Annotated in this window: 45 protein-coding genes (1 of these 45 cut by a window edge); 24 read left to right on the plus strand and 21 right to left on the minus strand. The window is 60.8% G+C overall.

Annotated elements, in window-relative coordinates:
- Positions 1 to 279 precede the first annotated feature (279 nt).
- Positions 280 to 1,380: a glycine-betaine demethylase subunit GbcB gene (gene gbcB, locus MKZ87_RS16420; RefSeq protein WP_085697770.1), complete on the minus strand. Its 1,101-nt coding sequence runs from the start codon at positions 1,378 to 1,380 to the stop codon at positions 280 to 282.
- A gap of 280 nt (positions 1,381 to 1,660) precedes the next feature.
- Here gbcB and gbcA point away from each other — a divergent pair, with 280 nt between their 5' ends.
- Positions 1,661 to 2,953 carry a glycine-betaine demethylase subunit GbcA gene (gene gbcA, locus MKZ87_RS16425; RefSeq protein ID WP_085697771.1) on the plus strand — a complete coding sequence of 431 codons (1,293 nt, stop codon included), beginning with the start codon at positions 1,661 to 1,663 and terminating at the stop codon, positions 2,951 to 2,953.
- Positions 2,954 to 3,016: 63 nt separating this feature from the next.
- Here the strand turns inward: gbcA and MKZ87_RS16430 are convergent, their stop codons facing one another.
- From MKZ87_RS16430 to MKZ87_RS16475, 10 genes are all read right to left on the minus strand, one after another.
- Positions 3,017 to 4,669 carry a hypothetical protein gene (locus tag MKZ87_RS16430; RefSeq protein WP_085702866.1) on the minus strand — a complete coding sequence of 551 codons (1,653 nt, stop codon included), beginning with the start codon at positions 4,667 to 4,669 and terminating at the stop codon, positions 3,017 to 3,019.
- 161 nt (positions 4,670 to 4,830) lie between these two features.
- Positions 4,831 to 6,075, minus strand: coding sequence for a metallophosphoesterase family protein (locus tag MKZ87_RS16435; protein WP_085702867.1), 1,245 nt, complete (start codon positions 6,073 to 6,075; stop codon positions 4,831 to 4,833).
- 25 nt (positions 6,076 to 6,100) lie between these two features.
- Complete coding sequence (locus MKZ87_RS16440) at positions 6,101 to 7,969, minus strand: hypothetical protein (protein WP_266201311.1); 1,869 nt, start codon at positions 7,967 to 7,969, stop codon at positions 6,101 to 6,103.
- A gap of 139 nt (positions 7,970 to 8,108) precedes the next feature.
- Entirely contained in the window at positions 8,109 to 11,561 is a 3,453-nt protein-coding gene (locus MKZ87_RS16445) for an alpha/beta fold hydrolase (protein ID WP_085702868.1), read from the minus strand.
- 995 nt (positions 11,562 to 12,556) lie between these two features.
- Positions 12,557 to 13,327 carry an electron transfer flavoprotein subunit beta gene (locus MKZ87_RS16450; protein WP_085697776.1) on the minus strand — a complete coding sequence of 257 codons (771 nt, stop codon included), beginning with the start codon at positions 13,325 to 13,327 and terminating at the stop codon, positions 12,557 to 12,559.
- Between the two features lie 9 nt (positions 13,328 to 13,336).
- Positions 13,337 to 14,557, minus strand: a complete 1,221-nt coding sequence (locus MKZ87_RS16455; RefSeq protein WP_266201312.1) for an electron transfer flavoprotein subunit alpha/FixB family protein — start codon at positions 14,555 to 14,557, stop codon at positions 13,337 to 13,339.
- Complete coding sequence (gene dgcB / locus MKZ87_RS16460) at positions 14,557 to 16,506, minus strand: dimethylglycine demethylation protein DgcB (protein ID WP_085697778.1); 1,950 nt, start codon at positions 16,504 to 16,506, stop codon at positions 14,557 to 14,559. Before dgcB ends, MKZ87_RS16455 begins: the two co-directional genes overlap by 1 nt.
- Positions 16,507 to 16,661: 155 nt before the next feature.
- Entirely contained in the window at positions 16,662 to 18,722 is a 2,061-nt protein-coding gene (dgcA, locus tag MKZ87_RS16465) for a dimethylglycine demethylation protein DgcA (RefSeq protein WP_085688582.1), read from the minus strand.
- A 15-nt stretch (positions 18,723 to 18,737) separates the two neighbouring features.
- Positions 18,738 to 19,268 carry a DUF5943 domain-containing protein gene (locus MKZ87_RS16470; RefSeq protein WP_003228980.1) on the minus strand — a complete coding sequence of 177 codons (531 nt, stop codon included), beginning with the start codon at positions 19,266 to 19,268 and terminating at the stop codon, positions 18,738 to 18,740.
- 77 nt (positions 19,269 to 19,345) lie between these two features.
- Positions 19,346 to 20,323: a dipeptidase gene (locus tag MKZ87_RS16475; protein ID WP_039768004.1), complete on the minus strand. Its 978-nt coding sequence runs from the start codon at positions 20,321 to 20,323 to the stop codon at positions 19,346 to 19,348.
- A 234-nt stretch (positions 20,324 to 20,557) separates the two neighbouring features.
- Here MKZ87_RS16475 and MKZ87_RS16480 point away from each other — a divergent pair, with 234 nt between their 5' ends.
- The 4 genes from MKZ87_RS16480 to MKZ87_RS16495 all read left to right on the plus strand — a co-directional run bounded on the left by MKZ87_RS16480 (position 20,558) and on the right by MKZ87_RS16495 (position 22,182).
- Complete coding sequence (locus MKZ87_RS16480; protein WP_266201320.1) at positions 20,558 to 20,959, plus strand: lysozyme inhibitor LprI family protein; 402 nt, start codon at positions 20,558 to 20,560, stop codon at positions 20,957 to 20,959.
- A gap of 212 nt (positions 20,960 to 21,171) precedes the next feature.
- On the plus strand, positions 21,172 to 21,426 hold the full coding sequence (locus tag MKZ87_RS16485) for a type II toxin-antitoxin system RelE family toxin (RefSeq protein WP_085697779.1): 255 nt from the start codon (positions 21,172 to 21,174) through the stop codon (positions 21,424 to 21,426).
- Complete coding sequence (locus MKZ87_RS16490) at positions 21,410 to 21,733, plus strand: helix-turn-helix domain-containing protein (protein ID WP_085697780.1); 324 nt, start codon at positions 21,410 to 21,412, stop codon at positions 21,731 to 21,733. The genes MKZ87_RS16485 and MKZ87_RS16490 overlap by 17 nt, the downstream gene beginning before the upstream one ends.
- A 32-nt stretch (positions 21,734 to 21,765) precedes the next feature.
- A complete protein-coding gene (locus MKZ87_RS16495; protein ID WP_234206072.1) occupies positions 21,766 to 22,182 on the plus strand; it encodes a DUF3010 family protein in 417 nt (138 codons plus the stop codon).
- 138 nt (positions 22,183 to 22,320) lie between these two features.
- Here MKZ87_RS16495 and MKZ87_RS16500 read toward each other — a convergent pair whose 3' ends face one another.
- Positions 22,321 to 23,265: a GlxA family transcriptional regulator gene (locus MKZ87_RS16500; protein ID WP_085688589.1), complete on the minus strand. Its 945-nt coding sequence runs from the start codon at positions 23,263 to 23,265 to the stop codon at positions 22,321 to 22,323.
- Positions 23,266 to 23,457: 192 nt separating this feature from the next.
- On the opposite strand from MKZ87_RS16500, the gene choX reads away from it, so the two are divergent.
- From choX to MKZ87_RS16525, 5 genes are all read left to right on the plus strand, one after another.
- Positions 23,458 to 24,402, plus strand: a complete 945-nt coding sequence (gene choX / locus MKZ87_RS16505) for a choline ABC transporter substrate-binding protein (RefSeq protein ID WP_085697782.1) — start codon at positions 23,458 to 23,460, stop codon at positions 24,400 to 24,402.
- A gap of 75 nt (positions 24,403 to 24,477) precedes the next feature.
- The gene (locus tag MKZ87_RS16510; protein ID WP_085697783.1) at positions 24,478 to 25,365 is read left to right on the plus strand and encodes a 3-keto-5-aminohexanoate cleavage protein; all 888 of its coding nucleotides are present in this window, start codon (positions 24,478 to 24,480) and stop codon (positions 25,363 to 25,365) included.
- Between the two features lie 141 nt (positions 25,366 to 25,506).
- Positions 25,507 to 26,472 (plus strand): L-carnitine dehydrogenase, encoded by a 966-nt coding sequence (locus MKZ87_RS16515; RefSeq protein ID WP_266201322.1) that lies wholly within the window; start codon positions 25,507 to 25,509, stop codon positions 26,470 to 26,472.
- A gap of 128 nt (positions 26,473 to 26,600) precedes the next feature.
- On the plus strand, positions 26,601 to 27,077 hold the full coding sequence (locus MKZ87_RS16520) for a thioesterase family protein (RefSeq protein ID WP_085697785.1): 477 nt from the start codon (positions 26,601 to 26,603) through the stop codon (positions 27,075 to 27,077).
- A 24-nt stretch (positions 27,078 to 27,101) separates the two neighbouring features.
- The gene (locus MKZ87_RS16525) at positions 27,102 to 28,265 is read left to right on the plus strand and encodes a gamma-butyrobetaine dioxygenase (RefSeq protein ID WP_266201323.1); all 1,164 of its coding nucleotides are present in this window, start codon (positions 27,102 to 27,104) and stop codon (positions 28,263 to 28,265) included.
- A gap of 36 nt (positions 28,266 to 28,301) precedes the next feature.
- On the opposite strand, the gene MKZ87_RS16530 is transcribed toward MKZ87_RS16525, so the two are convergent.
- Together MKZ87_RS16530 and MKZ87_RS16535 are read right to left on the minus strand one after the other, a co-directional pair.
- A complete protein-coding gene (locus MKZ87_RS16530; RefSeq protein ID WP_266201325.1) occupies positions 28,302 to 29,228 on the minus strand; it encodes a hypothetical protein in 927 nt (308 codons plus the stop codon).
- Complete coding sequence (locus tag MKZ87_RS16535; RefSeq protein ID WP_266201326.1) at positions 29,225 to 30,517, minus strand: AAA family ATPase; 1,293 nt, start codon at positions 30,515 to 30,517, stop codon at positions 29,225 to 29,227. The genes MKZ87_RS16530 and MKZ87_RS16535 overlap by 4 nt, the downstream gene beginning before the upstream one ends.
- 470 nt (positions 30,518 to 30,987) lie before the next feature.
- On the opposite strand from MKZ87_RS16535, the gene MKZ87_RS16540 reads away from it, so the two are divergent.
- A complete protein-coding gene (locus MKZ87_RS16540; RefSeq protein WP_085688602.1) occupies positions 30,988 to 31,248 on the plus strand; it encodes a hypothetical protein in 261 nt (86 codons plus the stop codon).
- A gap of 115 nt (positions 31,249 to 31,363) precedes the next feature.
- Here the strand turns inward: MKZ87_RS16540 and MKZ87_RS16545 are convergent, their stop codons facing one another.
- Positions 31,364 to 32,467, minus strand: coding sequence for a GlxA family transcriptional regulator (locus tag MKZ87_RS16545; RefSeq protein ID WP_007959756.1), 1,104 nt, complete (start codon positions 32,465 to 32,467; stop codon positions 31,364 to 31,366).
- A 470-nt stretch (positions 32,468 to 32,937) separates the two neighbouring features.
- Positions 32,938 to 34,314 carry an L-serine ammonia-lyase gene (locus tag MKZ87_RS16550; RefSeq protein WP_085697787.1) on the minus strand — a complete coding sequence of 459 codons (1,377 nt, stop codon included), beginning with the start codon at positions 34,312 to 34,314 and terminating at the stop codon, positions 32,938 to 32,940.
- A gap of 436 nt (positions 34,315 to 34,750) precedes the next feature.
- On the opposite strand from MKZ87_RS16550, the gene MKZ87_RS16555 reads away from it, so the two are divergent.
- The 3 genes from MKZ87_RS16555 (at position 34,751) to choV (ending at position 37,799) form a co-directional block, all read left to right on the plus strand.
- Entirely contained in the window at positions 34,751 to 35,701 is a 951-nt protein-coding gene (locus tag MKZ87_RS16555) for a choline ABC transporter substrate-binding protein (protein WP_085697788.1), read from the plus strand.
- 77 nt (positions 35,702 to 35,778) lie between these two features.
- Positions 35,779 to 36,624 (plus strand): choline ABC transporter permease subunit, encoded by an 846-nt coding sequence (choW, locus tag MKZ87_RS16560; RefSeq protein WP_007959749.1) that lies wholly within the window; start codon positions 35,779 to 35,781, stop codon positions 36,622 to 36,624.
- Positions 36,621 to 37,799 carry a choline ABC transporter ATP-binding protein gene (choV, locus tag MKZ87_RS16565; RefSeq protein ID WP_085697789.1) on the plus strand — a complete coding sequence of 393 codons (1,179 nt, stop codon included), beginning with the start codon at positions 36,621 to 36,623 and terminating at the stop codon, positions 37,797 to 37,799. Before choW ends, choV begins: the two co-directional genes overlap by 4 nt.
- Before the next feature lie 208 nt (positions 37,800 to 38,007).
- Here choV and MKZ87_RS16570 read toward each other — a convergent pair whose 3' ends face one another.
- Complete coding sequence (locus tag MKZ87_RS16570; protein WP_227235638.1) at positions 38,008 to 39,948, minus strand: BCCT family transporter; 1,941 nt, start codon at positions 39,946 to 39,948, stop codon at positions 38,008 to 38,010.
- A 482-nt stretch (positions 39,949 to 40,430) separates the two neighbouring features.
- On the opposite strand from MKZ87_RS16570, the gene betI reads away from it, so the two are divergent.
- The 9 genes from betI (at position 40,431) to yccS (ending at position 54,285) form a co-directional block, all read left to right on the plus strand.
- Positions 40,431 to 41,024: a transcriptional regulator BetI gene (betI, locus tag MKZ87_RS16575; protein WP_011336305.1), complete on the plus strand. Its 594-nt coding sequence runs from the start codon at positions 40,431 to 40,433 to the stop codon at positions 41,022 to 41,024.
- Positions 41,025 to 41,133: 109 nt separating this feature from the next.
- Positions 41,134 to 42,606, plus strand: a complete 1,473-nt coding sequence (gene betB, locus MKZ87_RS16580) for a betaine-aldehyde dehydrogenase (RefSeq protein WP_085697791.1) — start codon at positions 41,134 to 41,136, stop codon at positions 42,604 to 42,606.
- 179 nt (positions 42,607 to 42,785) lie between these two features.
- Complete coding sequence (gene betA / locus MKZ87_RS16585; RefSeq protein ID WP_085702875.1) at positions 42,786 to 44,489, plus strand: choline dehydrogenase; 1,704 nt, start codon at positions 42,786 to 42,788, stop codon at positions 44,487 to 44,489.
- 181 nt (positions 44,490 to 44,670) lie between these two features.
- Positions 44,671 to 46,113, plus strand: a complete 1,443-nt coding sequence (locus tag MKZ87_RS16590; protein WP_085697793.1) for a TldD/PmbA family protein — start codon at positions 44,671 to 44,673, stop codon at positions 46,111 to 46,113.
- A complete protein-coding gene (locus MKZ87_RS16595) occupies positions 46,113 to 47,450 on the plus strand; it encodes a TldD/PmbA family protein (RefSeq protein ID WP_266201329.1) in 1,338 nt (445 codons plus the stop codon). The genes MKZ87_RS16590 and MKZ87_RS16595 overlap by 1 nt, the downstream gene beginning before the upstream one ends.
- Before the next feature lie 146 nt (positions 47,451 to 47,596).
- On the plus strand, positions 47,597 to 49,024 hold the full coding sequence (gene mdtD / locus MKZ87_RS16600) for a multidrug transporter subunit MdtD (RefSeq protein WP_085697795.1): 1,428 nt from the start codon (positions 47,597 to 47,599) through the stop codon (positions 49,022 to 49,024).
- A 121-nt stretch (positions 49,025 to 49,145) separates the two neighbouring features.
- Positions 49,146 to 50,531 carry an ATP-dependent RNA helicase DbpA gene (gene dbpA / locus MKZ87_RS16605; protein WP_085697910.1) on the plus strand — a complete coding sequence of 462 codons (1,386 nt, stop codon included), beginning with the start codon at positions 49,146 to 49,148 and terminating at the stop codon, positions 50,529 to 50,531.
- A 152-nt stretch (positions 50,532 to 50,683) separates the two neighbouring features.
- Positions 50,684 to 51,862, plus strand: coding sequence for an NAD(P)/FAD-dependent oxidoreductase (locus MKZ87_RS16610; RefSeq protein WP_266201331.1), 1,179 nt, complete (start codon positions 50,684 to 50,686; stop codon positions 51,860 to 51,862).
- A gap of 239 nt (positions 51,863 to 52,101) precedes the next feature.
- On the plus strand, positions 52,102 to 54,285 hold the full coding sequence (gene yccS / locus MKZ87_RS16615) for a YccS family putative transporter (protein ID WP_266201333.1): 2,184 nt from the start codon (positions 52,102 to 52,104) through the stop codon (positions 54,283 to 54,285).
- 139 nt (positions 54,286 to 54,424) lie between these two features.
- Here the strand turns inward: yccS and MKZ87_RS16620 are convergent, their stop codons facing one another.
- Positions 54,425 to 55,162 (minus strand): substrate-binding periplasmic protein, encoded by a 738-nt coding sequence (locus MKZ87_RS16620; RefSeq protein ID WP_085697798.1) that lies wholly within the window; start codon positions 55,160 to 55,162, stop codon positions 54,425 to 54,427.
- Positions 55,163 to 55,418: 256 nt separating this feature from the next.
- Here MKZ87_RS16620 and MKZ87_RS16625 point away from each other — a divergent pair, with 256 nt between their 5' ends.
- The gene (locus MKZ87_RS16625) at positions 55,419 to 55,871 is read left to right on the plus strand and encodes a GNAT family N-acetyltransferase (protein WP_085697799.1); all 453 of its coding nucleotides are present in this window, start codon (positions 55,419 to 55,421) and stop codon (positions 55,869 to 55,871) included.
- A gap of 42 nt (positions 55,872 to 55,913) precedes the next feature.
- On the opposite strand, the gene MKZ87_RS16630 is transcribed toward MKZ87_RS16625, so the two are convergent.
- The 3 genes in view from MKZ87_RS16630 to MKZ87_RS16640 are tightly spaced (at most 41 nt apart) and all read right to left on the minus strand, a layout consistent with a single transcriptional unit that may run on beyond the window.
- Positions 55,914 to 56,210: a winged helix-turn-helix domain-containing protein gene (locus MKZ87_RS16630; protein ID WP_085697800.1), complete on the minus strand. Its 297-nt coding sequence runs from the start codon at positions 56,208 to 56,210 to the stop codon at positions 55,914 to 55,916.
- Positions 56,211 to 56,234: 24 nt separating this feature from the next.
- Positions 56,235 to 56,726: a M48 family metallopeptidase gene (locus tag MKZ87_RS16635; RefSeq protein ID WP_227233746.1), complete on the minus strand. Its 492-nt coding sequence runs from the start codon at positions 56,724 to 56,726 to the stop codon at positions 56,235 to 56,237.
- 41 nt (positions 56,727 to 56,767) lie between these two features.
- A protein-coding gene (locus tag MKZ87_RS16640; protein WP_085697802.1) for a putative bifunctional diguanylate cyclase/phosphodiesterase crosses the window boundary here: on the minus strand, positions 56,768 to 57,671 show its final stretch. The gene runs 1,220 nt beyond the window's last position; the window shows 904 of its 2,124 coding nt (coding positions 1,221-2,124); its start codon lies beyond the right edge, outside the window; the stop codon is at positions 56,768 to 56,770.

The following is a 57,671-nucleotide window of genomic DNA, read 5'->3' on the forward strand; positions in this document are numbered from 1 at the left end:
TACTGACCTGAATCTGCTTTGCCGAATCCATAATCGCCACGCTTAATCAGGTCGATGTATAGCGCAAGACACCGCGGTCGGCTCCCTCTCCCTGGGGAAAGGGAGCTGATTGGGGGATGCTCAAGAAATACACTGACCTGAATCTGCTTTGCCGAATCCATAATCGCCACGCTTAATCAGGTCGATGTATAGCGCAAGACACCGCGGTCAGCTCCCTCTCCCTGGGGAGAGGGCTGGGGTGAGGGGTAGGCCTGGCGCAGGAGACCGCCCCACCGCCGATCAGTATTCGATCCGCACATCCCCCTTCGGCACACTGCAGCAAGAAAGAATGTACCCCTCCGCCTCGTCGTCCTCGGTAATCCCGCCGTTGTGATCCATCTCCACTTCGCCACCCAGCTTGAGCACCTTGCACGTCCCGCAGATCCCCATGCCGCAGGCTTTCGGGATCATCAGGCCGACCTTGGCCGCCGCCGCATGCACGGTCTCGCCGGGAGCCACGCGGATGCTCTTGTCCGATGAGGTGAATTCCACCAGGTGCAGATCCGCCGCCGGGATTTCCGGTGCTTCGGCGGCCTGCTCGGCCTGTTCCACCGCATCGGCGCGGGCTTCCGGCGGCGTGGCGCCGAAGGACTCCTCGTGATAGCGCTTCATGTCGTAGCCGGCGTTTTCCAGCAGGCGCTTGACCGCTGTCATGTACGGCGTCGGGCCGCAGCAGAAGACTTCACGCTCAAGGAAGTCCGGCACCATCAGTTCCAGCATCTTGTGGTTGAGATAGCCGCGATAGCCGGCCCAAGGCTCGCCCAGCCCGTGCTTCTCGCAGATCAGGTGCAGGCTGAAGTTGTCGATCCGCGACGCCATGTGTTCCAGCTCGCGGTGGTAAATGATGTCCTTCGGTGAGCGGGCGCTGTGGATGAACGTCATGTCGACGTTGCCGTTGGTGTCGTAGAACCAGCGCGCCATGGACATCACCGGGGTGATACCGACGCCACCGCTGAGGTACAGCACTTTCGGGCTCGGGAAGTCGATCGCGTTGAACAGCCCGACCGGTCCGTGCACCGCCAGCTCCTGACCTTCATGCAGGGTGTCGTGCAGCCAGTTGGACACCTTGCCCCCCGGCACGCGCTTGATGGTCACCGAAAAGCTGTACGGCACCGACGGCGAGCTGGAGATGGTGTACGAACGCATGATCGGCTGGCCTTCGATTTCCAGCTCCAGGGTCACGAACTGCCCGGGCTTGAAGAAGAACAGGATCGGCTGGTCGGCCATGAAACAGAAGGTGCGCACATCCCAGGTTTCCTGGATGACTTTGACGCAACGGACGATGTGTCGGCCATTGGCCCAGGTCTGGGTGGTGACCGGATTCAGGAAGCTGTTCGACATGCTGTTCTCCACGGCCGACTGTCGGCCTTCATGTGGCGATTCTGCGTATAGCGTGAACGCCCCGTTTACCTATCCGCGACATTCACATACTTATCGCGACCAGCCCCCAACCACCGGGGGTTGCGCGTCGGGAACAGATTGCACCATGTCGCCCATGGATAAGGTTCCCGCCTGCGCCGGCCCCACACTCGCCCCAACACAAACGGTTTCTTTACACCTTGCGCTGCAACCCTGATCAGCCACTTTCGCGGCCACGCAGATGGCCTTGAGGAATTCATCGATGGACACCGCAAAAATCAGCCTGGGCGACCTGCTGGAACCCGCACGCAAGGCCACCGCACAAATGCTGCAGGAGCGCGAGCGCACCTTTTCCCTGCCGCAACCGTTCTACAGTGACGAGCGCCTGTTCGATATCGACATGCAGGAGATCTTCCAGAAAGAGTGGTTGATCGCCGGCATGACCTGCGAGATCCCGGCCAAGGGCAACTACCTGACCCTGCAGATCGGCAAGAACCCGATCATCGTCATTCGCGGTGCCGAAGGCGTGGTGCATGCGTTCCACAACGTCTGCCGCCACCGTGGCTCGCGCCTGTGCACCAGCGACAAGGGCAAGGTCGCCAAACTGGTCTGCCACTACCACCAGTGGACCTACGAACTGGACGGCCGCCTGCTGTTCGCCGGTACCGAGATGGGCGCCGATTTCGACATGAATCAGTACGGCCTCAAACCGGTGAACGTGAAGACCGCCGGCGGCTATATCTTCATCAGCCTGGCGGAAAACCCGCCGGCCATCGATGACTTCCTGTCGACCCTGAACCACTACATGGAACCCTACGACATGGAGAACACCAAGGTGGCGGTGCAAACCACCTTGATGGAAAAGGCCAACTGGAAACTGGTGCTGGAAAACAACCGCGAGTGCTACCACTGCAACGGTTCGCACCCGGAGTTGCTGAAAACCCTGCTGGAGTGGGACGACGTCACCGACCCGCGCGCCGACCAGGCGTTCAAGGATCACGTCGCCGCCTCTGCCGCTGCCTGGGAAGCCGAGAAGATCCCTTACGCTCACGCCAGTTTCGGCCTGCGCAACCGCATCGTGCGCATGCCGCTGCTCAAGGGCACCGTGTCGATGACCATGGACGGCAAACAGGGCTGCGCCAAGCTGATGGGCCGGATCAAGAACCCGGACCTGGGCTCGATGCGCATCCTGCACCTGCCGCACTCGTGGAACCACTGCATGGGTGACCACATCATCGTCTTCACCGTGTGGCCGATCAGCGCCCAGGAAACCATGGTCACCACCAAATGGCTGGTGCACAAGGATGCGGTCGAAGGCGTGGATTACGACGTCGAACGCATGCGCAAAGTGTGGGACGCGACCAACGATCAGGACCGTCGTCTGGCCGAAGAGAACCAGCGCGGGATCAACTCCACCGCGTACCAGCCGGGGCCGTACTCCAAGACTTATGAGTTCGGCGTGGTCAACTTCGTGGACTGGTACAGCGAGCGGATGCTGAGCAACCTCGGCGCCGAGCCTGCACCCTACCTCAAAGGCGTCCCGGTTCAGGGTTAAACCCGCGCCGTACAACAAAACCCGCAGACGTCGTCCGACGCTGCGGGTTTGTTTTTTCGTGCCTTACTTCGCCATGATTCTCATGCTCGAAACCTTGCCATCCAGCGTGTTGCTCGGACCGCCTCGAATGACGCGGTAGGCACCCGCGTCATAACTCCTCTCGAAGCTGCCAATGATCACCGGCGTAGTAATGTCGCTTATAAAATCCACCCGTGCGTAGCCCTGGTTTTCATTCACGTTCTTATTTCCATAGACCATGAAACTGGAGCCGCCCTTGGCTTTCACAACCTTCGCGGACCGCGCTTCATCGTTATCACAGTCACCGCTGAAGTTGAATGTCCGGGTGGTCGCGAGGTTCACCGTACAAACAACATTTTCAGTGGCGGAATTGCCCTCGTAGAACACCACACTTGCGTCACGAAAGTCGCCTGGCGCCGGTGATTTTCCTATCGAAATACGCGAGATCTTTCCATCCAGACCGTTATTACGAACATGGGTTACTTTGATATCGGCGCTTTCAAAGTTGGCCTCGAAACTGCCAAGTTTTACTGATTCATTGATCCCGATATCACGTTTAACATCAACAAAGGTGTAATCGTCACTGGTATTGCCACCGGACGAGTCATAAACACTCAGACGTGTACCTTTGGCGATACCACGCAACTCAAGCGAGCGCGCTTCATCATTCTCACAACCCCGTGCAGGCAAACTGAAATCGAGATCCTGCCCCGCCGGAACGACACAGACACTGTCACCGGTCTTGTCCACATTGTTTTTCGAGTAGAAGTAGAAACCACCCTGAGTCAATGCGGCTGCGTAGGGGAAGGCATCCCCCGTCTGATTGAAATCAATCGTCAGGAAGCTGGGGGCGGTGCGCTTGCCCAGTGCGCTTGCACAATGGTTATCAACACGGCGCTCAAGCCAGGTCAGGTTGTTATCGGTACTGCCCGCATGCAGTGATGTCGCGCCCCAGCCGTGGAACTGGTTCATCACGAACAGCCTTGGCCATTGAGTGAATCCAGTGACTGACACGGTCGGATGGTAATTCGTCCAGCGCGAAGGGCAACTCCATTCATGCTTGAGCGAAGTAATGCCCAGATCCCAGTAGTTCTGGCTTTCCCATTGACTGTCCTGCAGGACATTGATGGTCTTGCCATTGACGTTGTACTCCCCGGCATTGCGGTCGGTGACAATAACCAGTCGCTTGCCGCTGCCGATCATCTGCTCAAGCGTCGGCCATGTACGGGTGTTCGGATAGGCCTTGGGATCGAATACCCAATCAGCCAGACCTGGCACCCGATTCATCGCATTGTTGAATGCGGCCCTTTCCACAAGGTTTTCCAGCAACAACGTCACGACAGCGTTGGGATTACTGCGCAGATAAGGCAGAAATACGTTGTTCAATGCATCGGCAAATTTCATGTCCGAACGTATGTCGCAAGTGCCTTTTTCTCCGGTGTGACACAGATAGGCATCGGCCCCACCCGTCAGGTTCCCGGGGTGCAAGTCCAGCATGAAACCACGAACGCCCCGGTTGAGCTGAGTGCGCATGTCATCCAGATATCCATTGTGAGCAGTGACCCACGAATATTCGTTGAACGGCTTCTTGAAGTCAGTGATACCAGGCGCTGTTTCAGCGGCGGACACTAATGACAAAGAACCAAGCTGGGCACACAAGAGCCCCAGCGAAAGTGCTGTTTTCTTGATAGTAAACATTGTTCAATCTTCCATGATAAAAGTTCCGACAATCGAATGACTGCCGGCAACTTATTTACCGAAAAATTAAACAAGTCGCATATCGAATATATAGTTCCGAATGTTTTTATAAGTTTGAAAAACAAAAATGCGCCCAACCGGGCGCACTTGAGTTAAATACACTAGATTGATCGCCAGCGAACTTCCCCATTCTCGGCGATAAACTCTTCAACGATATTTTCGCCATCCAGCCGAACTTTCGCATATCCGTTCAACACCCGCAGCGGGTAGTCCGGATCGTTCGCATCCTGCGTCTCCGAAAACAGCACCCGCGAATGTCCGTTCAGCTCGCTGGTGGTGCCGTAAGGAATCGCGCCGTGCCCGGCACAGCGCGCATGCAGCCCACCTTGTGGTGCGTAGACGATGCCGTTGTGCAGATGCCCCCAGTACCAGTAATCCGGCTCGCGCCCCAGTGCATCGCACACCGGCTGATACAGCGCGGTCTTGTTGTGCCCGGTGATGTCAAAGCCCTGATGGTGGCTGAGCACCATGAGTTTCTTGCGTTTCGGCAGGCCCTTCATCCACTCGATCTGCGGCTTGTTCAGAGTGCCGTCCATGTACAGGTTCATGACGTCCGAGGCATACGCCGTGTCCAGACCGACAATCAGCCAGTCGTCGTTGATCAGGGCAAAGTAGCTGGTGCCCTGCTGCCCCGGAAAACGCGCGGCCAGTTCCTTGAAATAGCCGTGGGCGCCGCTGTACATCTCGTGGTTCGAATTAAGGGTGAACGAGCCGCGGGTACCCATCGGCCAGCCCGCCATGTCGGTGTCTTCCTGAGAATGGGTGCCGGCGTAATAAACGTCCCCCAGGTGAATGGTGAAATCGGCATTGGCCAGTTGCATCTGGTTGGCCACCGACACCGCCGGCGCATGGCTGTTGAACGGACCAGTGCCCCAATCGCCGGCAATCGCCAGCGTTACCTGGCGATCCATTTTCACCAGTGCCGGATCGGTGCCGAAGGTCGCGTGATGGCGCAGGTTTTCAATCCACTTGAGCAGCGCCTCGCTCCACAGCAGATCCAGCAGTTCCCACTTGCGACAGCCCAGCAGCGTGCCGTCCTTGAGCACTTTGGTCTGCAGTTGATCGGGCGATTGCGGCAGCGGCGTCGCGTTGCCGATGCGCAGGATCGACAAGCCGTGGGACAGCTCCCACGGCACCGCCGGTTCGTCGTCCGGCAGCTCGCCGTGCTTGAGCACGTATTGCGCCTGATCGTGACCGCGCTGGAGCAATTTGATGATGGCTTGAAACTCCTGCGGCTCGAGTTCGCTGATGAGCTTCATCCAGGCCATTTCGATGCGCGTGAACAGGCCATGCAGGCGCACCTTGACCTTGTCGTATTCGTGTTTCAGATGACCGACCGCTGACATGACGTAATCCTCTATCCGTAAGGGTTCACAGGGTTTTCATGAATTCGATCAGCGCACGCTTGTCGTCGTCCGACAGCGTCGTGCCGTACAGGTGACCGCTGTTGTGGTTGCCTTCCAGGCGCGTGTCGTAGGTGAAGTCCGCCGAGGCCTTGGCCTGGGCGCCGCTGGTCACGAAACCGACGTTGACCGGGTCGTAGACATCGGAGCCGGTGATGAACACCTGCGGACGTTTTTCCGGCGGTTGCAGCAAGTCCCACAGGGTCGGCACCGAACCGTTGTGCAGGTACGGCGCGCGCAGCCAGATGCCGTCGGTGGGCGTGTTGCTGTAGCTCTGGGTCTTGCGGTAGGCGCCGAAATCGAACGGCGGTTTCTTGAAGGTATGGAACGCCGCCACCAGCCCGGTGGTGAACGAGTTCAGCCGGTGCGGATCGGTGCCGAGCTGGTCGATGTTGGTGGTGACCTGCCCGGTGTCGACGCGACCGAAATCGTGACAACCCGCGCAGTTGGCCTCCCACACCGGTTTGCCCTGAGCGACCCTGGCCTGATCCAGTGCCCACGGCCACGCCGGCGCCTTGTGCCCGAGCAGCCAGTTGGTCACCCGGTTGAAACTCGGCGGCAGCACCGATTCCGGCGTCGCGCCCACGGCCATCGCGGCGGCGTAGTTGCGTTCGTGGATCTTGTTGTTATTGCCGTCCCAGTGCAGGTACATCGATTCCCGGGGTTTCTGGTTCCACACTTGCGGCAGGTCGACGGTGCCGATGGTCGAGTCATCCGGGAAGCCGAACACCACCATTTTCGTCGGGTTGAAGGTGTCGGTGCGTCCCGGCCCCTGTTGCGGGCGCAGCTTCTGCCAGGCGTAGGCCTGCTTCTGTTTGAGCAGCGCGGTCTTGGCCATCGGGATGATCAGGTAACGGTTGTAGAGCTTCTCGAAAAAGCCCAGCTGGAACTTGCTGTTGATCGCCGCCATCACCGCGTCGGTGGTGAATTTCGGATCGCTGGCGCAATCGTAGGCGAACCACTGGAAGGCTTGCAGTTGCAGGGTATTGGCCGGCGCGCTCGGCACATTGACCGCGACGTCGCTGGCATTCGCCCGGTAGGAGCCGGTGTGGCACAACGCGCAGTTCGGCTCGACGGTCGGGTAGCCGATCTGCCGCTTGGCCATCCCGATCGGCAGGTCCTTGCCGTTCTCGAACAGGAAACCGAAGGCTTCCCAGCCGCCGGGTTTCGGCAGTTTTTCCGGGCACATCTGCGGCAATACCGAGAACAGGTAATAGGGAATACGCGCTTCGATGCCCAAACCAATCGCGGCGTATTTGTAGTGATCCTCGTCGGAGGCGTACTCCTGCTCCGGCACCACGCGCAGCATCTGATACCAGGTCTGGTAACCGATGAACGCCAGCAGCGCGACCACTACCAGCGTACCGACCTTGAACGCGTGGTTCTGCCAATGCCGCGCCCACGCCGCGCGCCATTCGCGCCAGCCGTCACAGAGCAGCGCCAGTGGCCGGTTTTCAGGCGTGGTGCCGAGGTAAAGCAGAATGCCGAGGATCAGGAAAAAGCTCAGGTCGCCCATCAGCATCGGCACGAACACCGAACCCTGACTGCTGGTGTTGATCAGGTAGATCCAGAACGCCACGGCGATCAGCCGCGTCAGCACGCACAGCCAGGAATGCACCACGTAGCGCGGCGCGTTGAAGCCCGAGGGCATGTAGAACACGCTGATACCCACCAGCAGCATCCCGGCGTTTTCCAGCCACGGGTCGGAGAGTTGCGGCGGCAGGCCGACCACCGATGTCAGCAACCCCGGCGCAAACAGCGCCGGGATCGCGAACACCATGTTCATCGCAATGCCTAGCCAGATGAAGCGTTGAAACCAGCGGATGTAGCTGTCCATATCAGTTCCCCAGATCCTACCCACGTCGACGCGTCGAACCGTCCGCGTGGGAATGCATCTCGTGACGCTGCGCGTCACAAAAGCGGACGCAGAGCGTCCATGGCGGCTTTCCCACGCAGAGCGTGGGAACGATCGACGGCTATCCGAGGGCGGTTTTCTCCAGGTGTTCAAGGATGATCGGATACACATCGACCACCGCGTTCTTGCCGAACATGCAATCGATGTGACCGTAACCCGGCACCACATGCCGGCTGTAGCGCTCCGGCCCGTGCTTCTCGCAAACCCGCTGAAAGGTCTTGAGCGTACTTTCCGGCAGATAACACTGGTTGTCGGCGCCGCTGATGAAGCAGATCGGCATGGTCAGCCGATCGAAGTGCGGCATGTACACATCGTGCCCTTTGAAATCCACCAGATGCCCTTTGCGCACGATCAGCGCCAGGTGTTCGAAGGTCTCGATATTGGACTCGCCGAACAGCTCGTGCAGGTTGTCGTGCAGTGTCTCGTTGAGGGTGTCGTGGCGATACAGCGAGGCGTACATGAAGGTGATGCGGTGGCACACCGGGTTGGTGCAATAGCCCTGGGCTTCGATCCGCGCGTAGCCGTTGAGCGCCTTGTCGTAGAGCCGGTTGAACCAGTTCTCCTTGCTGTCGGCGTAGGCGGTCATCGATTTGATACCGATCGCGTCGAGCATCCCCGGCAAGTGCAGACCGGCCTTGAGCCCCGTCGCCGTCGCGACCACCGTGTCGGCGGCGATCTGCGAGCAGACCACCGAACGCACGCCTTGCAGCCCGGCGAGCAGCGACATGAAGAACGTGGTCGCGCCGTAGCAATGCACCACGCATTGCACGTCCTTCGCGCCGGTCTTCTGCTGGATCTGCGCAATGGCGGCCTTGAAGTCGTACTGGGCGATCTGGTCGCCGTTCCATTCCTTCTTGCTCGCCGGCAGCAGGATGCTCACCCGGAAATCCAGCAGCCACACGTCGTAGTCGTGCTTGCAGAGAAACTCCAGCAGGTTGGTCTGGATGGTATCGGTGGAAAAAATATTCGAGCCCACGCCCAGACCATGCACCAGCATCACCGGGCCTTTGCTGCCAGCCTGATAGCGGGTCAGACGCAACTGCACGGCATCTTCGGTGGAGAAGAAATGCACGGCCGGCGTCGGCGCATCCAGCGGCCGTTTCAACCGTGGCGGCGCGTCGGGGTTGAAGTATTTGTCACCGGCGAACACCCCGCCGTAACTCTCCCAGAGAATCCCGGCAAAGAACTTGCCGAACCGCGCCAGCCCTTCGATGCGCTCGCGCTCGTTGCGCGCATTGAGGACCTTCATGGTGGTCATCTGTTTGGCGAAGTCGGTCGGCTTGATGTGCATCACGCCAGAGCCGATCACTTCGCCGGTCTTGTCCGGCCCGCGATACAGCGTGACGTAGAGGGTGCTGGTGTCGTGCCAGATATTCAGCACGCCGTTGTCTTCCGGCACGGTCTTGAAGGCGCTGAAGAAGTAGTCGTTGCCGTCCTCGGCGGTCAGTTTCATGTCGTACTTCATGTGGCGCGTGTCGACCTGCTGCTCGAACTGCTCGAACAGGTTGAACACGCCGTTGCTGGCGGTCAGCGGCTGCGGCGACAGCGCCGGGGCGATCACCGTGCCGACGATGGTCGCGGCGTGCTCCGGCTCCTTGATCATCCGGTTGAGGTCGTTGGCGGTGATGGTCAGGGTGAAGTCGATCGGCGAGTTGTCCGCCTCGCCGCGCTTGGCTGCCGCCTCATAAACCTTCAGGTCGGTGCTTTGTGCGGCGGTGAACGCGCGGGAGAAGTAGCCCTTCATGGTCTCGGTGAATTGCACACCAAGGGTCGGTGGCACCGGTTGTTTGCGCGGTGCCGAGGGCAATGTGTAATCGATCCTCCAGCCCCGGTCGGCGGCCAGCAGGCCCATGTTGCGCTCGCTCACGGCGGAGATGGTCAGCAGCGGGTTGACCGCCAGTGACGTCGGGATCACCGCGCCGTCGGTCACGTACAGATTGGCGTAGACGTCGGTGCCGGTCGCACCACTGAACACCTGGCCCTTGTGGTTGACCACGCCTTGCGCGGCGTCATCGCCCATCACGCAACCGCCCAGCGGATGCACCGAGACGATGCTGTGCTTGAGCAGCTTGGTCCAGATCGGGTTCTCGACCCAGATCCCGCCCAGGGCCTTGGTGCTCTGGTACAGGCGTTCGTTGCCGATCTTGAAGTTTTCCTGCTCGCCGACGCCCGGCCAGTCGATGCGCAGTTGATCCTTGCTGTCGAGGACCATGCGTCCCTGACCGCTGTCGTGGCTCATGATCAGGTAGGTCTGCATGTTGTGCAGCGCGCCGTGATACGGGCCGCGCAGAAAGCTTTCCGCTTCGCGCTCCTTGTACTTCACTTTGCCGCTGAAGCTGTCGTCGGTGGGTTTGCCGATCATCTCGGCGAATCCGGCCATCGCCGGCACCATCGGCCGGCCGAGCGCTCCAGGGATCGAACCTTCCTCGATGACCATGCGACTGCTGCGGTCACCCTCGGTGCGCATGTCGATGATCGAGGTGATGCACGGGCCGACCGGTTGCAGTTCCTTGGCCGAATGCGCGCCGAAACCGATGCCGTTGATGGTCTGCTCGCAGTTGTGGCCGAAGCCGAGGATGTCGCCGTTGCCGCTCATGTTCTCGCCGAGCTGGCCGGACATCACCAGGCCCTTGTCCCGCGAGCGCAGCAGAATTTCGGTGGAGCCGAGGGTGCCGGCGGACACCACCACGATGTCGGCTTTCACGAACAGCGTCGGCGCGTCGAACTTCTCGCGGCCGCTGTCGAGGTATTGGAAGTGCACGATCCAGCCGTTGCCGTCGCGCTCCAGATGCCGCACCTGGGCCTGGCAGAAAATCTCCGCGCCGTGATTGGTGGCGTCCGGCAGGTAGTTCATCAGCGTGGTGTTCTTGGCCTTGTTATTACAGCCCGAAACGCAGTCGCCGCAGTGGTTGCACGGCAGTTGCTCGACGCCGACGTGGTTGAGGTTGTTGGGCAGTTTGTCGAAGGTCACGTTGATGGGCGGCTTGTAGAAGTGCGCGCCTTGCTTGAGGAAGTCTGCGGATTTTTTGTTGGCGTCGAGTTTCGGCAGGTTTGGCGCGGTGCTCGGGTAGGGGTTGGGTTTGAGCATCTCCCGGGCCCTTTCGTAACCCGCCTTGAGCAGGCCGTCGTGGTCCTCGCGCACCGCCAACGGCCAGCGTGGATCCTTGAACACATCGGCTGTCGGTTCCAGCGAGACGTTGGCATTGATCAGCGACGTACCGCCGAGGCCGCAACCGACCACCACGTTCTGCTGCGCGTTGACGTGCAGATCGAACAACCCGGTGCGCGAGCCGATATGGCCGTCCGGATCATGTACCTGCAACTCCTCGGTCGCGGCGATCATGGTATTGGGATATTCGCCGGGCTGAATCTCCCGACCGCGTTCCAGCAGACAGACCCGTTTACCGGCCCGGGACAGGCGCGACGCGGCAATGCCGCCGCCATACCCGGAGCCGATGACGATCACGTCGTAATGTTCCTTGATTTCGCTGATGGGCGTTGCGATCCGTGTCATGAGGGGGTTCCTCTCTCAGGCAGATGGGGCAACTCTGCGGTTGCCTGCAATCAATGGGCGAACGGGCACCTGGCCTCCGGGAAATCCCGACGGCAGTACAGCGGTTTGGGCAGGAATCAGGCGCTACAGACGGGCGTGCTGATTGGCGGCACGACGCAACGTGCGCTTGCGCGGCGAAGGTGCCGGCAGCGCGCGGAGCTTGCAGGGACTGAGGGGTAAGCGGTGGGGCCGGGTATCCATCACGCGTTCTCCCTGAACCAGATGTGGATAAGTGACAGCTGTCCTTGTGCCATTGCAGTGAAGACAGGCACCGGATCGAAGTCAAGGCAGGCTCTTAGAACTGTATGAAATGTGATCAATTGCCGTTTGGACTAAGCGCGCCGGGGGCTGCAGAGTTCAGCGAACAAGTTATCCACATAGCCACCCACAGCTAATGGGGACAACTGTGGATGAGATGGAAAAATAATCGGTTTTTTGTGAAGAAATACCGTGACTTATTCAGAAACAGGGTTTCCATTTGTGATTGATTGTTTTTTGATCAAATCTCTGCACATCCCGGATTACTTGGCTTTCAAGGGATGGCAAACACCTTATCCACAGAAGCGCCAACAGAGTTCGGGGGTAACTTGGCGTGCGCTGTGGAAAAACGCTGGAGGCGTTGATAAATCGGGGTTTGCGAGGGAACTGACGGTTTGAAAGGCTGAATTGAACGTTTTTTGATCAATCCTCTGCAAGCCACGTTTTATATGCCCCCTGGCGGATAGCGAACATCTTATCCACAGAAGCGCCAACAGAGATTGGGGGCAAGTCTGCAAGTTGCCCAAGGGAAAAAGCTCGTAAAAACCGCGAGTCAGGCTGGTTGTTTTTTGATCTGATGGCTGGAGCGCTTGATTGGCGTGGGGTGCAGGGAGGGGCGAACACGTTATCCACAGATCCGCCAACAGGGATTGTGGGTAAACCGCCCTCTCCCGCGGGAGAGGGTCAGCAACGTTTGTTTAGCGGACCACACCTTCTTCGATCAGCAGCTTCAGAATGGCTTGCGCACCGGCCTGCGCGGTAACGCCTTTGAGCACCTGCCCACCACCACCGCTGGCCTTGGCCGTCGCTGCCTTCATCCGGTCCGCCCCGCTCTTGGCCTTGATCACCTTCAACCGTTTCGGCCGGGGCTTGGCCGGTTGCAGGGTCGCCACCGCAAGCAATTCGTCCTCCACCACTTCCACGTCTTGAGCCTGGAGAACACCGCGCCGCGCCGGGCCGTAAGCGCTCTGCCGAGGTTTGGGTGCGGCGTTATCCACAGTCGCCAGAAACGGCAGGCGCACCTTCAACCGGCGCCGCTGCCCACGGGGCAACGCTTGCAGCACCAGTGCCGAACCGTCGTTGATCGACTCGACCTGCGCCAACCCAACCACCAGCGGCCAGCCCAGTCCTTCGGCCAGCAGGAACGGCAGCATCCCCGAGCCTTCGCCGGTTTCTGCCTGGCTGCCAGTCAGTACAACCTGTGCACCGGCATCACGCAGATACTCGGTCAATGCCGGCAGCGCATCGGCGCCAGCCGGTTGTTCCAGCACGTGCAACTGTTCCAGTCCCATGCCCAGGTAGGCGCGCAGCGCCGGTTCCGCGATGTCGCCGGCGTGCAGCACTTGCAGATTGTCGCCCGCCAGTTGCAGGCCGAGTTCCACCGCGCGGGCGTCCTGATCGGCACGGCGCGGGCGGCCGGAGGTCGGGTGGGCGCCGATTGAAACCAGACTGATGATCTTTGTGCTCATAACCGTTCCTTAAGCCGCATCGCGCTTGGCTTCGTTGCGGTAAGCCTCTACCGCCGCGATCAAGGCCTGAAGAATTTCCGCGCTTTCGCCGATCACCGACAGGTCGGCACGCTTGATCATGTCGCAACCCGGATCGAGGTTGATCGCCACCACCTTGTCGCAGGCACCGATGCCTTGCAGGTGCTGGATCGCCCCGGAAATCCCCACGGCCACGTAAACCCGCGCGGTGACCCAGGTGCCGGACGCGCCGACCTGACGGTCGCGGGCCATGAAGCCATCGTCCACCGCCACCCGCGAAGCGCCTTCGGTGGCACCGAGGGCGGCAGCGGTCTTGTGGAAAAGCTCCCAGTCCTTGACCCCGTTGCCGCCGGAGAAGATGAACTCGGCTTCGGCCATTGGAATCGCTGCCGGGTCCACCGCCACCGCGCCCAGATCCTCGATCCGCGACAGGCTGCGCGCGACGGGTGTGGATAACTCCACCGGCAGCGCTTCGTGACGGGTTTCGCTGACCGGTTCGGCGCACTCGGCGGACGCCAGAATCAGCCGCGCGACCGGGCGGGCCAGATCCTGCAACCCGGCACCGGCGCGACCCATACACTCCTGATCCTTGACCTGCCACACCCGCGTGGCCGGGCGCTCGCCCAGCGCCGCCGCGAAGCGCCGACCCAATTCGCCACCACCGCTGCGGCTGTCCGGCAGCAACCAGTGACGCGGGTTGAACTGGTTATCCACAGCCCGCAGACCCTGGATCCGTTGTTCCGGTGCATAACCGCTGAATTCTTCGCCTTCCAGCACCAGCAAGCGGTCAACGCCTGCCGTGGCGAAAGCGTTTTCCTTGTGCTCGCCGAACACCACGGCCAGTACCGCGCCGTCGCTGCCGGCCAGTTGATGAGCCAGGCCGAGCAAATCACGGTCGTGGCTGCTCAAACGGCCACCGACCATGTCCGGCACCACGCTGATATAGAACGCCGGAGCCGGCACCTGATGCAGCGGCAATTGCACTTCGACCGCTGCCGAGCGTTTGACCGCCCCGCCCTGCTGGGCGCCGCTGCGGTCGATGCGCTTGATGCCGTTCGGCCCGATAAAGCCGATGCCGTGCAGGTTCTTGCGGATGATCCCGTTCGGGCCCATCCAGCTGTGTTGCGCCGGTTGCATGGCCGCGTGCAGCGGGTGCAGGCGGTTGCGTGCGATCCACTCGGCGCGGGGGTCGCGGCGGATAATGTCGCTCATCAGTGGGCCTCCGCAGGTTCACGTTTGGCCGGGGTGGCAGGCTTGTTCGGCGCGGCGTCTTCGAGCAGCGCGTCGGCCACCAGTTCGGCGATGTCCTTGATCAGCGGACGCGGTTCGACCACGCCTTCGAGCATCGCCGTGCACTGTGGACAACCCACGGCCACCAGCTCGGCGCCGGTCTCGCGGATGTCTTCCATGCGCATGTCGGGGATCCGCTGCTTGCCCGGAATGTCGGTGATCGGCGCCCCGCCACCGCCGCCGCAGCAGCGCGAACGGAAGCCGGAACGTTGCATTTCCTTGATCTCGATGCCGAGGGCGCGCAGCACTTCGCGCGGCGCCTCGTACTCGCCGTTGTAACGGCCGAGGTAGCACGGGTCGTGATAGGTCACGCTGTTGCCTTTGTGCTGACCGAGGTTCAGCGCGCCGGCCTGGATGATTTCCGCCAGGTAAGTGCTGTGGTGCTGCACGAGATAATTGCCGTCGAACGCGCCGTACTCGTTTTTCAGCACATGGAAGCTGTGCGGATCGCAGGTGACGATGCGGTTGAAGCTGTATTTGGCCAGGGTCTGGATATTGCGTTTGGCGAGCAGCTGGAAGGTGGCTTCATCGCCAAGACGCCGGGCCACATCGCCGCTGTCGCGCTCTTCGAGCCCCAGCACCGCGAAGTCGACCTTGGCCGCTTTCAGCACTTTGACGAAGGCGCGCAGGGTGCGCTGGTTGCGCATGTCGAAGGCACCGTCGCCCACCCAGAACAGCACGTCGGTGGACTTCTTCTCGCTGAGCAGGTTGAGGTTCAGGTCCGCCGCCCAGTTCATCCGCCCGCCCGGGGCGAAACCGCCAGGGTTGTCGGTGGCAATCAGGTTTTCCAGAACTTCGGCACCCTTGTTCGGGGTCGCGCCTTTTTCCAGGGTCAGGTGACGGCGCATGTCGACGATGGCATCGACGTGCTCGATCATCATCGGGCATTCCTCGACGCAGGCGCGGCAGGTAGTGCACGACCACAGGGTTTCGGCATCGACCAGACCGTTGACGATCGGTTGATGCGGATTGCCGCTGTGTTCGCCCACCGGTTTGCCCGGATACGGGCTGCCGGCGAACTGGGCATCGGTGCCGCCGGCGAGGCCGACGACCATGTCCTGAATCAGTTTTTTCGGGTTCAGCGGCTGGCCGGCGGCGAATGCCGGGCACGCGGCTTCGCACTTGCCGCACTGCACGCAGGCGTCGAAACCGAGCAGTTGGTTCCAGGTGAAATCCTTGGGCTTTTCCACACCCAGCGGCGCGGTCGGATCATTCAGATCCAGCGGTTTCAAACCGGTGGAACGGCCGCCGCCGAAGCGTTCGGCGCGGCGGTGCCAGGCCAGGTGCAACGCACCCGCGAAGGCGTGTTTCATCGGGCCGCCCCAGGTCATGCCGAAGAACAGTTCCGACACGCCCCACAGCACACCGACCCCGAGAATCGCCGCCAGCACCCAGCCACCGAAGTTCTCCGGCAGGATCCCGGCCACCGGCAAGGTCACCAGGAAGAACGAGGCCGAGAACGCCAGCAGGCTTTTCGGCAAGCGCATCCACGGGCCTTTCGACAGCCGCGACGGCGGGTTGAGCCGACGCCGATAGACGAAGATCGCGCCGACGAACATCACCGCCGTCATCAGCAGCAACGCGTAGCCAAGAATGCGGTTATGCAGGCCGAAACCGTGCACCAGAATCGCCAGCACGATCGACGCCACCGCACCGCCCGCCGTGGCGACGTGGGTGTTGGCAATGTATTTGTCCCGCGCCACCACGTGGTGCAGATCGACCATGTAACGCTTGGGCATGGCGAACAGGCCGCCGATCAGATCGACCTTCGAGGCCCGGCCCCGGCGCCACATGGCCACCCGCCGCAACGCACCCAGCACCGCAAGGGCCAGGGCTGCGAACAACAGGATTGGAAGAAGGGTGTTCAACATGGTGAAGCTCCCACCAGTACAGCCTGGAGAAACACGTTCGGCGTGTTCCTGTGGGAGCGAGCTTGCTCGCGAAAGCGCCGGGTCAGTCGATGCAGCGGTGACTGACAGAATGCATTCGCGGGCAAGCCCGCTCCCACAGGGTCATGTGCAAGCTTTTAGAAATCCTTGCAGAGGCGCAGGGCGTCATAGATCGCAGCGTGGGTATTACGCTGCGCCACGCAGTCACCGATGCGGAACAGCAGGTAACCGTCGCCATTGCTGCTCAACGAAGGTTGCGGCTGGATCGCGAACAGCGCCTCGACATCGATCTGGCCCTTGTTGCGCGAGCCGTCCTTCAGCGCGTAGTAGATTTCTTCGTCCGGACGCACGCCGTTCTCGACGACCACCTGATCCACCACCCGCTCCTCTTTGGCGCCGGTGTATTCGTTCTCCAGCACCGCGACGAGTTTGTCGCCTTCGCGGTAGACCTTCTCCAGCATCATGTCGCCGGTCATGATCACTTCTTTCGGGTACATGCTGCGGTAGTAGGTCGGGAACGACGTACCGCCGATGGCCACGCCCGGCTTGATGTCGTCGGTGACAATCTCGACCTGGCTGCCCTTGTCCGCGAGGAAGTCGGCCACCGACATCCCGGTGAACTCGCAGATGGTGTCGTAGACCAGCACGTTCTTGCCCGGCGCAACCTTGCCGTCAAGCACGTCCCAACTGCTGACCACCAGCCCTTCGGCAGCGCCCCAGTGTTCGTTCTGCTCCAGGTAAGGGTGACCGCCAACAGCCAGCACGACGATGTCCGGACGCAGGTCCATGATGGTGTCGGCATCGGCGGCAGTGCCCAGACGCAGGTCGACTTTCAGCCGCGCCAGCTCCAGCTGGAACCAGCGGGTGATGCCGGCGATCTGGTCACGCTGCGGCGCTTTCGAAGCCGTGGTGATCTGCCCGCCGATGAATTCCTTCTTCTCGAACAGGGTCACGTCGTGGCCACGTTCGGCCGCCACGCGGGCAGCTTCCATCCCCGCCGGGCCGGCACCGACGATCACCACCTTGCGTTTCGGTCCGGTGGATTTCTCGATGATGTGCGGCACGCCCATGTATTCACGGGAGGTCGCGGCGTTCTGGATGCACAGCACGTCCAGGCCCTGGTACTGACGGTCGATGCAATAGTTGGCGCCGACGCACTGCTTGATCTGGTCGACCTGGCCCATCTTTATCTTGGCGATCAGGTGCGGGTCGGCGATGTGGGCGCGGGTCATGCCGACCATGTCGACGTAACCGCCCTCCAGAATGCGCGTGGCCTGGTTCGGGTCCTTGATGTTCTGCGCGTGCAGCACCGGAACCTTGACCACTTCCTTGATCCCGGCCGCCAGGTGCAGGAACGGCTCCGGCGGGTAACTCATGTTCGGAATCACGTTGGCCAGGGTGTTGTGGGTGTCGCAACCCGAGCCGACGACACCGATGAAATCGAGCATGCCGGTGTCGTCGTAATACTTGGCGATCTGTTTCATGTCTTCGTGGGACAGACCGTCCGGGTGGAACTCGTCACCGCAGATACGCATGCCGACGCAGAAGTCGTCACCGACCTCGGCACGCACGGCCTTCAGAACCTCCAGACCGAACTTCATCCGGCCTTCAAAGGTGCCGCCCCATTCGTCGGTCCGCTTGTTGACGCGCGGGCTCCAGAACTGGTCGATCATGTGCTGGTGCACGGCCGACAGTTCGACGCCGTCCAGGCCGCCGGCCTTGGCGCGACGCGCGGCTTGCGCGTAGTTGCCGATCACCCGCCAGATTTCTTCCGGCTCGATGGTCTTGCAGGTGGCGCGGTGCACCGGTTCGCGGATGCCCGACGGCGACATCAGGGTCGGCCAGTGAAAACCGTCCCAACGCGAGCGACGGCCCATGTGGGTAATCTGGATCATGATCTTGGCGCCATGCTTGTGCATGGCGTCGGCGAGATTCTGGAAGTGCGGGATGATCCGGTCGGTGGACAGGTTCACCGAACTCCACCATTGCTGCGGGCTGTCGATCGCCACCACGGACGAACCGCCACAGATCGCCAGGCCGATGCCGCCCTTGGCTTTCTCTTCGTAATACTTGACGTACCGTTCGGTGGTCATGCCGCCGTCGGTCGCGTAGACCTCGGCGTGCGCGGTGCTGAGCACGCGGTTGCGGATGGTCAGTTTGCCAATTTGAATTGGCTGAAACATTGCTTCGAAAGCCATGGCGGGTTCCTCGACTTACAACGGCTTGACGGTGAACAGGCCGTCGTCGTGGCCTTCTTCGGAGCCACCGTAGACCTGCTCGGCCACGGTGCGGATCTTGCTGCCGCGAGCGGCGAGGATCTGATCCATCGCTCCGGCAAACCAGCCGGTGAACATGTAGTCGACCTTGCGCCCGACCTTGCCGTAGACGTAGACGAACGCCGAGTGTTCGAGCTTGACGCTGGCGGTGCCTTTGTCGAGGTCGATGTCCTGGATCTTGAACAGGCCCCAGCCGCGCTGCGACAGGCGCTTCATGTAGTGCTCGAACACCGCGACGCCTTCCAGACCGTGGCACTCGGCTTCTTTTTCACACCAGTGCCAGGCGGATTTGTAGCCGGCCTTGTAGAGGATTTCGGCATAGGCCTCGGCGCCCAGCACTTCCTCGATGCCCATGTGGTTGTTGACGAAGAAATGCCGTGGCACGTACAGCATCGGCAGGGCGTCGGAGGTCCAGACACCGGTCTCGCTGTCGACTTCGATTGGCAATTGCGGGGCGATCTTGGCCATGGAAACTTAACTCCAGAAAAATTTTGGTGTTGCCCCCGGCGCGGACGGCCGGGGGAAAGTATTCGGGAAGCGGCGGCTTATTCGCCCCAGACGTCTTTCAGGACGTTCACCCAGTTTTCACCCATGATCTTGCGTACCACGCGCTCGGAGTGGCCGCGCTTGAGCAGGGTTTCGGTCAGGTTCGGGAACTCGCCGACGGTGCGGATGCCCAGCGGGTTGATGATCTTGCCGAAGTTGGTCAGACGGCGGGCGTAGCCCTTGTCGTGGGTCAGATATTCGAAGAAGTCCTGACCGTGACCCTGGGTAAAGTCGGTGCCGATGCCGATGGCGTCTTCGCCGACCAGGTTCATGGTGTATTCGATGGCTTCGGCGTAGTCGTCGATGGTCGAATCGATGCCCTTGGCCAGGAACGGCGCGAACATGGTCACGCCGACGAAACCGCCGTGGTCGGCGATGAATTTCAGCTCTTCGTCGGACTTGTTGCGCGGGTGCTCTTTCAGCCCCGACGGCAGGCAGTGGGAATAGCAAACCGGTTTTTTCGATTCGAGGATGACTTCCTCGGAGGTCTTGGAGCCGACGTGGGACAGGTCGCACATGACGCCGACACGGTTCATTTCGGCGACGATTTCGCGACCGAAGCCCGACAGGCCGCCGTCACGTTCGTAGCAACCGGTACCCACCAGGTTCTGGGTGTTGTAACACATCTGCACGATGCCGACGCCGAGCTGCTTGAACACCTCGACATAGCCAATCTGGTCTTCGAACGCGTGGGCGTTCTGGAAGCCGAACAGGATGCCGGTCTTGCCCTGCTCCTTGGCCTTGCGGATATCGGCGGTGGTGCGGACGGGGATCACCAGGTCGCTGTTTTCACGAATCAGTTTCTGGCTGGCGGCGATGTTGTTGACCGTGGCCTGAAAACCCTCCCACACCGACACGGTGCAGTTGGCCGCCGTCAGACCGCCCTTGCGCATGTCTTCGAACAGCTCGCGGTTCCATTTGGCAATGATCAGACCGTCGATAACGATGCTGTCGGCGTGTAATTCGGCTGGGCTCATCAGGCGTCCCCTTATTGGTGATTCATGCGCCGAATCGTCTGCCGGCGCTTTGGGGCCAGCATATGCCTCGGTGCGCGACCAGCCGGGTGCAAAAACGACAGGGGAATTGCCGAAAGCGTCAATCCGCGACAAAGGGTCGCCAACCGGTCCGACCGGCCACCTGTTCAAGCCCGCGAGCTTGAGCCAGAATCTGCCGCATCCCGGAAACACCACTGGATTAGAGCGGCGACATCAATGAAATCGATCTTCCTGGCCCTGGCCCTGATTGCGACCGGCGTACACGCCGCCGAAGAGTCCGACAACAACCCGTGCGATGCGGTGGAAAACGACGTTCAGACCCTGGAATGCTCGACCTACAGCCGCACCACCGCCGAAGACCTGCTCAAGGACAACTACGCCAGCCTGAACGAGCGTATGCAGGCCACCTACGGCAAGAACCCGGCGCAACTGGCCGACATCACCGCCAAACTCAAGGCCGCCCAGCAACAATGGCTGAAAACCCGCGACGCCGACTGCGCCGTCGAAGCCTTCCCGGCGGCGGACGGCAGCAAGGCGTTCAAGATTGCGCAGAATGACTGCGTGGCGCGGATGAGTGACGAGCGGTCGGAGTTTTTGGAGTCGATTGGGCAGGAGTAATCGCTTATTCACCGGAGAAAGCTGGAAGTATTTTCAGCTTTCTGATGCAAAAGAATCTTTTCCCACAAAGCGTTCAGATCTGCCCCACAGATTCTGTCTGAAGCCTCTGTTCTCGGGGCTTTCCATGAAACATAGCGTCAAGTTTTGTTTATTGGCCACCTGAAAAATATAAGCAAAGATTCGCAAATCTTATAAAAGACTTATATTCTGCCATGAACAGCATCCACTGGAACCGAAAGGCCGTTAAGCAACTCCTGAAATTGCACTCCGCTCATCAGTGTCAGGTCAGAGATGCCATCACGGTGCTTGCTGACATGCCTGATGTGGGTAATGTGAAAGCACTGGTTGGTCATGACTACGCCTATCGGCTGCGCGTCGGTAATTACCGAGTCATGTTCGACTGGGATGGCGCGATCAAAGTGGTCAGTATTCAAGAGGTAAAAAAACGCGATGAACGCACTTACTGACATCCAAATCATCAATGATTCCGAGGGCAAACCCGCTTTCGTAGTCATTCCTTACGCGCAATATGTGGCGCAGAAAATGGAGCCTGACCTGATTCCCCATGAGGTGGTCAGTCGTATTGTCGACGGGGCAACTCCGATCAGGGCCTGGCGCGAACATCTCAACCTGACCCAGGAAGAAGTAGCTCGGCGCATGGGCATTTCACAGCCTGCCTTTGCCCAGCAGGAAACCGTTGCAAAGCCGCGCAAGGTCACTCGCGAAAAGATTGCAGCGGCGTTTGGTATCACCGCCAACCAGCTTGAGCTGTAAGCTGCACCTCTTCCGCCAATCAAGGGATTCACATGAACATCTGCGGTATCGAAATCAAAGGCAGTGAAGCGATCATCGCCGTGGCGTCCCTCGACGGTTCGGTGCTGAGCCATGTCGCGCTGAACACCAAGAAAATCGCTCTGGACGATGACGACGAGGCGGCCAACGTCAAACTGTTCGCCGCGCAGGTCGCATCGTTTGTGCGCGAGAACTCCATCGATCGCATCGCGATCAAGAAGCGCAGCAAAAAAGGCGAGTTTGCCGGTGGTCCGACCACGTTCAAGATCGAGGGTGTGTTTCAGTTGCTGGACGGTTGCGAAGTGATGTTGCTGTCGCCGCAGACGATCAATGCCCAGGCCAAGAAGCACCATTTCGAACTGCCGGGGACGCTGAACAAGTATCAGCATGAAGCCTACAAGGCAGCGTGCTCGGCGCTATTGAAGAAGTAGGAATTTATCCAGCCAACACAAACCACTGTGGGAGCGAGCTTGCTCGCGAAGAGGGAGTATCAGTCGACATATTTGTTGTATGACCCGCCGCATTCGCGAGCAAGCTCGCTCCCACAGGTTCTTTTTCTGACCTCAAAATCAAGCCTGAGCGGTACGCCGATCCTCTCTCGGACACCGGGCAAACTTCGCCCGGTAGCTGCGGGTGAAGTACGACGGGGATTCGAACCCGCAGGCGATGCTGACTTCCAGCACGCTCATGTCGGTCTGGCGCAACAGCTGCCGGGCCTTTTCCAGCCGCAAGCGCAGATAGAAATTGCTCGGTGTGTCGTTCAGGTGCAGGCGGAACAACCGCTCCAGTTGCCGCCGCGTCACCTTGATCGATTCCGCCAGTTCGAGGGTGGTCAGCGGCGGTTCGCTGTGCTGCTCCATCTCGCCAATCACATGCACCAGCTTCTTGTTGCTGATGCCGTAGCGCGTGGCGACTTCCATGCGCTGGTGGTCCTTGCGCGGACGAATCCTTCCCAATACAAACTGCTCGCTGACCTGGATCGCCAGTTGCGGGCCGTGGGCCTGGGCGATCAGATCGAGCATCAGGTCGATGGACGCGGTGCCGCCGGCCGACGTGATGCGCCGACGGTCGATCTCGAACAGCTCCTGGGTGACGCTGAGCTGTGGATAAGATTCCTTGAAGGCGTCGATGGCTTCCCAGTGCAGGGTCAGGCGATGACCATCGAGCAGGCCTGCTTCGGCGAGGACGAAGCTGCCGGTGTCGATCGCGCCGAGGGTTACGCCTTCGTTGTCCAGCCGTCGCAGCCAGTGTTCCAGCGCCGGAGTGGCAAATTTCAACGGCTCGAACCCGGCGACCACCAGCAGCGTCGCCCCTTTCTTCAGGGGCTCCAGCGCCGCATCGGCGTTGACCGACATCCCGTTGCTCGCCAGCACCGCTCCGCCATCGGCGCTCAAGACGTGCCAGCGGTACAGCTCACCGCGAAAGCGGTTGGCCACCCGCAGCGGTTCGATCGCAGAGATGAAACCGATGGCCGAAAAACCCGGCATCAACAAAAAGTAGAAATCCTGGGACATGGTGCGCACTCGGTCAGCGGGTAGCGTGCAACGTTGATACGCCAGTTGTCGGCGGCATTCAAGAGCACAGGTCGCTACAGTGCAAGAGCCAGTCGCCGCAGTGCGTTTTCACAGGGGCATTGCTGCGTAACTTGGCATCACCGGCGCGACAGACGCCGGGACCCACAATAACGACCTGCCGAGGAACCCGACATGAAACGACTGATCAGCAGCTGTGTTCTCGCACTCAGCGGTACCGCGTTATTAAGCGCCAGTGTCATGGCGGCCGATTCCGCATCGTGTCAGAACGTGCGCATGGGCGTGGTGAACTGGACCGACGTGATCGCTACCAGCGCCATGGCCCAGGTTCTGCTCGACGGACTCGGCTACAGCACCAAACAGACCAGCGCCTCTCAGCAAATCGTTTTCGCCGGCATCCGCGACCAGCGTCTGGATCTGTTCCTCGGCTACTGGAACCCGCTGATGACCCAGACCATCACCCCGTTCGTCGACGCCAACCAGGTCAAGGTGCTTGAAGCACCGAGCCTCAAGGACGCCCGCGCCACCCTCGCCGTGCCGACTTATCTGGCGGACAAGGGCCTGAAAACCTTCGCCGACATCGCCAGATTTGAAAAGGAACTGGGCGGCAAGATCTACGGCATCGAGCCAGGCTCGGGTGCCAACACCCAGATCAAGGCAATGATTGCGAAGAACCAGTTCGGCCTCGGCAAGTTCCAGCTCGTGGAGTCCAGCGAGGCCGGCATGCTCGCCGCCGTCGATCGCGCGGTGCGCCGCAAGGAAGCCGTGGTGTTCTTCGGCTGGGCGCCGCACCCGATGAACGTCAACGTGCAGATGACTTATCTGACCGGCAGCGAAGACGCCCTCGGCCCGAACGAAGGCATGGCCACCGTGTGGACCGTCACCGCGCCGAAATACGCCGAACAATGCCCGAACGTCAGTCGCCTGCTGAGCAACCTGACGTTCACCGCCGAAGACGAGAGCCGGATGATGCAGCCGCTGCTCGATCACAAGGACGCTTTCGAATCGGCCAGGCAATGGCTCAAGGATCACCCGCAGGACAAACAGCGCTGGCTCGAAGGCGTCACCACTTTCGATGGCAAACCGGCGGCTGAAAACCTCCAGCTCACCAGCAAATAAACCGCAACGAAAGAACCACTTCGCAGCCCGCCACGGGCTGCGAACAGACCCATCACGCCTGAAGGAAAACGCACCATGAACCACGACGTCATCATCACCTGCGCACTCACCGGTGCTGGCGACACGACCGCCAAAAGCCCTCACGTGCCGGTCACTCCAAAGCAAATCGCCGCCGCCGCAGTAGAAGCGGCCAAGGCCGGCGCCACCGTCGTGCACTGCCACGTCCGCGACCCGCAGACCGGCAAGTTCAGCCGTGACGTGGCGCTGTACCGCGAAGTCATGGAGCGCATCCGCGAAGCCGACGTCGACATCATCGTCAACCTCACCGCCGGCATGGGTGGCGACCTGGAAATCGGCCCGGGCGAGCGCCCGATGGAGTTCGGTCCGAACACCGATCTGGTCGGCCCGCTGACCCGCCTGGCCCACGTCGAAGAACTGCTGCCGGAAATCTGCACCCTGGATTGCGGCACCCTGAACTTTGGCGACGGCGACACCATTTACGTCTCCACCCCGGCCCAACTGCGCGCCGGTGCCAAACGCATCACCGAGCTGGGCGTGAAGGCCGAGCTTGAGATTTTCGACACCGGTCACCTGTGGTTCGCCAAACAGATGATCAAGGAAGGCCTGCTCGACAACCCGTTGTTCCAGCTGTGCCTGGGCATCCCGTGGGGCGCGCCGGCCGACACCACCACCATGAAAGCCATGGTCGACAACCTGCCCGCCGACGCTGTGTGGGCCGGGTTCGGCATCGGTCGGATGCAGATGCCGATGGCCGCGCAAGCGGTGCTGCTCGGCGGCAACGTGCGGGTCGGTCTGGAAGACAACCTGTGGCTGGACAAGGGCGTGCTGGCGACCAACGGCCAACTGGTCGAACGCGCCACCGAGATCCTCAGCCGTCTCGGCGCCCGTGTGCTGACCCCGGCAGAAGGTCGCAAGAAAATGGGCCTGACCCAGCGCGGCTGACGGCCACACATCAAACCCTGTGGGAGCGAGCCTGCTCGCGAAGAGGCCGGTACATCCGAAGCATCTTCATCAGCAGTGCCGCCGCATTCGGGAGCAAGCTCGCTCCCACAGGGAATCACCGAATTTTCCTAGGAAATCACCATGAGCTTTATCACCGAAATCAAAACCTTCGCAGCACTGGGCAGCGGCGTCATCGGCAGCGGCTGGGTCGCCCGCGCCCTCGCCCACGGCCTCGACGTGGTGGCCTGGGACCCGGCGCCGGGTGCCGAAGCGGCGCTGCGCAAACGCGTAGCCAACGCCTGGGGCGCGCTGGAGAAAAACGGCTTGGCGCCGGGCGCTTCGCAGGATCGCCTGCGCTTTGTGGCAACCATCGAAGAGTGCGTGCGCGATGCGGACTTCATCCAGGAAAGCGCCCCGGAACGCCTCGAACTGAAACTGGATTTGCACAGCAAAATCAGTGCGGCGGCCAAGCCGGACGCTCTGATCGGTTCCAGCACTTCGGGCCTGTTGCCGAGCGAGTTCTACGAGAGCTCGACCCACCCGGAACGCTGCGTGGTCGGTCACCCGTTCAACCCGGTTTACCTGCTGCCACTGGTGGAAGTGGTCGGCGGCAAGAACACTGCGCCGCAAGCCGTTCAAGCGGCGATGAAAGTCTACGAATCCCTCGGCATGCGCCCATTGCATGTGCGCAAGGAAGTGCCGGGCTTCATCGCCGACCGTCTGCTCGAAGCGCTGTGGCGCGAAGCACTGCATCTGGTCAACGACGGTGTGGCGACCACCGGTGAAATCGACGACGCGATCCGCTTTGGCGCCGGTCTGCGCTGGTCGTTCATGGGCACGTTCCTGACTTACACCCTGGCCGGTGGCGATGCCGGCATGCGCCATTTCATGTCGCAGTTCGGCCCGGCGTTGCAGCTGCCGTGGACGTACCTGCCGGCACCGGAATTGACCGACAAGTTGATCGACGATGTGGTGGATGGCACCAGCGATCAGCTGGGCCGGCACAGTATTTCGGCGCTGGAGCGCTATCGTGATGATTGCTTGCTGGCGGTGCTTGAGGCGGTGAAGACCACCAAAGAAAAGCACGGGATGAGTTTCAGCGAGTAATCCTTGCGCCAGCAATTCTGGCCTCTTCGCGAGCAAGCTCGCTCCCACAGGGGACTGCATTCAACTGTGGGAGCGAGCTTGCTCGCGAAGACGGCAACCCAGACAACATCAATGTCGGAACAGATACCATGCCCACCCTCACCACCTACCAAACCAGAATCATCCCCGACTGGGTCGACTACAACGGCCATCTGCGCGACGCCTTCTATCTGCTGATCTTCAGCTACGCCACCGACGCCCTGATGGATCGCCTCGGCATGGACAGCAACAACCGTGAGGCCAGCGGTCATTCGCTGTTCACCCTCGAACTGCACCTCAACTATCTGCACGAAGTGAAGCTCGACGCCGAAGTCGAAGTGCGCACGCAGATCATCGGCCACGACCAGAAACGCCTGCACCTCTATCACAGCCTGCACCTGGCCGGCGGTGACCAGGAACTGGCCGGCAACGAACAGATGCTGCTGCATGTCGACCTCGCCGGCCCGCGTTCCGCACCGTTTACCCCGGACACCCTGGGCCGTCTGCAAGCCATCGTCGCCGAGCAGGCCGACCTGCCCGCCCCTGCTTACATCGGCCGGGTCATCGCCCTGCCCCCGGCCCGGTAAATCCATCCATCGCAAGGAGCCGCCATGCAAACCGCCGTCGCAGTTGCCGATTTCCGTACTTATCCGTTGATCAGCGCGCTGAACGGCGTGCAGACCCTGGCGGATCGCGTCCTGATTGAATGGGCCGACGGGCGTGTCAGCCCGTTCCACCATGTGTGGCTGCGGGACAACTGTCCGTGTCCGCACTGCGTCTACAGCGTCACCCGCGAGCAGGTGTTCGAGATTGTCGACGCAGCGCCGGATCTGTCGCCCTCCGCTGCGCATATCGACACCGATGGCTGCCTGCGCATCGACTGGCAGGACGGCCACCTCAGCCGCTTCGATGCGGGTTGGCTGCGGGCCCACGCCTACGACGACGAATCCCGCTCCGAACGCCTCGCCGCCAAGCCGAAACCCTTCCTGTGGCGCAGCGATTTGCAGCTGCCGGTGTTCGACTATTCAGCCCTGATGCACGACAACGCCGCACTGCTGCAATGGTTGCTGGCGTTACGCGACATCGGTCTGACCCAGGTGCGCGGCGTACCCACCGAGCCCGGTTCGCTGAAGCTGATCGCCCAGCGCATTTCATTCATCCGCGAGAGCAACTTCGGCGTGCTGTTCAACGTTCAATCCAAGGCCGATGCCGACAGCAATGCCTACACCGCTTTCAACCTGCCATTGCACACGGATCTGCCGACTCGCGAGCTGCAACCGGGGCTGCAATTTCTGCATTGTCTGGTGAACGGTGCCGAGGGTGGCGAGAGTATTTTTGTCGACGGTTTTGCGATTGCCGAAGCGCTGCGTCAGGAAGATCCCACGTCGTTTCAGGCGCTGTGCGAAATCCCGGTAGAGTTTCGCAACAAGGACCGCCACAGTGACTATCGCTGCCTCGCCCCGATCATCGCTCTGGATGCCTTGGGCCGGGTCGCAGAAATCCGCATGGCCAACTTTCTGCGCGGCGCGTTCGACACGTCCGTGGAACAGATGCCGCTGCTGTATCGCGCTTACCGACGCTTCATCGCCATGACCCGCGAGCCGCGCTTCCGGGTGATGCAGCGACTCAACCCGGGCGAGCTGTGGTGCTTCGACAACCGCCGCACCTTGCATGCACGCAATGCCTTCGACCCGTCCACCGGGGCCCGGCATTTTCAGGGCTGCTATATCGACCGGGACGAATTGCTGTCGCGGATTCTGGTGTTGCAGCGCTAGACCAACGCTTCGCACCGGCAGGAGAGCCTTTTGGCCTTATTTACGAGGCTCGTTAGCAATAAAAGAGAGTCCGAAGGCTTCGGAAAGAACTTCAGCCGCGTAGGTGACAGCACGAAGAGCGAAGTGAGCAGAAGTTTCAACTGTGCCGATAGAGAGTTCACAAAAGCGCGCCCCCGTTGGCCTTGCGAGGTTCATCGCGATCAACGTTGCCACAACTTGGGAATCATCGACCTCGGCAAAAACAGAAAGCTTCCATCGACGGGCATTCGTATTCGAATTCCCGTTACCTTTAATCAGCTCATGCACTTTCTGCTGAGCGCTCGTACACGCATGTTCATAGGCTGCTCGAACCTGTCGTCGAGAAGGTGCAGGGAACTCGGCGGGATTGGGAAGAGCAGCCCGTTTATCAATGGCAGCGGCAATAAGCGGGGCTTTTCTTCGCAACCCCTCCAATGTCAGCTCCTCGTCTTCATACATTCTGAGCCACTCACGGCGCACTTTAAGCAATCGCTCGTCATCTCGAATGGGAAGACTCGCCAACGTTTTCTTTGCAATCTCGCGGAAGGCTGCGGGAACCTCGTCAGTCACTACCAATTGCAAAGAAGGTAGCAGTACTTCAAACCACCCTTCACAAACATCGAAAGGGTCCAGTAGATCGGCAGCTTTCTTTTTGCTTTTTGAACTGTTTAGCCAACCAGCCATGTATCGATAGTTCGACCACTCATAAGCGAGTGTCCTGTCCTCATTACAACTGACGAAATGATCAACCGTTCCATCCGGAATCCACATTGCTCCAAAAGCACAACGATGTTCAAACCCCTCGGCCAGATCGAACTTGAACGGTGTCCAAAGATCTCTGGGACGGTTCTTGTCCGGATTTTCGGCTAACCAGTCCCTTCCTTTTTTTCGACACGCCTCATCGAAAAGATCCGGCTCATCTATAGGATTCGGGGTCGGGATCATTTTTGATTTTTACCTCGTTGGTCCAAGGAGTTTTTCTCTACGGAAACTATCCAACGGGGCCAGAAGTGATCGAAATCAGGTAATACCCTCATCAGCTCTCGATGAATCGCTTTTTCAGTTTGCAGGTGAGGAGGAAGCGACCGCTTTTCACCTCGCATCCAAGCCTCCGCGGCCTCTATTGCATCCTCAGCCTCAACTGATCTGGCCTGTTGCAGACCAAATGAATCTGAAACCAGCCAATTAACGACATCTCCTTGTTTAGCCCAAAGTTCTTTGGAGATCTTTGCCTCGTTTTTATGAAGGTTGATATTGAAAACGGCATCGTGGGCCTCATCGAAATCAGGTTCGACTGAGGCAAGTACCAAAGGCGAGTGAGTTGCCACTATCAGTTGCACAGCAACCTTTTCCCCCGTCATGGCCTGAACTACCCGCAGTAATGCAGGGACGATACGTCGCTGCCATTGGGGGTGCAGATGACACTCCACTTCATCGATCAGAAATATGATTTCTTTGGCAGGGTTGATTTTCCTCTGCCTGCAAGCACGCTTGTGACCATTCCATGTCCAAACCAGCATGTAAGCCAGAGCTGCAATCCGACGCATACCTGCGGAGGCATGGACCAGGGGAACATCCTGCCCGTAGAGCATCCTCAAGGTTGGATACTCAGTCTCGTCAAGCGCCCCCAGATAGCAGGGTTCGCCTGGCACCAGCTGCTCAACGCCTGAAGGTGAGAGCGCTTCCAGTGCACGAGTCAACTCATCGAACGAAGAGTCATTGGCAGTGCGTTGCCAACGAACCCAATCATGGATCAAACCATTGCAGATGTTGGTGCCTTTCTCGGAAACTGCGCCCTTCCAGACCTGATCGGGAGAAAAGTTGAAGGCGCGAATTTTCTCTTCGGACTCAGCCGCCTGATCGCTCCAGTAATTACGAGCGGGATCCCACGCCGAAAAACTGCCATCGACGCCAGCATAGATCACCACTCCGGGAATCGAAGGACGAGCCTTCTGCTGTCGCCAACTCCCATCCTTGAATGGAATCTCACCTTCTTTGTCGCCTTCCGTCACTTTGCTGAAAGCGAAGCGGATACTGGGCGAGGTCGAGTCTTCCCGCGGAACGGCCTCAACGCCTCTTGCCCAGGTTCGGGTCAATACCCACCAGGCAGCATCAAGTAAAAAACTCTTCCCAAGACCATTGTCCCCGGTAATGAAGTTCAAGCGAGGAGCGAACTCGACAGGGCCGAACTTTTCAGCAGGGCCGACGCCTTTGAGGGACAAGAGTTTTAGCATTGCTTAACCTTCCGTTTTGCCTGAGAAACCAAGAACCGATCAAGTTCGGGTCACTTGCAGCTTCTTGCCCCTGACACTCATTTGTCGAGGATCAAACAAGTATGTGGATACAGGCATTCCTGTATTTGATAGGGGGCAATGCTAATGCCAAACAACGTTACGTAGCCATCCTTTGGATGTAACAGTGACGAATGAGCAACCCGATGCATTTCTGGCAGGCAAAAAAAAGCCCCGATGCAAGCCGTGACAGGATCGGGGCGAGGGTACTGTTGAGGAGCTGCCATACCGAGGGTGACCAAACCTTCGTGAAGCGAGCTGAGGCCAGTGTGCCCACTCCCCTGGCCGGCAAGTTAGCCGAAAACGACCTGTTCATAGCCGTCGCGGCCACTGCGACAAATCGCCCTTGCCGTGCCTGGGCATGCCTACCAGAATCGAGCCACGACCTCCGTTGCCAAAGAAGGATTCGCGTCATGATGTATGCCGATTTGATCGATCAGGAAGACCTGTTGGGCCAGCTCAAGTCGTTGGGATTCGAAGTACCGTCGGGCTCCACTGCCCAGCAGGCCTGTGAATGCGCGGTGCGGGGGCTGGACGATGTGCGGGCCAACACGCTGCGCACCATGGTCAAGCAGATGTACACCAGCAGCGCAAGCATTCAGCCGATCGTGCGCGAAGCCATCGACAAGCAGTTGCTGCCGGCACTGGCGCAGTACCAGCAAACCCGCGCCTGACAACCCCTCATCGCTGGCAAGCCAGCTACCACAGGATTTGTGCCGGACACAGTTAAAGTGTTCAGCACAAATCAGTGTGGGAGCTGGCTTGCCAGCGATTGAACGATGACTCGATTCAGAGCCTTACGCTGGCAAAAGTGGACTCGTTGCGTGCCTGACTGAGCGCCGACATAGGCCCGGACAGCGGCGACATCACGATGGCCTGCGGCAGCGGCATCATCGCCACCTGCTGGGTGGTGTTGGAGCCGACGCGCTCGTCGCGCGGCGGAATGCCGAAGTACTCGCGGTAGCACTTGGAGAAGTGCGGCGTCGACACGAAGCCGCAGACCGACGCCACTTCGATGATCGACATCGGCGTCTGCTTGAGCAGTTGCCGCGCGCGGATCAGCCGCAGCTTGAGGTAGTAGCGCGACGGCGAGCAGTGCAGGTATTTCTGGAACAGGCGCTCAAGCTGACGACGGGACACGGCGACGTACACCGCCAGTTCGTCGAGGTCGATCGGCTCTTCCAGGTTGGCTTCCATCAGCGCAACGATTTCCTGCAGTTTCGGCTGGTTGGTGCCGAGCATGTGCTTGAGCGGCACGCGCTGGTGATCCTGCTCGTTGCGGATGCGTTCGTAGACGAACATCTCGGAGATCGCGGCTGACAGCTCACGACCGTGATCGCGGCTGATCAGGTGCAGCATCATGTCCAGCGGCGCGGTGCCGCCGGAGCTGGTGAAACGGTTGCGGTCGAGGGTGAACAGGCGGGTGCTCATCGCAACGCGCGGGAAAGCTTCCTGCATCGCCGCCAGACATTCCCAGTGCACGCTGCAATCGAAACCGTCGAGCAGACCGGCGCAGGCCAGGGCCCAGCTGCCGGTGCACACTGCGCCGAGGCGGCGCGACTGACGCGCCTGGCTTTGCAGCCACGACACGTGTTCGCGGGTAACGGTGCGCTGAATGCCGATCCCGCCGCACACGATGATGGTGTCGAGGGCCGGAGCTTTGTGCATGGAGGCGTCGGGGGTGATCTGCAGACCGTCACTGGCCCAGACCTGGCCACCGTCGACGGTGAGGGTGGTCCAGCGATACAGCTCGCGACCGGACAACTGGTTGGCCATGCGCAGTGGTTCGACTGCGGAAGCCAGGGAAATCAGCGTGAAATTGTCCAGCAGCAGAAAGCCGATGGATTGAGGCGCACGGTTCTGGGGTTGAGCCCCGGAGTTGAACGACGTCATCGCGGTATCTCCTCACACAAAGCGGGTGATGGCCTCAGGCGGAGGCTCTTGTTATTGCCATCGTTCTCTTGCGTGAGACGGGCTTTGTTATGACAGAGCAATTGCCATGCCTAAATTTGAATGGCTGTTCAATAACTCCTGAAAACGACGTCGCGACGCGTCTATACAAGCGCTCCAACGAAGGGTAATTCGAAGTGCCATCAGCGGCCGCGAATGCCCTGCTCCGAAGCGTGTGAGCAAATCGGTAGCACTTGTGGGAACTGGCCTGCGCACGATTGTCCTACAGTGTCACCGCAGGCACAGGTGACGGACGGTAGCGCCTTCGAATCAGGCGCTGGAGGTGGGAAAGACGCTTATCTGATAACGACGCGCCAAAAGGTGGCGCGTTTTGATTCCGGTGTGCACTTAACGCGCAGTTTTGACTGGTCCGGCCTCATCGCTGGCAAGCCAGCGATTGGGGCGACCAGGTATCAGCATTCCACCGCGCTGACCGCCAACCCGCCCCGCGAAGTCTCTTTATATTTGTCATGCATGTCGGCGCCGGTATCGCGCATGGTGCGGATCACCCGGTCCAGAGAAATGAAGTGCTGACCATCGCCACGCAAAGCCATCTGCGCCGCATTGATCGCCTTCACCGCCGCAATCGCATTGCGCTCGATGCACGGCACTTGCACCAGACCACCCACCGGATCGCAGGTCAGGCCGAGGTTATGTTCGAGGCCGATTTCCGCCGCGTTGCACAACTGCTCCGGCGAAGCACCGAGCACTTCGGCCAAACCGGCCGCCGCCATCGCACAGGCCGAACCGACCTCCCCCTGACAGCCGACTTCAGCGCCGGAGATCGAAGCGTTCTTCTTGCACAGAATCCCCACCGCCGCCGCCCCGAGGAAGTAATCGACCACGTTGGCGTCGGTCACCGCCTCGCTGAATTTCATGAAGTAGTGCAACACCGCCGGAATGATCCCCGCCGCGCCGTTGGTGGGTGCCGTGACCATGCGGCCGCCGGCGGCGTTTTCCTCGTTCACCGCCAGGGCGAACAGGTTGACCCACTCCATCGCGCTGAGGGTCGAGCCGATCACGTTGGGCTTGTTCAATTCCTGAAGACTGCGGTGCAACTTCGCCGCACGGCGGCGCACGTTGAGGCCGCCGGGCAGGATGCCTTCGTGCTTGAGGCCCTGCTCGACGCAATCCTGCATCGCCCGCCAGAGTTTCATCAGGCCGGCGCGGATTTCCTCTTCGCTGCGCCAGACCTTCTCGTTGGCCATCATCAATTCGGCCACGCGCAGGTTGTGGGTCTTGCACAGTTCCAGCAGCTCCACCGCGCTGGAGAAGTCGTAGGGCAATTCAGTGCGATCCAGATCCACCACGCCGCTGGAGGCCTGCGCCTCATCCACCACAAAACCGCCGCCGACCGAATAGTAGGTGTCGCGATGCAGCTCGCCGTGATCGCCTTCGGCAACCAGGGTCATGGCGTTGGGGTGGAACGGCAGGTTCTCGTCGATCAGGCGCATGTCGCGGCCCCATATAAAGGGCACCGACAAACGACCGTCGAGCAACAGCGTGTGGGTTTCGCGCAGGGCCTGGATGCGCGGGCCGATCTGCGACGGGTCGATCGCGTCCGGCCACTCGCCCATCAGGCCCATGATCACCGCGTTGTCGCTGCCATGACCGACACCGGTGGCCGACAACGAACCGAACAGCTGCACCTCGATGCGGCGCACCTGCTCCAGCAGGTGTTTGTCGCGCAATGACTCGACAAACAGGGCGGCGGCGCGCATGGGCCCGACGGTGTGGGAACTGGAAGGGCCGATGCCGATTTTGAACAGGTCGAAAACGCTGATAGCCATTGCTGCAGAGCTCCTGAGAATGCCGGTCCGGGGCATGAAACGCCCGCTGGCGGAGCTGCTACGCTCAAGCTGCGATCCGCCGGAATGCCCGCATCATCGGGCTTTTCCCGGGTCGCTCGGCGTCTGACACCGACGTACTCATGCCCACTAACGCCGTGCCGGTTTCAGCCCGTGTTTTCGCCGTTTTTATGCGGTTCAGATGGCCAGACAGGGCAGAAAAAAGCTGTAAACGACGTCACTGACACTGGATGCGACCATCCCTGTACTGGATACGACGCACCCTGTAGGCGTCAGATTTTCACTGGTACATGATCGTATCGACTCGATTGCAAGGCGCTGCGGTAGAGCTGTCTCCAGAACGCCATCCAACCGCAACCCATAAGTGCGGTGGTCCAATCGGAACACTGCCAAAAAAAACACCAAGGAGTCCCCATTCATGAAAGGTTCCCCGTCGTTGTTGTTGGCCGCCATGCTGAGTCTGCCATTGCTGGCTCAAGCCGCAGAACCGGCGCAGTGCAGTACCGTGAACTTCTCCGATGTCGGCTGGACCGACATCACCGCAACCACCGCCACCACCTCCGTCGTGCTCAACGCGCTCGGCTACAAGACCAAGACCACCATGATTTCCGTACCCGTGACCTACAAGTCGCTGGCGGACGGCAAGAACATGGACGTGTTCCTCGGCAACTGGATGCCGACCATGGAAAACGACATCAAGGCCTACCGCGACGCCGGCACCGTGGAAACCGTGCGCACCAACCTCAAGGGCGCCAAATACACCCTCGCCGTTCCGCAAGCCTTGTATGACAAGGGTCTGCACGACTTCGCCGACATCGCCAAATTCAAGAAAGAACTCGACGGCAAGATCTACGGGATCGAGCCGGGCAACGACGGCAACCGCCTGATCCAGAGCATGATCGACAAGGACGCCTTCGGCCTGAAGACCGCCGGTTTCAAGGTCGTCGAATCCAGCGAAGCGGGCATGCTGTCGCAGGTCGACCGTGCGCAGAAACGCGACACTGCCGTGGTGTTCCTCGGCTGGGCACCGCACCCGATGAACAAGCGCTTCAAGATTCAATACCTGACTGGCGGCGATGATTTCTTCGGCCCGGACTTCGGCGCGGCGACCGTCGCGACCAACACCCGCAAGGGCTACGTCGAGGAATGCAGCAACGTTGGCCAACTGCTGAAAAACCTGGAGTTCACCGTCGACATGGAAAGCGAACTGATGGGCAACATCCTGGACGACAAGATGAAGCCTGACGCGGCCGCCAAGGCCTGGCTGAAAAAGAATCCACAGGTGCTCGATACCTGGCTCGCTGGCGTGACCACCATTGACGGCAAACCAGGCCTGGAGGCCGTGAAAGCCAAGATTGCCCAGCCTTGAATTAAGGAGCATCGCTTATGCCGGGCGGCGTACGCCGTCCGGGCTGTTTATTTCCTTGCATGCGGACGTTCACTACCATGCTGATTGATCAGAAAATCCCTTTAGGCCAGTACATCGCGGGCTTCGTTGAATGGTTGACGCAACACGGCGCCAACACCTTCGACGCAATCGCCGTGACCCTGGAAACGATGATCCACGGCGTGACGTTTGCGCTGACCTGGTTCAACCCGCTGGTGCTGATTGGCCTCATCGCCCTGCTGGCCCACTTCATTCAACGCAAATGGGGCCTGACCGCGTTCGTGGTCGCCTCCTTCCTGCTGATCCTCAACCTGGGGTACTGGCAGGAAACCATGGAAACCCTCGCCCAGGTCATGTTCGCGACCCTGGTCTGCGTGGTCATCGGCGTGCCGCTGGGCATCGTCGCCGCGCACAAACCGATGTTCTACACTTTGATGAGGCCGGTACTCGATCTGATGCAGACCGTACCGACCTTCGTTTACCTCATTCCTACCCTGACCCTGTTCGGGCTGGGTGTGGTGCCAGGCCTGATCTCGACGGTGGTGTTCGCCATCGCCGCGCCGATCCGCCTGACCTATCTGGGCATCCGCGATGTCCCGCAAGAACTGATGGACGCCGGCAAGGCCTTCGGCTGCTCGCGTCGCCAACTGCTTTCACGGATCGAACTGCCTCACGCCATGCCGAGCATCGCGGCCGGCATCACCCAGTGCATCATGCTGTCGCTGTCGATGGTGGTGATCGCGGCACTGGTGGGCGCCGACGGACTCGGCAAACCGGTGGTCAACGCACTGAACACTGCTGATATCGCCCTGGGCTTCGAAGCGGGCCTGGCGATCGTACTGCTGGCGATCATGCTCGACCGAATCTGCAAACAACCCGACGCCAAAGTAGGGGGTGACGCATGAGCATAATTCGCTTCGATAACGTTGACGTGATCTTCACCAGAGATCCGCGCGAAGCACTGAAACTTCTCGATCAAGGCTTGACCCGTAGCGAGATCCTGAAAAAGACCGGGCAGATCGTCGGTGTCGAAAAGGCCAGCCTGGACATCAACAAAGGCGAGATCTGCGTACTGATGGGCCTGTCCGGCTCCGGCAAGTCGAGCCTGCTGCGCTGCATCAACGGCCTCAACACCGTGAGCCGCGGCAAGCTGTTCGTCGAACACGAAGGCAAGCAGATCGATATCGCCTCCTGCTCCGCGGCCGAGCTGAAAATGATGCGCACCAAACGCATCGCGATGGTGTTCCAGAAGTTCGCCCTGATGCCCTGGCTGACGGTGCGCGAGAACATCAGTTTCGGTCTGGAAATGCAGGGCCGTCCGGAGAAGGAACGGCGCAAACTGGTGGATGAAAAACTCGAACTGGTGGGCCTGACCCAATGGCGCAACAAGAAACCCGACGAGCTGTCCGGCGGCATGCAGCAGCGTGTCGGCCTGGCCCGTGCGCTGGCGATGGACGCCGACATTCTGCTGATGGACGAACCGTTCTCCGCCCTCGACCCGCTGATCCGTCAGGGTTTGCAGGATGAGCTGCTGGAACTGCAACGCAAGCTGAGCAAGACCATCGTATTCGTGAGCCACGACCTCGACGAGGCGCTGAAACTCGGCAGCCGAATCGCGATCATGAAAGACGGCCGGATCATCCAGTACAGCGTGCCGGAAGAGATCGTGCTCAATCCTGCGGACGATTACGTGCGGACCTTCGTCGCCCACACCAACCCGCTGAACGTGCTGTGTGGTCGCAGCCTGATGCGCACCCTGGACAACTGCAAACGCATCAACGGTTCGGTGTGTCTGGATCCGGGTGGCGACTCGTGGCTGGACCTGGCCGAAGGCAACACCATCAAGGGTGCGCGGCAGAACGGTTCAGTGCTGAACCTGCAGAACTGGGCACCGGGGCAAGCCGTGGAAGGACTGGAACGCAAACCGACACTGGTGGACTCGAACATCGGAATGCGCGACGCGTTGCAGATCCGTTACCAGACCGGCAACAAACTGGTGCTGCACGATAACAATCATGTGGTGGGGATTCTGGGCGACAGCGAGCTGTATCACGCGCTGCTCGGCAAGAACCTGGGGTAAAGAGAACAGACACAAAAACGCCGCGAGAGGATCGCGGCGTTTTTGTTTATCAGGACATGATGATCGTTCCCACGCTCCGCGTGGGAATGCCTCAAGGGACGCTCCGCGTTCCAGCCGCGCTGCCGATTTCAAGCTTGGCATCGATAGGACGCAAAGCGTCCTGGGCTGCATTCCCACGCGGAGCGCGGGAACGATCCTGGATCACAGCTCAGCTATAGACCCGGCCAAGGAGTTGCCGATGGCTTTCAAACTGATCGAGCACATCGCGCGTGATCTGATCCTGTGTAAAGCCCATCAGGTCGTAGTCCTGGCTGCCGTTGTGCAGGTACACCTCGGCGCGGTAGAAACGCTGGCGCGCTTCATCGGACTGAGCCGACTCGCTCGGGGTGGCCAGATAGCCGTCCAGGCTTACTTCGTAGACAAAAGGGTTGCCCTCTTCCATCTCGACCCGTACGCCCATGCAACGCTTGGACTTGCCCAGCAGCGTCTGCACTTCCAGGCCCTGGGCACGCATTTGCGCAGCGGCATCTTCCAGTGCCGGGCTGACGTGTTTGTCCATGAAGCGCTGCACCACCGACTGACTCGGTTGCAGATCCAGTTGAGTCAGACGCTCGCTGAAACCACGACGACCGCGTTCAGCCAGTTGCGCCTGCTCCTGTTCGATCTGCATGTCCTGACGCATCGCCTTGTGCAGGCCGAACATGAAGCACACCAGCACCACCGAGAACGGCAGACCGGCCAGCACCACCATGGTCTGCATGGCTTCGAAGTTACCGGCGAACAGCAGGCCGATGGTCACCAGGGTGATCACGACCGACCAGAAGATCCGCAGCCAGTGCGGGGCGTCTTCGTCGACGTTGCCGCCCTTGCAGGACAGGTTCGCCATCATCACCGCGCCGGAGTCGGCCGGAGTCAGGAACAGCACGAAACCAACGAAAATCGACACACCGATGACGACTTTCGACGCCGGGTAGTGTTCAAGCAGTTGATAGATCGCCATCGACGGCTGTTCCAGCGCCGTCTTGCCAAGTTCCACCGCGCCCTGGTTCATCACCAGATCCAGCGCCGAGTTACCGAAGATCGACAGCCACGCCAGGGTGAAACCCAGCGGAATCAACAACACGCCGGCCACCAGTTCACGCACGGTGCGACCACGGGAAATACGCGCGATGAACATGCCGACGAATGGGGCCCAGGAAATCCACCAGGCCCAGTAGAACAGAGTCCACAGGCCCAGCCAGCGGTCGGACTTCTCGCTGTCGCCTTCATAGACGTACAGGTCGAACGTCTTCATGACTACGCCATTGAGGTAGTCGCCGATGTTCTGCACGAAGCCGTTGAGCAGGTGCAGGGTCGGGCCGAACAGCAGGACGAAAATCAGCAGGCCGCTGAACAGGATGATGTTGAGGTTGGACAGACGACGGATGCCGTTTTCCACACCGGACACGGCAGCGATGGTCGCCACGGTGCTCATCACGATGATCACGATCAGCAGGTTGGTGTTGCTGTGTTCCATGCCGAACAGGTTTTCCAGACCCGAAGACACTTGCAGCGAGCCGATCCCCAGGTTGGTCACCAGACCCAGCAGGGTCACGAACATGCCGAAGCCGTCTACCGCATGACCGGCAGCGCCCTTGACCCAACGCTCGCCCACCAGCGGGTACAGTGCCGAACGCAGGGCCAGCGGCTGGTTATGACGGTAAGCGAAATAAGCCACGGCCAGACCGACCAGCGCGTAGATCGCCCAGCCGTGCAGGCCCCAGTGCAGGAAAGTCAGCTGAACAGCCTGACGCGCCGCCAGGTTGGTGGCCGATGCCCCTTCCGGCGGGTTGAAGTAGTGATCCAGCGGCTCGGAAGCGCCGAAGTACAACAGCGAAATACCGATACCCGACGAGAACAGCATCCCCGCCCAGGCGCCGTAGCTGAAGTCAGGGGTATCGTCCTTGCCACCCAGTTTGAGTTTGCCGTAGGAGGAAAACGCCAGGCCGACCACGAAAACGAGATAAGCGGCGATCACCACCATGTAGTACCAGCCGAAGCTGCGGGACAACCAGGCCTGAGCCACTCCCAGCATTCTGCCGGCCTCTTGCGGGGCGATGATCAGAATGGCGGTCAACAACAGAATCAGCGCGGTAGAGGTGTAGAACACCCAACCGTTGACCGTCACCTTCTCGGGCGGGGTCTTTATAAGCGAGGCAGAACTCATGGCACAAATGCTCCAGGCAGTGCGAGAGAAGAACACAAGGCAACACGGAACCCGACCAATCGGTTAGTTGGCAGCCGACCGGCGGGTGATATAAAGACACCCCGAAAAAAGCCCGAACCTGCAGAGATGGCACCGCGAATCGCCGTCGTGGCCGAGGCATGGACGTTCATCCGAAACCTGGCCTTGAGCGTCTTGCCCATTCAACACGTCCATCGAACGTCGAACCGCGCCTTGCCCCGCGCAGGTTTCGAGCATTTTCGGATGTCGGTTTATCGCCACTTACACGTAGGAAAAATCTGTAGGCAGCGACGATTTGTCGCAGATCTTATTCTTTGTTGATTGAACGTTCAATCAAAACAAAATAGACTGGCCCTCAATCCGCCAGGCGTTCATCGCCCGTCGGAAGGCCTAAGGAGATGTGCAAGATGCCCAAGGTCGGTATGCAACCCATCCGCCGCCAACAACTGATCGAAGCCACTTTGCAGGCGGTTGATCAGGTCGGAATGGGGGACGCCAGCATTGCGCTGATCGCCCGTTTGGCCGGTGTCTCGAATGGCATCATCAGTCACTATTTTCAGGACAAGAACGGCCTGATCGCCGCCACGATGCGGTATCTGATGAGCGTCCTCAGCGAGAACGTCACCGCGCGCCGTCAGGCGCTGGCAGACAGCAGCCCCCGGGCGCATCTGCAGGTGATCATCGAAGGCAACTTCGACGCCAGCCAGGTCAATGGCCCGGCAATGAAAACCTGGCTGGCCTTCTGGGCCACCAGCATGCACCAGCCGTCTTTGCACAGGTTGCAGCGGATCAACGATCACCGTCTGTATTCCAACCTGTGCTGCGAGTTCCGCCGTGTGTTGCCGCTCGAAGATGCGCGCACCGCCGCCCGTGGACTGGCAGCTCTGATCGACGGCTTGTGGTTGCGCGGCGCGCTGTCGGGAGACGCTTTCGACACTGCGCAGGCGCAACAGATCGCTTACGAATACATGGATTTCCAATTGGCCAAGCAGGTGAGCTAGAGCACAGAGAAAACGCTCGGCCCCCTGAACTGTCACCGACCAGCGATGCCACAGCTACATGGCTCACCCGGTGACCAACGCCAACCACTAATGCACTTGCGAGGACACTATGGCCCGTTTCGAACTGCAAAAACTCTACATCGATGGCGCGTACTCCGACGCCGGCAGCGATGCCACCTTCGAAGCCATCAACCCGGCTAACGGTGAAGTCCTCGCACACGTGCAACGTGCGACCAAGGAAGACGTCGAGCGTGCTGTGGTCAGCGCCGAAAAGGGCCAGAAAATCTGGGCCGCGATGACCGCCATGGAGCGTTCGCGCATCCTGCGTCGCGCCGTCGACATCCTGCGCGAGCGCAACGATGAACTGGCTGCCCTGGAAACCCTGGACACCGGTAAAGCCTTCTCCGAAACCAAGTACGTCGACATCGTCACCGGCGCCGACGTGCTGGAATACTACGCAGGCCTGGTGCCTGCCATCGAAGGCGAGCAGATCCCGCTGCGTGACACCTCGTTTGTCTACACCCGTCGCGAACCGCTGGGCGTTGTCGCCGGTATCGGCGCGTGGAACTACCCGATCCAGATCGCCCTGTGGAAATCCGCTCCAGCCCTGGCGGCCGGTAACGCGATGATCTTCAAGCCAAGCGAAGTCACCTCGCTGACCACCCTGAAACTGGCCGAGATCTACACCGAAGCCGGCGTTCCGAACGGCGTGTTCAACGTGCTGACCGGCAGCGGCCGTGAAGTCGGCACCTGGCTGACCGAGCACCCGCGCATCGAGAAAGTCTCCTTCACCGGCGGCACCGACACCGGCAAAAAGGTCATGGCCAGCGCTTCGGCTTCGTCGCTCAAAGACGTGACCATGGAGCTGGGCGGCAAGTCCCCGCTGATCATCTGCGACGACGCCGACCTGGATCGCGCCGCCGACACCGCCATGATGGCCAACTTCTACAGCTCCGGTCAGGTCTGCACCAACGGCACTCGCGTGTTTGTGCCGAGCCACCTGAAAGCCGCTTTCGAAGCCAAGATCGTCGAGCGCGTCGCCCGCATCCGCGTTGGCAACCCGGAAGATGAAAACACCAACTTCGGCCCGCTGGTCAGCTTCGCGCACATGGAAAACGTGCTGGGCTACATCGCCAAGGGTAAAGAAGAAGGCGCCCGCGTTCTGTGCGGCGGCGAGCGCATGACCGACGGCGAATTCGCCAAGGGCGCGTTCGTGGCTCCGACCGTGTTCACCGACTGCACCGACGACATGACCATCGTCCGTGAGGAAATCTTCGGCCCGGTGATGTCGATCCTGACCTACGAAACCGAAGAAGAAGTCATCCGTCGCGCCAACGACACCGACTTCGGCCTGGCCGCCGGTATCGTCACCCGCGACCTGAACCGCGCCCACCGCGTGATTCATCAACTGGAAGCCGGTATCTGCTGGATCAACGCCTGGGGCGAGTCCGACGCAAAAATGCCGGTTGGCGGTTACAAGCAGTCGGGCGTCGGCCGTGAGAACGGCATCAGCTCGCTGAACAACTTCACTCGCATCAAATCGGTACAGGTCGAACTGGGCGATTACGTCTCGGTGTTCTAAGACCCGAGTTCTGTATTGCTCGCGAGGCCGCCTTCGCTGGCAAGCCAGCTCCCACAGGTCGGGTGCCGCCCACCCAATCTGTGGCAGCCCCGATCCCTGAGGGAGCGGGCTTGCCCGCGAATCGAGTGCAAAGCACTCGCCAGGCCTGACCTGACCAACTTTCAAAGAGGGTGCATGCAATGTCCCAAGAATTCGATTACATCATCGTCGGTGCCGGCTCTGCCGGTAACACCCTGGCGACCCGCCTGACTGAAGACGAAGGCGTCACCGTCCTGCTGCTCGAAGCCGGCGGCCCGGACTACCGTTTCGACTTCCGCACGCAAATGCCGGCCGCTCTGGCCTTCCCGCTGCAAGGTCGTCGCTACAACTGGGCATACGAAACCGATCCAGAGCCACACATGGACGGTCGCCGGATGGAATGCGGTCGCGGCAAGGGCCTCGGCGGTTCCTCGCTGATCAACGGCATGTGCTACATCCGCGGCAACGCGATGGACTACGACGGCTGGGCGAAACTGCCAGGCCTGGAAGACTGGACCTACCTCGATTGCCTGCCGTACTTCCGTAAAGCGGAAACCCGCGACATCGGCCCGAACGACTACCACGGTGGCGACGGTCCGGTCAGCGTGACCACGCCGAAGGCGGGCAACAACCCGCTGTTCCACGCGATGGTTGAAGCTGGCGTACAGGCCGGTTACCCGCGCACCGAAGACTTGAACGGCTACCAGCAGGAAGGTTTCGGCCCGATGGACCGCACCGTGACGCCGAACGGCCGTCGTGCTTCCACCGCCCGGGGTTACCTGGACGTGGCCAAAAAGCGTTCGACCCTGACCATCGTCACTCACGCCCTGACTGACAAGGTTCTGTTCGAAGGCAAACGTGCCGTTGGCGTGCGTTACCTGGTCGGCGCTGCCGAAGAGCGCGTTGAAGCCCGCGCCCGCAAAGAAGTCATCGTCTGCTCCGGCGCGATCGCTTCGCCGCAACTGCTTCAACGCTCCGGTGTCGGCCCGGCGAAACTGCTGGAAAGCCTCGACATCCCGGTCGTTCACGATCTGCCGGGCGTCGGCGAAAACCTGCAGGATCACCTCGAGCTGTACCTGCAATACGCCTGCACCCAACCGGTTTCGCTGTACCCGTCGCTGCTCTGGTACAACCAGCCGGCCATCGGTGCCGAGTGGCTGTTCAACGGCACCGGCATCGGCGCCAGCAACCAGTTCGAAGCCGGCGGTTTCATCCGCACCCGTCCGGAATTCGAGTGGCCGAACATCCAGTACCACTTCCTGCCGGTGGCGATTAACTACAACGGCAGCAACGGTGTGAAAGAGCACGGTTTCCAGGCGCACATGGGTTCCATGCGTTCGCCGAGCCGCGGTCGCGTCCAGGTCAAATCCAAGGATCCGCGCCAGCACCCGAGCATCCTGTTCAACTACATGGCCACCGAGCAGGACTGGCAGGAATTCCGTGACGGCATCCGCCTGACCCGTGAAATCATGCAACAGCCTGCACTGGACGCCTTCCGTGGCCGCGAAATCAGCCCGGGCATCGAAGTGCAAACCGATGAGCAGCTGGACAAGTTCATCCGCGAGCACGCCGAAACCGCGTTCCACCCTTCCTGCTCGTGCAAGATGGGCACCGACGAGATGGCCGTAGTGGACGGCCAGGGCCGCGTGCATGGCATGCAGGGTCTGCGTGTGGTCGATGCTTCGATCATGCCGATCATCACCACCGGCAACCTGAATGCGCCGACGATCATGATGGCCGAGAAAATCGCCGACAAGATCCGTGGTCGTCAGCCACTGCCGCGCAGCAAGGCGCCGTACTACGTCGCTGGCGATGCGCCGGTGAAAGGCAAGCCGATGCGTGAAGTGAGCACTGTTGCTCAGTAAGCCGTAAGACTCCCCCTTGATCGCTTCCACGTTTTGCGTGGGAGCGATCAGCTGTTTCCTACACCCCCTCTTCACTTGATCCTACCCCCTCGCAGGCCTACTCTAGTCCTCGCCCAATCGTTTCACCCCCCTCCCCGCCGCATCCGCTGCGCCGCTGCTCCCATGACAAGGAGGTTCCCTGATGTTCGATTTCCACCCCCAGCTCAAGCAGCGCTTCGCTGCCTTGCGCACGGGCGCCGAGTTCTTTTCCTTGAGGTATGTCCGCGAGTCCGGCCAGTACCTGTCGGTGCGCAAGAACGTCGCCGAACCGCCGAGCCTGAGCCGCGATGAAGGCGCGATGCTCACCGTCCGGGTCAACGGCGTCGAAGCCTATGCCGCGACCAATGACCTGTCGCAACAAGGCCTGCAAGCCGCCCTCGAGCGCGCCGAACAACAGGCCCGACGGATCAAGCCGCACGCCCTGCTCGACCTGAGCCAGCAGCCGGTGTCCAGCGACCGCGCCGACTACTTTTCACCCAATCTCGAACAACCCTTTCCGTCCCTGAGCGAATGCTTCGAGCTGCTCGGCGCGGAATCCGCCTCGGTGCCAAAGGATGAGCGCCTGGTGAATTGGCAAGTGAGCATCGGCATCACCCACGTCGAACAGATCTACCTGAGCAGCGCCGGCGCCGAATTGCGTCAGGCCCAGCGTTTCGTCTACCCGGGCCTGGACGTCACCGCCTACGACGGCAGCGACAGCCAGACCCGCAGCCTCGGCCGCGAGAACTTCGGCCAGCAGGGCGGCGCTGACGTGATCAGCCGTTGCGGCCTGATTGGCGCCGGCCCGCAAGTCGCCGATCAGGCACTGCAACTGCTGCTCGCGCCGAACACCCCGCAAGGCCCTCGCGACCTGCTGCTGATGCCCGACCAGATGATGTTGCAGATCCACGAATCCATCGGCCACCCGCTGGAGCTCGACCGGATCCTCGGCGACGAGCGCAATTACGCCGGCACCAGTTTCGTCAAAGCCTCGGATTTCGGCAGCCTGCAATACGGCTCGAAACTGCTCAACGTGACGTTCGATCCGGGCATTCCCGAAGAACTGGCGAGTTACGGTCACGATGACGACGGCTCCAGGGCCAGCAAGCAATTCCTGATTCGCGAAGGCCTGCTGGTCCGGCCGTTGGGCGGTGCCTTGTCGCAGTTCCGCGCGGGTCTGGACGGCGTCGCCAACAGCCGCGCCTGCGGCTGGAACCGACCGCCGATCGACCGCATGGCCAACCTCAACATCGAGCCGGGCGACCAGCCGCTGGAGCAACTGATCGGCGGTATCGAAAACGGCATCCTGATGAGCACCAACCGTTCCTGGTCGATCGACGATGCACGCAACAAATTTCAGTTCGGCTGCGAATGGGGCCAGTTGATCGAAAACGGCGAACTCAAGGGCGTCGTGAAGAATCCGAACTACCGGGGCATTTCCGCGCATTTCTGGAAGAGCCTGCGCGCCGTCGGCAACGCCGGCACCACCCAGGTGCTGGGCACGCCGAACTGCGGCAAGGGCGAACCGAACCAGGTGATCCGCGTCGGCCATGCGTCGCCGGCCTGCGTGTTCAGCAATGTTGATGTGTTTGGGGGAGACGCCTGATGAGTATTTCCAAGAACCCGTCCGAGGCGTTCAAGGTGCTGGTCGACTGGCTGCGCGATGCCGTGCGCGAGCCGGAACAGTTCACCCTGAGTTATGACGCCGAATCCTCGGCCTTCGTGCGCTTCAACCACGCCAAGGTGCGTCAGGCCGGGCAAGTCCAGCAAGCCGGTATCGGCCTGAAACTGATCGACGACGGTCGTCATGCCGACCTGCACATCACGCTGTCCGGTGAGCAGGCCACCGATCTGCAACGCCTCGCCGAAGGCTTGCAGCAACTGCGCGAAACCCTGCCGTTGCTGCCGCAGGATCCGTACCTGTTGCTCAACCACAACAGCTGGCAGAGCAAGAACGTGCAGGAACATCCACTGCCGGACACCGAGCAGGTGGTGGCTGAAATTGCCCAGGCGGCCGAAGGTCTGGATCTGGTCGGCTTCTACGCTGCCGGCCCGATCAGCCGCGGTTTCGCCAGTTCTTCCGGCGCATTCGGCTGGCATCAGGCCAACAGCTTCAACTTCGACTTCAGCCTGTTCCACGAGAACGGCGAAGCGGTGAAGGCCAGCTACGCCGGGCATGACTGGATCAGCGAAGACTTCGCCAGACGCATCCAGCAGGCCCGCGAGCAACTCGAGTTTCTGGGGCGACCGCTGCGCACCTTGCCGCCCGGTCAATACCGCGCCTATCTGGCGCCGGCGGCCCTGGAAGAAATCATGGGCATGTTGTGCTGGGGCGGTTTTTCGGCGCAGTCGATTGCCAGCAAGAGCAGCCCGTTGCAGAAGCTGTATGCCGGCGATCAGGCGTTCAGTCCGCTGGTGTCCCTGGACGAAAAAGTCAGCGACTCGCTGAGCCCGGCGTTCTCCGGCGAAGGTTACCCGCGCAGCGATCTGCGGTTGATCATCGAAGGCAAGGCAGGTGATCAATTGGTCGGTTCGCGCAGTGCTGCCGAATACGGGCTTTCGGCCAACGGCGCCGGTGGTGGCGAATCGCCGAGCGCGCTGAACATGGGTGCCGGTGATCTGCCGCAGGCCGAGATCCTCAAGCAGTTGGGCACCGGTTTGTACATCAGCAACCTGTGGTACCTGAACTTCTCCGATCAACCGGCGGCGCGACTGACCGGCATGACCCGGTTTGCCACGTTCTGGGTCGAGAACGGAGAGATTCAGGCGCCGGTCAGCACCATGCGTTTCGACGACAGCGCCTACAGCCTGCTGGGTTCGCAGCTGGAAGCATTGACCGCCGAACGGGAATTGCTGCTGTCGGCGAGCACTTACAGCCAGCGCAATACCTCGTCGGCACTGTTGCCGGGGGCGCTGGTGAGCCGATTGACCCTGACTCTCTAACCTTCCGACCTGATCGTTCCCACGCTCTGCGTGGGAATGCAGCCCGGGACGCTCCGCGTCCCAGCCAAAAGCGGACGCAGAGCGTCCATGGCGGCGTTCCCACGCAGAGCGAGGGAACGATCATCTTCCAGACAACAAGAGGTTCCATGCCCAACCGCCCGCCACTCGACGCCATCACCGCCCGCTGGTTGCCGTGGGTCGTCGCCATCGCTTTCTTCATGCAGTCCCTCGACGGCACCATCCTCAACACCGCCCTGCCGGCCATGGCTAGGGACCTGGCCGAAGACCCGTTGCGCATGCAGGGCGTGATCATCGCCTACATGCTCACCGTGGCCCTGCTGATTCCGGCCTCGGGCTGGATCGCCGACCGCTTCGGCACCAAGAAAATCTTCTTCGGCGCGATCCTGCTGTTCAGCCTCGGCTCGCTGCTCTGCGCCTTGTCGAGCAGCCTGAGCATGCTGATCGGCGCACGCGTGATCCAGGGGCTCGGCGGCGCGCTGATGCTGCCGGTCGGACGCTTGGTGGTGCTGCGCGCCTACCCGCGTTCGGAACTGGTGCGGATCATGGGCTTCATCACCATTCCCGGCCTGCTCGGTCCGCTGATCGGCCCGACCATGGGCGGCTGGATGGTGGAATACCTGACGTGGCACTGGATCTTCCTGATCAACCTGCCCGTCGGCGTCATCGGTTGCTATGCGGTGTGGAAATTCATCCCCGACCTGCGCGGCACCGAGCGCACGCGCTTCGACAGTCTGGGATTTCTGCTGTTCGGTGCGGCGATGGTGCTGATCACCATCGCCATGGAAGGCCTCGGCGAACTGCACCTGCCGCACTTGCGGGTGATGTTGCTGCTGTTCGGCGGCATGGCGTGTCTGGCGGCGTACTGGTTACGCGCCGGGCACATTGAAAACCCTTTGTTCGCGCCGTCGCTGTTCAAGACCCGCACCTTCGCCGTCGGCATTCTCGGCAACCTGTTCGCTCGCCTTGGCAGCGGCGCCCTGCCGTTTCTGGTGCCGTTGCTGCTGCAAGTGGCGCTGGGTTATTCGCCGTCCCAGGCCGGGATGAGCATGTTGCCTTTGGCCGCAGCCGCGATGGTCGCCAAGTGGGGCGCGCGACCGCTGATCGAACGTCTGGGCTATCGCATCGTGCTGACCGGCAACACCCTGCTGCTGGGAATCATGCTGGCGAGCATGGGTCTGGTCAGCGAGCAGACGCCGTACTGGCTGCTGCTATGCCTGCTGGCGATTCTGGGGGCGATCAACTCGCTGCAATTCACCGCCATGAACACCGTGACCCTGATCGATCTCGACGACGCCAGCGCCAGCAGCGGCAACAGTTTGCTGTCGGTGGTGGCGCAGTTGTCGCTGAGCCTGGGCGTGGCCTGCGCCGGTGCGTTGCTCGGCGGCTTTACGGCACAAGTCGGCAATGACGGCGTTGAGACCGTGTTGGGCGCATTTCAGCTAACGTTCGTGACCGTGGGGATCATGGCGATGCTGGCCGCGACGATTTTCTCGCAGCTATCGAAAGAGGACGGACGGCGTACCAAACGCCGTGAGGAACATATCGAGCATTGACCGGGGTCCGCGTGGCGAGGGAACCGGCCCTCGTCACAGGCTTTGCGTTCGTCCAGAACTTTCGAGGAAAGTGGCCAGAGGCTGCTACACTGCGCGACATTTTGTTTTGCAGGCCAGTCCCGTGACCACCATCGCCACCGCTTTTAATACTTTGCCGCTGTCCGCCGCCATGCTGGCTAACCTCGACTCCCTCGGTTATGCCCAGATGACGCCGATCCAGGCGCAGAGCTTGCCGGTGATCCTCAAGGGGATGGACCTGATCGCCCAGGCCAAGACCGGCAGCGGCAAGACCGCCGCGTTCGGTATCGGCCTGCTGAACCCGATCAATCCGCGCTACTTCGGTTGCCAGGCGCTGGTGATTTGCCCGACCCGCGAACTGGCCGACCAGGTCGCCAAGGAAATCCGTCGTCTGGCCCGTGCCGAAGACAACATCAAGGTCCTGACCCTGTGCGGCGGCGTGTCCTTCGGCCCGCAGATCGGCTCGCTGGAGCACGGCGCGCACATCATCGTCGGCACGCCGGGCCGCATCCAGCAGCACCTGCGCAAGGGTTCGCTGGTCCTCGACGGCCTGAACACGCTGATCCTCGACGAAGCCGACCGAATGCTCGACATGGGTTTCTACGACGCCATCGAAGACATCATCGAGCAGACCCCGGCCCGCCGTCAGACCCTGTTGTTCTCGGCCACCTATCCGGTGGGCATCAAGCAACTGGCGTCGAAGTTCATGCGTGACCCGCAAACGGTCAAGGCCGAAGCGTTCCACGACGACACCCAGATCGAACAGCGCTTCTACGAGATTTCCCCGGAAGAACGCATGAGTGCGGTGACCAAGGTTCTGCACCACTTCCGCCCGGCCTCCACCGTGGCCTTCTGCTTCACCAAGCAGCAAGTGCAGGAAACCGTCGATCATCTGACCTCCAAAGGCATTTCCGCCGTCGGCCTGCACGGTGATCTGGAACAGCGTGACCGCGATCAGGTGCTGGCGATGTTCGCCAATCGCAGCACCTCGGTGCTGGTGGCTACCGACGTCGCCGCCCGCGGCCTGGACATCGATTCGCTGGACATGGTGATCAACGTCGAGCTGGCCCGCGATTCGGAAATCCACATTCACCGCGTCGGCCGTACCGGTCGTGCCGGCGAGAAAGGCATCGCGGTCAGCCTGGTGGCGCCGTCCGAAGCGCACCGCGCGCAAGCCATCGAACAATTGCAGAAAACCCCGCTGAACTGGGATCAGTTGGACAACCTCAAGTCCCAGGGCGGTGCCCCGCTGCAACCGCCGATGAGCACGCTGTGCATCGCTGGCGGGCGCAAGGACAAAGTGCGTCCGGGCGACATTCTCGGCGCACTGACCGGCGAAGCCGGCATTCCGGGCGCTCAGGTCGGCAAGATCGCGATCTTCGATTTCCAGTCTTACGTGGCGGTTGAACGCACCGTGGTCATGCAGGCGCTGCAGCGTTTGAACAACGGCAAGATCAAGGGTCGTTCGCTGCGCGTTCGGGTTTTGTAAGAACGCTTAAATGATCGTTCCCACGCTCCGCGTGGGAATGCCGCCATGGACGCTCTGCGTCCGCTTTTGAATCGTGACGCGGAGCGTCACAGGATGCTTTCCCACGCAGAGCGTGGGAACGATCTGCGTGGTCATTGTGTGAGGACACCGTTTTGCGCTCTACCGAAGTCGTGATCATTGGCGCTGGCGCCGCAGGGTTGATGTGTGCACTGACCGCCGCCGGGCGCGGGCGTCAGGTGTTGCTGCTCGACCACGCGAACAAGGCCGGCAAGAAAATCCTGATGTCCGGCGGTGGGCGCTGCAACTTCACCAACATGTACACCGAACCGAGCAATTTCCTCTCGCAGAATTCGCATTTCTGCAAATCCGCGCTGGCCCGCTACACCCAGTGGGATTTCATCGGCATGGTCGCCAAGCACGGCGTGCCGTATCACGAGAAGAAACTCGGTCAGCTGTTCTGTGATAACAAATCCAGCGACATCCTCGGCATGCTCCTGGACGAATGCGATCAGGTCGGCGTCAACCTGCACCTCGAAACCTCGATCCAGACCATCGAAAAGGTTGAAGGCGGTTACCTGCTCGACACCACACTCGGCCAGATCCAGTGCCAGTCGCTGGTGATCGCCACTGGCGGGCTGTCGATCCCGACGCTGGGCGCCACCGGTTTCGGTTACCAGGTCGCCAAACAGTTCGGCCACGACCTGCTGCCGACCCGCGCCGGGCTGGTGCCGTTCACCATCACCGACCAGCTCAAGGATTTGTGCACCGAGCTGTCCGGCACCTCGGTGGATTGTCTGGTCAGCTGCAACGACCAGAGCTTTCGCGAGAACATCCTGTTCACCCACCGCGGCCTCAGCGGCCCGGCGATTCTGCAGATTTCCTCGTTCTGGGAGCCGGGCGACACGGTCGAAATCAACCTGCTGCCCGATCACGACGCCGCAAGCTGGCTGCAACAGCAGACCGCCGAGCGTCCGAACAGCGAACTGAAAACCCTGCTCGGCGAAATCTTCACCAAGAAGATGGCCAACCTGCTGGCGGACAACTGGTTCGTCTCCAAACCGATGAAGCAGTACACCCACGCCGAACTGGCGGACATCGCCGAGAAGCTGGGCAGCTGGAAAGTCGTGCCGGCCGGCACCGAGGGCTACCGCACCGCCGAGGTAACGCTGGGTGGGGTCGACACCCGCGAAGTGTCGTCCAAGACCATGGAATCGCTGAAAAGCCCGGGCCTGTACTTCGTTGGTGAAGTGCTGGATGTCACCGGGCATCTGGGCGGTTTCAACTTCCAGTGGGCCTGGGCCTCTGGCTACGCCGCCGCGCAGTACGTCTGACGAAACACAAATCAAACTGTGGGAGCGAGCTTGCTCGCGAAAGAGGAATGTCATTCAACATATGTGTCGACTGACAGATTGCATTCGTCGGATCGCCGCCCGGAGCAAGCTCGCTCCCACATTTGCTACCGCTGAAGCTGTAGGGAACACTTTTTGCTGTCAGATGTGATCGGCGCCATTGCGTCGGCGTCATTACTGGCTCAATTTAGCGGCATCGCCTCGGAAGGCCTTCGCACTTCATGTCCTCGACCTCGTTTCGTCAGTCTTTGCGGCGCCTGTGGGCGCTGGATAAATTCAGCTACAGCGTGCGGGTGTTCATCGCCCTGACCGGCAGCATGGCGCTGTGCTGGTATCAGGATGAAATGGGGCTGCTGATTCCGCTGTTCCTGGGGATCATCGCCAGCGCCCTGGCCGAGACCGACGACAGTTGGCAGGGCCGCCTCAACGCGCTGGCGGTGACGCTGGTGTGTTTCAGCGTCGCGGCGCTGTCCGTGGAATTGCTGTTTCCCTACCCCATCGTTTTCGTCATCGCGCTGGCACTGGCCAGTTTCGGCCTGACCATGCTCGGTGCGCTCGGCGAGCGTTATGGCGCGATTGCTTCGGCGACCCTGATTCTTTCCGTCTACACCATGATCGGCGTGGATCAGCGCGGTGGCGCGGTCACGGATTTCTGGCATGAGCCGATGCTGCTGGTGGCCGGCGCCGCGTGGTACGGCCTGCTGTCGGTGCTGTGGCAGGCGATGTTTTCCAACCAGCCGGTGCAGCAGAGTCTGGCGCGGCTGTTCCGTGAACTGGGCTTTTACCTGAAGCTGAAAGCCTCGCTGTTCGAGCCGATCCGTCAGCTGGACGTCGAAGCGCGGCGCCTGGAACTGGCCCAACAAAACGGTCGGGTGGTCGCAGCGCTGAACAGCGCCAAGGAAATCATCCTGCACCGGGTCGGCAACGGTCGGCCCGGCTCGAAAGTCAGCCGTTACCTGAAGCTGTACTTCCTGGCGCAAGACATTCACGAACGCGCCAGTTCTTCGCACTATCCCTACAACGCCCTGGCCGATGCGTTTTTCCACAGCGATGTCCTGTTCCGCTGCCAGCGCCTGCTGCGCCAGCAAGGCAAGGTCTGTCGGGCGCTGGCCGAATCGATCCAGATGCGCCAGCCATTCATTTACGACGCGAGTTTCGCCGAAGCCCTGAGCGACCTGCACGCTTCCCTCGAACACCTGCGCATCCAGAGCAACCCGGCCTGGCGCGGACTCCTGCGTTCGTTGCGCGCACTCGCCGCCAACCTCGGCACCCTCGACCGGTTGCTCAGCGACGCGAGCAACCCCGATGCGCTGGCGGATGCCACCGACAGCAGCCTGCTCGACCGCTCGCCGCGCAACTTAAAGGATGTGTGGATTCGTCTGCGCACGCAGCTGACGCCGACCTCGCTGCTGTTCCGTCACGCCCTGCGCTTGCCGCTGGCACTGAGCATCGGCTACGGCATGGTGCATTTGATTCACCCGTCGCAGGGTTACTGGATCATCCTCACCACGCTGTTCGTCTGCCAGCCGAACTACGGCGCCACTCGCCGTAAACTCGGCCAGCGTATCTTCGGCACCGCCATCGGTCTGACGATTGCCTGGGCGCTGTTCGATCTGTTCCCGAATCCGCTGGTGCAGTCGTGCTTCGCCATCGCCGCCGGCGTGGTGTTCTTTACCAACCGCACCACCCGCTACACCGTGGCGACCGCCGCGATCACGATCATGGTGCTGTTCTGCTTCAACCAGGTCGGTGACGGCTATGGTCTGTTTGTGCCAAGACTGTTCGACACCTTGCTCGGCAGCCTGATTGCCGGGCTTGCGGTGTTCCTGTTCCTGCCGGACTGGCAGGGTCGGCGCCTGAACAAGGTGCTGGCCAACACCCTCACCTGCAACAGCATTTACCTGCGCCAGATCATGCAGCAATACGCCGCCGGCAAGAGCGACGACCTCGCCTATCGACTGGCCCGGCGCAACGCGCACAACGCCGACGCGGCACTCTCCACGACGCTGGCGAACATGCTGATGGAGCCGGGGCATTTCCGGAAGGAAGCCGACGTCGGTTTCCGCTTCCTGGTGCTGTCGCACACCTTGCTCAGCTATCTGTCAGGCCTCGGCGCGCACCGGGAAACCCAACTGCCGGCCGAGGTGCGTGAGCATCTGATCGATGGTGCCGGGGTGAGTCTGGCGGCGAGCATCGATGAAATCGCCCAGGGTCTGGCGAGCAAACAGCCGATTGCGATTCAAAGTGATGAGGAAGAAGCGCTGGCCAATGAGCTTGAGCAGATGCCGGACGAAATCGACGAAGGCCAGCGGCTGGTGCAGACGCAACTGGCGTTGATCTGCCGCCAGCTTGGCCCGTTGCGCACGCTGGCGGCGCACCTGATCAAAGACACAGCCGAAGACTGAGTTGGCCGCACAGGCCTCATCGCTGGCAAGCCAGCTCCCACAGTGTCGGTGTGGTACACAAATATGTGAACTGCCGCTGTACCTGTGGGAGCGGGCTTGCCCGCGAAGAGGCCCGTTCGTGCACTAAAAATCTTTCAGGCTACATTCCGTGTTGCCTGAGCAGCTTGTCATAGCTGCCATCGGCCTTCATCGACGCAATCGCCTTGTCGAACCCGGCCACGATCTGTTCGTGCTGCGGGTTCTTCAGGCTGACCAGAATGTGCAGGCTGTTCTCGCTCAGCGGCTTGGGCAGAAACTCCACTGCGTTGCGTACTTTCGGTGACTCCCGAGCCAGGTAATAGCGGGCGACGTATTCGTCTTCCAGGGTCAGCTTGACCCGGTCCGCCGCCAGCATGCGCACGGCCATCGCGAAGTTATGCACAGGGACTTTCTGTAACGCGGCGTCGGCATCGAACGGCGCCGAATAGGCGTAGCCGCGCACGACCGCAATCGGATAGGTGTGCAATTCCTGCAGGTTGTTGTATTCGATGGGCGAGTCTTTGCGCTTGAGAAAACGCACGCGATTGAGCAGATACTCGGCAGAAAACTGCCCCAGCTTCGTGCGCTCGTCGTTGTACCAGGCGTTGACCAGCACGTCGTAACGCCCTTCGCCAACCCCCATCAACGCCCGCGCCCAGGGCACCTGCTCATAGGCGCTGGCATAACCGGCACGGGCCAGGGCCGTGCTGACGATGTCGGTTGCCAGCCCACCGTTGACCAGCGTGTCATCGGTAAAAGGCGGCCAGACGTCGAATACCAGACGCAGTTTCTCCGCTGCAGCGCTTTGACCCAGCAACAGCAACCCGATCAAAGCAAAGGCTCGATGCAATCGCGGCATGCTTGAAAATCCTTAGCGGGCGGGCCGCCCGGCGTGTTTTCAGTCAAAACCCCAAGGCCCCTTACCGGCGAATCCCAGGCCCTAACATTAGCTCATTGAAGCCATCGCACAGCGCTTCCCAGCAGATTACACAAAGTACGGCGGGCCGCGATATTGGAATGATGGCATTTTGGCCTTTGTCACAGATTTCTCAGCCATACAGACTTATTTCGGCGCTGCGCTTAGTATCGGGCGACGTAGTTCAAGGAATCGGAAGATGACAATCGAGTGGGTCTGCAAACATCACAGCGATCTGGGACTGGAGCAGCTGTACGCCATTTTGAAATTGCGCTCGGAAGTGTTCGTGGTCGAACAGCGTTGCGCGTACCTGGATCCGGACGGACAGGATCTGGACGGTGACACCTGCCATTTGATGGGCTGGGACGGTAATCAACTGGTGGCGTACCTGCGCCTGCTGGACCCGGAATCCCAGGGCGGCGACGTGGTGATCGGCCGCGTGCTCACGGCGCCGGCCGGGCGTGGCAAGGGGTTGGGTCATGAAATGATGGAACAGGCGCTGAAACAGGCCGAGAAGCGTTGGCCTGAAGTGCCGATCTACCTGTCGGCCCAGGCGCATTTGCAGGGGTATTACGGGCGGTACGGGTTTGTGGTGGCGGGTGAGGAATATCTGGAGGATGACATTCCGCACATAGGAATGCGTCGGTCTTGAGATTTCCCCTTCGCGGGCTTGCCCGCGAAGGGACTACATCGGTCAGGGATACTCGAGAACAGCCTTGATCTGCCGCAGATTGCGCTCGATCCACCCCCGATCAATCGCCCCCCACTCCCGAATCCGATAACGCCCCGCATGATTGCGCGCGCCCTCTTCCTGTTCGAACTCGCAGACGATATCCAGATCCGCCAGCGCCGCAATGGTGTCCTGCGCCGTACGCCGGGGCATGCCGGTGATCTCGGTCAGCGCCGGCACGCTGCTGGCCAGGCCGCTGTCGATCAGGTACGCCACGTACAAGCGCCGGTAGAAACTGCTCTTGGTCTTGCTTACGTCCATGCATGCGCTCCGGTGTTTGATGTCTTATTGCATGTCCAGCCACGTCAGGTACACCCGCAGATCGAACTCGATCTGGTGATAACCCGGCAGCATGTGCTCACATAATTTATAGAACGCCTTGTTGTGATCCGACTCCTTGAAGTGCGCCAGTTCGTGCACGACGATCATCTTCAAAAACTCAGGCGCGGCGTCCTTGAACAGCGAGGCGATGCGGATCTCTTTCTTGGCCTTGAGCTTGCCGCCCTGCACCCGCGAGACCGTGGTGTGCAGGCCGAGGGCGCGGTGGGTCAGGTCGAGGCGGTTGTCGAACAGCACCTTGTCGATGGCCGGGGCGTTGCGCAGGTATTCCTGCTTCAAGTCCAGCGCGTAACCGTACAACGCCTTGTCGCTCTGCACGTCGTGACGGCCCGGATAGCGTTGGCTCAGGTAATCACCAAGGCGGTTGTCAGCGATCAATTGGCGCACCTGATCCTGCAGATTCGCGGGATAGGCCTGGAGGTATTTCAACGCAGTCATGGGGCGGCACAGATCATGAAAAGGCCGCCAGTGTAGCGAATTCAATCGGCCAACGCGCTCCAGTCGAACGGCTCGGTAAAGCGTGCGGTGTCCTCGGCGACCAACGGCCGCGCCACCAGGAAGCCCTGCACGTACTCGCAACCATGAGCTTGCAGCCACTGATATTGCTCGACGGTTTCCACGCCTTCGGCAATCACCAGCAAGCCGTATTCCTTGCATAAGTCGATGACCGTGCGCACCAGCGAAGCGTCGCGAGACGAGTCCGGCAATCGGGCGATCAGGTGCCGATCGAGTTTGAGGGTATCCAGTTCCAGATCGCGCAGATGCGCCAGCGAGCAGGACCCGGAACCGAAATCGTCCAGCGCCACCCGCACCCCGAGATTGCGCAGCAGCTTCAGCTGTTTGCGGGTCTCGTCCGGGTTGATCGTCAGCGCCTCTTCGGTCACTTCCACTTCCATCTGGTGCGGCTGCAAACCATGGCGCTCCAGCACCTGACGCAATTCGGTAACCAGATTCGGCAGGCCGAACTGGGTGTTGCTCAGGCTCACGCCGATCACCAGATCTCCTGAGAACTCGGCCTCCCACGCCTTACGCTGCCCGGCGCTGCGATGATAGATCCAGCTGCCGAGCCGGCTGATCAGCGTCGCCTCTTCCAGCAACGGCAGGAACAACCCCGGCGGCACGTCGCCGACGCTCGGGTGCTGCCAGCGCAGCAACGCCTCGAAACCGCGAATCCGGCCATCGCCAATCGCCACCTGCGGCTGGTACACCAGATTGAAATCGCGGTTTTCGATGGCGTTGCGCACGCTCTCTTCCAGCATCAGCCGCGAGCGCGCGCGGCCGTTCATTTCATGATCGTAAAAGCGATATTGCTGACGCCCGGCACGCTTGGCCTCGTACATGGCGATGTCCGAGGCGCGCATCAAACCGTCGAGGTTGTTGCCG

Origin of the sequence: Pseudomonas sp. MCal1, from assembly GCF_026341415.1 — a bacterium.
GTDB lineage: Bacteria > Pseudomonadota > Gammaproteobacteria > Pseudomonadales > Pseudomonadaceae > Aquipseudomonas.

Excerpts from the sequence above, each read along its gene's own strand:
- dgcA (WP_085688582.1), bottom strand. The coding sequence starts at position 18,722 with ATGGCTTTCGAAGCAATGTTTCAGCCAATTCAAATTGGCAAACTGACC.
- betI (WP_011336305.1), top strand. The coding sequence starts at position 40,431 with ATGCCCAAGGTCGGTATGCAACCCATCCGCCGCCAACAACTGATCGAA.
- MKZ87_RS16470 (WP_003228980.1), bottom strand. The coding sequence starts at position 19,268 with ATGGCCAAGATCGCCCCGCAATTGCCAATCGAAGTCGACAGCGAGACC.
- MKZ87_RS16550 (WP_085697787.1), bottom strand. The coding sequence starts at position 34,314 with ATGGCTATCAGCGTTTTCGACCTGTTCAAAATCGGCATCGGCCCTTCC.
- MKZ87_RS16545 (WP_007959756.1), bottom strand. The coding sequence starts at position 32,467 with ATGACGTCGTTCAACTCCGGGGCTCAACCCCAGAACCGTGCGCCTCAA.
- gbcA (WP_085697771.1), top strand. The coding sequence starts at position 1,661 with ATGGACACCGCAAAAATCAGCCTGGGCGACCTGCTGGAACCCGCACGC.
- MKZ87_RS16485 (WP_085697779.1), top strand. The coding sequence starts at position 21,172 with ATGAACAGCATCCACTGGAACCGAAAGGCCGTTAAGCAACTCCTGAAA.
- MKZ87_RS16525 (WP_266201323.1), top strand. The coding sequence starts at position 27,102 with ATGCAAACCGCCGTCGCAGTTGCCGATTTCCGTACTTATCCGTTGATC.
- MKZ87_RS16590 (WP_085697793.1), top strand. The coding sequence starts at position 44,671 with ATGTTCGATTTCCACCCCCAGCTCAAGCAGCGCTTCGCTGCCTTGCGC.
- MKZ87_RS16535 (WP_266201326.1), bottom strand. The coding sequence starts at position 30,517 with ATGCTAAAACTCTTGTCCCTCAAAGGCGTCGGCCCTGCTGAAAAGTTC.
- choV (WP_085697789.1), top strand. The coding sequence starts at position 36,621 with ATGAGCATAATTCGCTTCGATAACGTTGACGTGATCTTCACCAGAGAT.
- choW (WP_007959749.1), top strand. The coding sequence starts at position 35,779 with ATGCTGATTGATCAGAAAATCCCTTTAGGCCAGTACATCGCGGGCTTC.
- MKZ87_RS16435 (WP_085702867.1), bottom strand. The coding sequence starts at position 6,075 with ATGTCAGCGGTCGGTCATCTGAAACACGAATACGACAAGGTCAAGGTG.
- MKZ87_RS16430 (WP_085702866.1), bottom strand. The coding sequence starts at position 4,669 with ATGTTTACTATCAAGAAAACAGCACTTTCGCTGGGGCTCTTGTGTGCC.
- MKZ87_RS16540 (WP_085688602.1), top strand. The coding sequence starts at position 30,988 with ATGATGTATGCCGATTTGATCGATCAGGAAGACCTGTTGGGCCAGCTC.
- MKZ87_RS16440 (WP_266201311.1), bottom strand. The coding sequence starts at position 7,969 with ATGGACAGCTACATCCGCTGGTTTCAACGCTTCATCTGGCTAGGCATT.
- betA (WP_085702875.1), top strand. The coding sequence starts at position 42,786 with ATGTCCCAAGAATTCGATTACATCATCGTCGGTGCCGGCTCTGCCGGT.
- MKZ87_RS16520 (WP_085697785.1), top strand. The coding sequence starts at position 26,601 with ATGCCCACCCTCACCACCTACCAAACCAGAATCATCCCCGACTGGGTC.
- MKZ87_RS16625 (WP_085697799.1), top strand. The coding sequence starts at position 55,419 with ATGACAATCGAGTGGGTCTGCAAACATCACAGCGATCTGGGACTGGAG.
- mdtD (WP_085697795.1), top strand. The coding sequence starts at position 47,597 with ATGCCCAACCGCCCGCCACTCGACGCCATCACCGCCCGCTGGTTGCCG.
- MKZ87_RS16480 (WP_266201320.1), top strand. The coding sequence starts at position 20,558 with ATGAAATCGATCTTCCTGGCCCTGGCCCTGATTGCGACCGGCGTACAC.
- MKZ87_RS16500 (WP_085688589.1), bottom strand. The coding sequence starts at position 23,265 with ATGTCCCAGGATTTCTACTTTTTGTTGATGCCGGGTTTTTCGGCCATC.
- MKZ87_RS16495 (WP_234206072.1), top strand. The coding sequence starts at position 21,766 with ATGAACATCTGCGGTATCGAAATCAAAGGCAGTGAAGCGATCATCGCC.
- MKZ87_RS16635 (WP_227233746.1), bottom strand. The coding sequence starts at position 56,726 with ATGACTGCGTTGAAATACCTCCAGGCCTATCCCGCGAATCTGCAGGAT.
- dgcB (WP_085697778.1), bottom strand. The coding sequence starts at position 16,506 with ATGTTGAACACCCTTCTTCCAATCCTGTTGTTCGCAGCCCTGGCCCTT.
- gbcB (WP_085697770.1), bottom strand. The coding sequence starts at position 1,380 with ATGTCGAACAGCTTCCTGAATCCGGTCACCACCCAGACCTGGGCCAAT.
- yccS (WP_266201333.1), top strand. The coding sequence starts at position 52,102 with ATGTCCTCGACCTCGTTTCGTCAGTCTTTGCGGCGCCTGTGGGCGCTG.
- MKZ87_RS16630 (WP_085697800.1), bottom strand. The coding sequence starts at position 56,210 with ATGGACGTAAGCAAGACCAAGAGCAGTTTCTACCGGCGCTTGTACGTG.
- MKZ87_RS16455 (WP_266201312.1), bottom strand. The coding sequence starts at position 14,557 with ATGAGCGACATTATCCGCCGCGACCCCCGCGCCGAGTGGATCGCACGC.
- MKZ87_RS16595 (WP_266201329.1), top strand. The coding sequence starts at position 46,113 with ATGAGTATTTCCAAGAACCCGTCCGAGGCGTTCAAGGTGCTGGTCGAC.
- betB (WP_085697791.1), top strand. The coding sequence starts at position 41,134 with ATGGCCCGTTTCGAACTGCAAAAACTCTACATCGATGGCGCGTACTCC.
- MKZ87_RS16530 (WP_266201325.1), bottom strand. The coding sequence starts at position 29,228 with ATGATCCCGACCCCGAATCCTATAGATGAGCCGGATCTTTTCGATGAG.
- MKZ87_RS16450 (WP_085697776.1), bottom strand. The coding sequence starts at position 13,327 with ATGAGCACAAAGATCATCAGTCTGGTTTCAATCGGCGCCCACCCGACC.
- MKZ87_RS16555 (WP_085697788.1), top strand. The coding sequence starts at position 34,751 with ATGAAAGGTTCCCCGTCGTTGTTGTTGGCCGCCATGCTGAGTCTGCCA.
- MKZ87_RS16475 (WP_039768004.1), bottom strand. The coding sequence starts at position 20,323 with ATGAGCCCAGCCGAATTACACGCCGACAGCATCGTTATCGACGGTCTG.
- MKZ87_RS16510 (WP_085697783.1), top strand. The coding sequence starts at position 24,478 with ATGAACCACGACGTCATCATCACCTGCGCACTCACCGGTGCTGGCGAC.
- MKZ87_RS16490 (WP_085697780.1), top strand. The coding sequence starts at position 21,410 with ATGAACGCACTTACTGACATCCAAATCATCAATGATTCCGAGGGCAAA.
- MKZ87_RS16515 (WP_266201322.1), top strand. The coding sequence starts at position 25,507 with ATGAGCTTTATCACCGAAATCAAAACCTTCGCAGCACTGGGCAGCGGC.
- choX (WP_085697782.1), top strand. The coding sequence starts at position 23,458 with ATGAAACGACTGATCAGCAGCTGTGTTCTCGCACTCAGCGGTACCGCG.
- MKZ87_RS16445 (WP_085702868.1), bottom strand. The coding sequence starts at position 11,561 with ATGACACGGATCGCAACGCCCATCAGCGAAATCAAGGAACATTACGAC.
- MKZ87_RS16620 (WP_085697798.1), bottom strand. The coding sequence starts at position 55,162 with ATGCCGCGATTGCATCGAGCCTTTGCTTTGATCGGGTTGCTGTTGCTG.